Annotated in this window: 43 protein-coding genes (2 of these 43 cut by a window edge); 28 read left to right on the top strand and 15 right to left on the bottom strand. The window is 61.6% G+C overall.

All coding sequences use genetic code 11. The annotated features are described in order from the left end of the window. Nucleotides 1-2,453: the 3' portion of a TonB-dependent receptor gene (locus tag ISS99_RS04890; protein WP_204630465.1), read on the top strand. 439 nt of this gene lie to the left of the window's left edge; 2,453 of the gene's 2,892 nt are visible here — the last part of the coding sequence; the start codon falls outside the window, past its left edge; its stop codon occupies nt 2,451-2,453. Nucleotides 2,454-2,505: 52 nt separating this feature from the next. Here the strand turns inward: ISS99_RS04890 and cynR are convergent, their stop codons facing one another. Continuing rightward, the gene (cynR, locus tag ISS99_RS04885; protein WP_204630464.1) at nt 2,506-3,396 is read right to left on the bottom strand and encodes a transcriptional regulator CynR; all 891 of its coding nucleotides are present in this window, start codon (nt 3,394-3,396) and stop codon (nt 2,506-2,508) included. Between the two features lie 113 nt (nt 3,397-3,509). On the opposite strand from cynR, the gene ISS99_RS04880 reads away from it, so the two are divergent. Further along, complete coding sequence (locus ISS99_RS04880; RefSeq protein ID WP_204630463.1) at nt 3,510-3,983, top strand: nucleoside deaminase; 474 nt, start codon at nt 3,510-3,512, stop codon at nt 3,981-3,983. Nucleotides 3,984-4,374: 391 nt separating this feature from the next. On the opposite strand, the gene glgX is transcribed toward ISS99_RS04880, so the two are convergent. Genes glgX through glgA form a run of 7 tightly spaced genes read right to left on the bottom strand, consistent with a single transcriptional unit; the run spans nt 4,375 to nt 16,997 of the window. Beyond that, nucleotides 4,375-6,516 (bottom strand): glycogen debranching protein GlgX, encoded by a 2,142-nt coding sequence (gene glgX, locus ISS99_RS04875; RefSeq protein ID WP_204630462.1) that lies wholly within the window; start codon nt 6,514-6,516, stop codon nt 4,375-4,377. Between the two features lie 15 nt (nt 6,517-6,531). Beyond that, a complete protein-coding gene (locus ISS99_RS04870) occupies nt 6,532-6,738 on the bottom strand; it encodes a DUF2934 domain-containing protein (protein ID WP_204630461.1) in 207 nt (68 codons plus the stop codon). Then, entirely contained in the window at nt 6,713-9,442 is a 2,730-nt protein-coding gene (gene treY / locus ISS99_RS04865; RefSeq protein ID WP_204630460.1) for a malto-oligosyltrehalose synthase, read from the bottom strand. The genes ISS99_RS04870 and treY overlap by 26 nt, the downstream gene beginning before the upstream one ends. Continuing rightward, complete coding sequence (gene malQ / locus ISS99_RS04860) at nt 9,439-11,448, bottom strand: 4-alpha-glucanotransferase (protein ID WP_204630459.1); 2,010 nt, start codon at nt 11,446-11,448, stop codon at nt 9,439-9,441. Before malQ ends, treY begins: the two co-directional genes overlap by 4 nt. Beyond that, nucleotides 11,429-13,225, bottom strand: a complete 1,797-nt coding sequence (treZ, locus tag ISS99_RS04855) for a malto-oligosyltrehalose trehalohydrolase (protein ID WP_204630458.1) — start codon at nt 13,223-13,225, stop codon at nt 11,429-11,431. The genes malQ and treZ overlap by 20 nt, the downstream gene beginning before the upstream one ends. After that, nucleotides 13,225-15,453, bottom strand: a complete 2,229-nt coding sequence (gene glgB, locus ISS99_RS04850; protein ID WP_204630457.1) for a 1,4-alpha-glucan branching protein GlgB — start codon at nt 15,451-15,453, stop codon at nt 13,225-13,227. Before glgB ends, treZ begins: the two co-directional genes overlap by 1 nt. After that, on the bottom strand, nt 15,450-16,997 hold the full coding sequence (gene glgA, locus ISS99_RS04845) for a glycogen synthase GlgA (RefSeq protein ID WP_204630456.1): 1,548 nt from the start codon (nt 16,995-16,997) through the stop codon (nt 15,450-15,452). Before glgA ends, glgB begins: the two co-directional genes overlap by 4 nt. Before the next feature lie 350 nt (nt 16,998-17,347). Between glgA and ISS99_RS04840 the strand changes: the two genes are divergently transcribed. Both ISS99_RS04840 and ISS99_RS04835 read left to right on the top strand, forming a co-directional pair. Then, nucleotides 17,348-19,891, top strand: a complete 2,544-nt coding sequence (locus tag ISS99_RS04840; RefSeq protein ID WP_204630455.1) for a mechanosensitive ion channel family protein — start codon at nt 17,348-17,350, stop codon at nt 19,889-19,891. 37 nt (nt 19,892-19,928) lie between these two features. Then, a complete protein-coding gene (locus tag ISS99_RS04835; RefSeq protein ID WP_204630454.1) occupies nt 19,929-20,795 on the top strand; it encodes an alpha/beta fold hydrolase in 867 nt (288 codons plus the stop codon). Between the two features lie 270 nt (nt 20,796-21,065). Here ISS99_RS04835 and treF read toward each other — a convergent pair whose 3' ends face one another. Beyond that, nucleotides 21,066-22,664 carry an alpha,alpha-trehalase TreF gene (treF, locus tag ISS99_RS04830; protein WP_284343813.1) on the bottom strand — a complete coding sequence of 533 codons (1,599 nt, stop codon included), beginning with the start codon at nt 22,662-22,664 and terminating at the stop codon, nt 21,066-21,068. A 308-nt stretch (nt 22,665-22,972) separates the two neighbouring features. On the opposite strand from treF, the gene ISS99_RS04825 reads away from it, so the two are divergent. Both ISS99_RS04825 and galA read left to right on the top strand, forming a co-directional pair. Continuing rightward, nucleotides 22,973-23,311, top strand: coding sequence for a DUF3247 family protein (locus ISS99_RS04825; protein WP_204630452.1), 339 nt, complete (start codon nt 22,973-22,975; stop codon nt 23,309-23,311). A gap of 221 nt (nt 23,312-23,532) precedes the next feature. Then, complete coding sequence (gene galA / locus ISS99_RS04820) at nt 23,533-26,097, top strand: beta-galactosidase GalA (protein WP_204630451.1); 2,565 nt, start codon at nt 23,533-23,535, stop codon at nt 26,095-26,097. Between the two features lie 111 nt (nt 26,098-26,208). Here galA and ISS99_RS04815 read toward each other — a convergent pair whose 3' ends face one another. Then, nucleotides 26,209-35,865 carry an autotransporter-associated beta strand repeat-containing protein gene (locus tag ISS99_RS04815; RefSeq protein ID WP_204630450.1) on the bottom strand — a complete coding sequence of 3,219 codons (9,657 nt, stop codon included), beginning with the start codon at nt 35,863-35,865 and terminating at the stop codon, nt 26,209-26,211. 434 nt (nt 35,866-36,299) lie between these two features. Further along, complete coding sequence (locus ISS99_RS23625) at nt 36,300-37,610, bottom strand: DUF418 domain-containing protein (protein ID WP_204630449.1); 1,311 nt, start codon at nt 37,608-37,610, stop codon at nt 36,300-36,302. 985 nt (nt 37,611-38,595) lie between these two features. Here ISS99_RS23625 and ISS99_RS04805 point away from each other — a divergent pair. The 20 genes from ISS99_RS04805 (at nt 38,596) to ISS99_RS04710 (ending at nt 52,907) form a co-directional block, all read left to right on the top strand. Then, nucleotides 38,596-38,895, top strand: coding sequence for a hypothetical protein (locus ISS99_RS04805; protein ID WP_204630448.1), 300 nt, complete (start codon nt 38,596-38,598; stop codon nt 38,893-38,895). Between the two features lie 178 nt (nt 38,896-39,073). Beyond that, on the top strand, nt 39,074-39,499 hold the full coding sequence (locus ISS99_RS04800; RefSeq protein WP_204630447.1) for a hypothetical protein: 426 nt from the start codon (nt 39,074-39,076) through the stop codon (nt 39,497-39,499). Nucleotides 39,500-39,858: 359 nt separating this feature from the next. Beyond that, entirely contained in the window at nt 39,859-40,155 is a 297-nt protein-coding gene (locus ISS99_RS04795; RefSeq protein WP_204630446.1) for a hypothetical protein, read from the top strand. A 58-nt stretch (nt 40,156-40,213) separates the two neighbouring features. Continuing rightward, nucleotides 40,214-40,723 carry a hypothetical protein gene (locus ISS99_RS04790; RefSeq protein WP_204630445.1) on the top strand — a complete coding sequence of 170 codons (510 nt, stop codon included), beginning with the start codon at nt 40,214-40,216 and terminating at the stop codon, nt 40,721-40,723. 1 nt (nt 40,724) lies between these two features. Then, on the top strand, nt 40,725-40,931 hold the full coding sequence (locus tag ISS99_RS04785) for a hypothetical protein (RefSeq protein ID WP_204630444.1): 207 nt from the start codon (nt 40,725-40,727) through the stop codon (nt 40,929-40,931). Between the two features lie 90 nt (nt 40,932-41,021). After that, the gene (locus ISS99_RS04780; RefSeq protein ID WP_204630443.1) at nt 41,022-41,240 is read left to right on the top strand and encodes a hypothetical protein; all 219 of its coding nucleotides are present in this window, start codon (nt 41,022-41,024) and stop codon (nt 41,238-41,240) included. A 102-nt stretch (nt 41,241-41,342) separates the two neighbouring features. Further along, complete coding sequence (locus tag ISS99_RS04775) at nt 41,343-42,314, top strand: CE1 family esterase (protein WP_204630442.1); 972 nt, start codon at nt 41,343-41,345, stop codon at nt 42,312-42,314. A 32-nt stretch (nt 42,315-42,346) separates the two neighbouring features. Next, entirely contained in the window at nt 42,347-43,486 is a 1,140-nt protein-coding gene (locus ISS99_RS04770) for a S41 family peptidase (protein WP_204630441.1), read from the top strand. Nucleotides 43,487-43,506: 20 nt separating this feature from the next. Beyond that, a complete protein-coding gene (locus ISS99_RS04765; protein ID WP_204630440.1) occupies nt 43,507-44,151 on the top strand; it encodes a hypothetical protein in 645 nt (214 codons plus the stop codon). Between the two features lie 437 nt (nt 44,152-44,588). Continuing rightward, on the top strand, nt 44,589-44,759 hold the full coding sequence (locus tag ISS99_RS04760) for a hypothetical protein (protein WP_204630439.1): 171 nt from the start codon (nt 44,589-44,591) through the stop codon (nt 44,757-44,759). A gap of 23 nt (nt 44,760-44,782) precedes the next feature. Next, nucleotides 44,783-45,169: a hypothetical protein gene (locus ISS99_RS04755; RefSeq protein ID WP_204630438.1), complete on the top strand. Its 387-nt coding sequence runs from the start codon at nt 44,783-44,785 to the stop codon at nt 45,167-45,169. A 90-nt stretch (nt 45,170-45,259) separates the two neighbouring features. Next, nucleotides 45,260-45,508 carry a hypothetical protein gene (locus ISS99_RS04750; protein WP_204630437.1) on the top strand — a complete coding sequence of 83 codons (249 nt, stop codon included), beginning with the start codon at nt 45,260-45,262 and terminating at the stop codon, nt 45,506-45,508. A 138-nt stretch (nt 45,509-45,646) separates the two neighbouring features. Continuing rightward, nucleotides 45,647-46,579: a hypothetical protein gene (locus ISS99_RS04745; protein ID WP_204630436.1), complete on the top strand. Its 933-nt coding sequence runs from the start codon at nt 45,647-45,649 to the stop codon at nt 46,577-46,579. 108 nt (nt 46,580-46,687) lie between these two features. Further along, the gene (locus tag ISS99_RS04740; RefSeq protein WP_204630435.1) at nt 46,688-48,085 is read left to right on the top strand and encodes a hypothetical protein; all 1,398 of its coding nucleotides are present in this window, start codon (nt 46,688-46,690) and stop codon (nt 48,083-48,085) included. Nucleotides 48,086-48,459: 374 nt separating this feature from the next. Further along, complete coding sequence (locus ISS99_RS04735) at nt 48,460-49,938, top strand: serine hydrolase domain-containing protein (protein WP_204630434.1); 1,479 nt, start codon at nt 48,460-48,462, stop codon at nt 49,936-49,938. A 3-nt stretch (nt 49,939-49,941) separates the two neighbouring features. After that, nucleotides 49,942-50,289 (top strand): hypothetical protein, encoded by a 348-nt coding sequence (locus ISS99_RS04730; RefSeq protein ID WP_204630433.1) that lies wholly within the window; start codon nt 49,942-49,944, stop codon nt 50,287-50,289. Nucleotides 50,290-50,344: 55 nt separating this feature from the next. Continuing rightward, nucleotides 50,345-50,992: a GNAT family N-acetyltransferase gene (locus tag ISS99_RS04725; RefSeq protein ID WP_204630432.1), complete on the top strand. Its 648-nt coding sequence runs from the start codon at nt 50,345-50,347 to the stop codon at nt 50,990-50,992. 208 nt (nt 50,993-51,200) lie between these two features. After that, entirely contained in the window at nt 51,201-51,626 is a 426-nt protein-coding gene (locus ISS99_RS04720; protein ID WP_204630431.1) for a hypothetical protein, read from the top strand. A 90-nt stretch (nt 51,627-51,716) separates the two neighbouring features. Next, on the top strand, nt 51,717-52,217 hold the full coding sequence (locus ISS99_RS04715; RefSeq protein ID WP_204630430.1) for a hypothetical protein: 501 nt from the start codon (nt 51,717-51,719) through the stop codon (nt 52,215-52,217). A gap of 141 nt (nt 52,218-52,358) precedes the next feature. After that, nucleotides 52,359-52,907 (top strand): DUF6882 domain-containing protein, encoded by a 549-nt coding sequence (locus ISS99_RS04710; RefSeq protein WP_204630429.1) that lies wholly within the window; start codon nt 52,359-52,361, stop codon nt 52,905-52,907. A 10-nt stretch (nt 52,908-52,917) separates the two neighbouring features. Here ISS99_RS04710 and ISS99_RS04705 read toward each other — a convergent pair whose 3' ends face one another. The 3 genes from ISS99_RS04705 to ISS99_RS04695 all read right to left on the bottom strand — a co-directional run bounded on the left by ISS99_RS04705 (nt 52,918) and on the right by ISS99_RS04695 (nt 55,195). Next, entirely contained in the window at nt 52,918-53,355 is a 438-nt protein-coding gene (locus ISS99_RS04705; RefSeq protein WP_204630428.1) for a VOC family protein, read from the bottom strand. Nucleotides 53,356-53,437: 82 nt separating this feature from the next. Next, on the bottom strand, nt 53,438-53,803 hold the full coding sequence (locus ISS99_RS04700) for a cupin domain-containing protein (protein WP_204630427.1): 366 nt from the start codon (nt 53,801-53,803) through the stop codon (nt 53,438-53,440). Between the two features lie 117 nt (nt 53,804-53,920). Further along, on the bottom strand, nt 53,921-55,195 hold the full coding sequence (locus ISS99_RS04695; protein WP_204630426.1) for an MFS transporter: 1,275 nt from the start codon (nt 55,193-55,195) through the stop codon (nt 53,921-53,923). 95 nt (nt 55,196-55,290) lie between these two features. Here ISS99_RS04695 and ISS99_RS04690 point away from each other — a divergent pair, with 95 nt between their 5' ends. Beyond that, the gene (locus ISS99_RS04690) at nt 55,291-56,220 is read left to right on the top strand and encodes a LysR family transcriptional regulator (RefSeq protein ID WP_204630425.1); all 930 of its coding nucleotides are present in this window, start codon (nt 55,291-55,293) and stop codon (nt 56,218-56,220) included. A 225-nt stretch (nt 56,221-56,445) separates the two neighbouring features. Then, nucleotides 56,446-57,282 carry a hypothetical protein gene (locus ISS99_RS04685; RefSeq protein ID WP_204630424.1) on the top strand — a complete coding sequence of 279 codons (837 nt, stop codon included), beginning with the start codon at nt 56,446-56,448 and terminating at the stop codon, nt 57,280-57,282. Between the two features lie 3 nt (nt 57,283-57,285). On the opposite strand, the gene ISS99_RS04680 is transcribed toward ISS99_RS04685, so the two are convergent. Beyond that, on the bottom strand, nt 57,286-57,671 hold the 3' portion of the coding sequence (locus ISS99_RS04680) for an Lrp/AsnC family transcriptional regulator (protein ID WP_204630423.1). The gene runs 55 nt beyond the window's last position; the window shows 386 of its 441 coding nt (coding positions 56-441); its start codon lies beyond the right edge, outside the window; it ends in the stop codon at nt 57,286-57,288.

The raw sequence follows: 57,671 nt of genomic DNA, 5'->3' as shown, positions 1-57,671 counted from the left end.
TACTGGTCGACGGCAAGCGCGTGGCGGACTTCGCCGGTGCCGACGACGGCGAACGCTCTTTCGTCGACCTCAATACCTTGCCGCTGGCGGCGGTGGATCACATCGAAGTGCTGAAAGACGGCGCTTCGTCGCTGTACGGCGCCGACGCCATTGCGGGTGTCGTCAATATCATCCTGAAGTCTTCTTACCAGGGCGTCCAGCTGACTGCCGACGTGGGCGATTCCCAGCGTGGCGGCGGTTTTACCAAGAAAGGCACCTTGCTGGCCGGTACCGGCGATTTGAACAAGGACGGTTACAACCTCTATGTCAGCCTCCAGGTGGAAACGGATCAATCGATTCAGGCCATGAGTCGGCCGTTCCCGTTCAACACCAACGACCTGTCCTCGATCGGCGGCACCAATCCCAACGTGCCGTCCAGCAACGGCTCCATTTACGGCGCGGTGCGGCCAGCCACCATCAGCAACGGCGACATTCTCACCGGTCTGCCCACCGCCGACGGCGTGTGGCAACCGCTGCGGCCCTGCGGCTCGAATTCGACCCTGGTCACCAACGATCCCAATAATCCCGGCGCCTATTGTTCGCAGAACATCTCCGGCCAATACAGCGAGGTTCAACCGAAGTCGAATCAGTTCGGCTTGTATAGCCGCCTGACCTTCAAGATCAACGACAGCACCAAGGCCTATGTCTCGGCGAGCATGTCCCAGTATCAGTCCTGGGCGCAGGAAGGCAGCCTGGCGCAGATTCAAAGCACCACGCCGACCAATACCACCGGCATCGTGCTGCCGTGGCAACTGGCCAACGGCCAGCTCAATCCCAACGATCCGTTCGCCGCGCAGCAACAGGATGCGCTGATCAGCTATGCCTTCCAGGGCCTGCCGCAGATGCAGAACACCAGCAACCACAATGCGCGTCTGGTCGGCGATATCTCCGGCACGCTCGCCGGCTGGAACTACGATGCCTCCCTGTCGCTCAATCACACCTGGTTGAGCACCGAGGCGCTTGGCTATCTGAACTACAACGCGCTGTACAACGCGGTCGTCAACGGCACCTACAACTTCGTCAATCCTGGCGCCAACAGCCAGGCCGAATTGAATTCGCTGGCGCCGCCGCTCAACACCTTGGCCACCTCGGACCTGCATGCGCTGGACCTTTCTGCCAACCACGAGCTGTGGGATCTTCCCGGCGGCACGTCTGCCTTGGCCTTGGGCGGGCAGTTCCGCTACGAAGCGCAGAACTACCCTGAAATCAATCCCAACAACGAATACCAGAACCGCAACGTCGTACAGGCTGCAGGGCACCGCACCGTGGCGGGCGTGTATTTCGAGTTCGACGCGCCGATCCTGGAATCGTTGGAAGCCGATCTCTCCGGTCGATTCGATCACTACTCCGACGTGGGCAATAATTTCTCGCCCAAGCTCGGCCTGAAATGGAAGCCGCTGGACTGGCTGGCGCTGCGTGGCACGTATTCGAAAGGTTTTCGCGCACCGAGCTTCTTCCAATTGGGCGATTCGCTGTCCTACGGAGGAACGCCTTACACGCCGCCGGCTTCCTATATCGCGGCGCATGGCGACGATAGCTACGTGCAGCACACTGGAGTAGGCGAACTCAGTGTCGGCAGCCCCGTTCTGAAACCGGAAAAGTCCACCAGCATCACGTTCGGCGTGGTGTTGCAGCCCACGAGCTGGCTCAGCGCTTCGCTCGATTACTACCAGATCAAGAAAACCAGCGTGATTTCCGACCCCAATTGGGGCCTGGCCATCAACAACTATTTTTCCGGTCTGACGCTTCCCGCCGGCTTTACCGTGACGCCGAATCGGCCGGACCCGAATTATCCGGACATGATGCCCACGCCGGCGGTGCTTACTGCGCCCTACGTCAACGCGAACTGGCTGAAGACCAACGGCGTCGACCTGGATCTGCAGACCCACGTGAAGTTCGACAACGGCATTCAGTGGGAAAGCGATCTCAGCGGCACCGAAATCTTCAACTGGGAGCAGTCGTACGGCCCCGGGCAGGTGTACCAGTTCGTGGGGTATCAGGCGCCTTATGTGCTGTCCGCCGGCACGGGCACGCCGCGTCTGCGCGGAGCCTGGTCCAATACGCTGATCTACGGCCCCGCTACGGTGACGATGACGGCGCGCTACACCAGCGGCATGCTGATGGTGTCGCAGGATGTCGGCGTGCTGCCCGTTCCAGGCTCCTGCCTGTCGACCAATCCGGACGGCCTGCCGTTCCCCAACAGTTGCTGGACGGGTTCCTTCACCGATGTGGATCTGACCGGCAGCTACGACATCAACCGGCACGTTACGGTGACCGCGTCGATCTTCAATCTGTTCAACCGGCTGCCGCCGTTCGATCCGGCCAACTACGCGGGGCTCAACTACAACCCAGGCTTCGCGCAGTCGGGCATCGTCGGTCGCTTCTTCAATCTTGGCGTGAAGGTGAAGTTCTAGCTCATTAGGCGACGAGGGAATCGCAAGGTGCCTTGATCGCATCAAGGCACCTTCAGCGTTTTGCGACGCCGATGCGCTCTTTGAGCAGCAGATCGACGACGGCGCGCGATGCGGCACTTCGATATGCATCCTTGCGCTGCAGCAGGACCGCCGTGCGCTTGAGCAAGCCGGGATTGAGCGCCACGGCGCAAAGGTCCGGATGCTGCCGTGCGATGGCCGCCGGCAGCAGCGTGGACAGGGTCGTACGCCGAACGATTTCCACCACCATGCCGACGGAATTGGCTTCGATGGCGACACGCGGATGCACGAGGTGCTGCCGGCAGTAGCGATCGATCTGCTCGCGCGTGGCAAATTCCCCGGAAAGCAGCACCAGGGACTCGTCGTTGAGAGCGCGCAAGCCGATGGTCTTCTTGCCGCTGCTGGGGTGCGATTTGCCCACCACCAGCGCCAGCGTTTCCTCGAACAGCGGTTGCGCCTGGATGTCGGCGGAGCGTGCCTCGTCGAAACCGATGCCCACATCGAGCCGGTCGTCGCTCAGAATCTCCTCCAGGCGATCCTGCGGCATTTCCTTCATCGCCAGGGTGACGCCGCCATGACGTCGGTGAAAGGCTTCGGCCAGCGGACCGGCCAGGTAGTAAGTAAACGTGGGTGTCATGCCGATACGAAGCTCGCCCCGGCTCAGATCCTGCACGTCGTGCAGGGCCCGCTTGCCCGCGTCCAGGTCCAGCAATGCGCGCCGCGCGTGCAGCGTGTATTCCTTGCCCGCGTCCGTGAGGCGCACCTGCCTGCCGGTGCGGTCGAACAGGGTCGCGCCGAGCGACTCTTCGAGCTGCCGGATCTGTTGCGAAAGCGCGGGCTGGGAAACGTGCAGCGCCGCCGCCGCGCGAGTGAAGCCGCCGTGTTCGACGACGGCGAGGAAATACTTGATGTGGCGCAGAAGCATGGCTGCAGACCCATAAGCAATACCAATGGGAACCATAATAAACCAGTCTTTTACCTTACGGATGGCCAGGCGTACCTTGTGCTCCAACGGTTCCACATTGCAGAGGTAGCCCCATGGATTTCGTAAAACGCACCATCGACCTGGCCATGAAAAACGTAGAGGAGGGCGGCCGTCCCTTCGCCACGGTGATCGTTCGCGATGGCGAAGTGGTCGCCGAGAGCCCCAACAAGGTGGCCCAGACCGGCGACCCGACCGCGCATGCGGAGATCCTGGCGATTCGCGAGGCCTGCCGGAAACTGGGTACCGAGCACCTGACCGATTGCGATATCTACATCCTGGCCAGCCCGTGCCCGATGTGCCTGGGGTCGATGTATTACTGCAGTCCACGCCAGGTTATCTACGTGACGACGCGCGAAGACTACGCGCCTTACTATCGCGACGATCGCAAATATTTCGAGCTGGATACGTTTTACGCGGAATTCAGCAAGCCGATCGAAGAGCGTCGCTTGCCCATGTTGCGGCAAAGGGACGATGCGGCCATCGAGGTATATCGACGCTGGCAGCAACTCAACGCCAAGCAGGCCTAGGGGGCAGCGCGAGCGTTTTCCTGTTGAAGCTTGCGAAAGCTTGACGGTGTTCGTCGCGAGTTTTGCAGCGCAATCGGCCCCTGTTCCGTTACGCGAGTTAAGGCGGTCAATGAAAAATTTGACGCGAAATTACCGTCGATCGTGCAGATACTGATCCCTCAATGGTTGATGAGGGCTGTTGCCGCCGCCGTGCGGCGAAAGACGCGATGAAAACCGATGTGAAAGTGATCAGTGTCAAAATGATGTCGCGACGCGGCGACAACCGCGTCCGAGTGTGATAGCCGATGTTGAAGATTCTGCTTTTGATCGTTCTTGCGGCAGGGCTTTTGTACGAGGTGTTTGCGGAGCTGGCGTCTTTGTCGCTGTGGTCGGGCGCGTAGCGCTTCGTGTTTCAGGAAGGCGCGGGCGGGTGCGTCTTGTACAGCATCAGGCTGCGCCCTTCCAATGTCGTCTTCGCCCGATCGGCAGACCCCGATTTGCGCGTCCCGGAAACGCTGCTGAGCAATAGCCGCCATTCGGAACGCGGCGGCAGCTTCGGCAGCACGAACGTCGCCGCCTCGTGGTGTGCGTTGATCAGTAGCAGCAAGGTACTTTCCACGCCGGGCTTTTTCACGCCGCTGGGGTTGGCGCGTCCGTCCAGCAGCATGCCCAGGCAGCGCGATTGCGGATCGTTCCAGCGCTCTTCGGTGAATTCCTCGCCATCCGGCGTCAGCCAGGTCACATCCTTGATGCCGGAGTCTTCGTCGATGGTGCCGTGCAGGAATCGATTTCGCCGCAACAGTGCGTGATGGGAGCGAAGGCGGGTGAGTCGGCGCACAAAATCGGTCAGCGAGCGATAGTCCACGGCCGATTGCCAATCCAGCCAGGTGATCTCGTTGTCCTGGCAATAGGCGTTGTTGTTGCCACCCTGGCTTTGCGCGAATTCATCGCCGGCCAATAGCATCGGTGTTCCCTGGGCCAGCAGCACGCTGGCGAGCAGGTTGCGCATCTGCCGGTTGCGCAGCAGCAGGATGTCGGGGGCGTCGGTGGCGCCTTCCGCGCCGTGGTTCCAGCTGAGGTTGTTGCTGGAGCCGTCGCGGTTTTCTTCGCCGTTGGTTTCGTTGTGCTTGTCGTTGTAGCTCACCAGGTCGCGCAAGGTGAAGCCGTCGTGCGCGGTGACGAAGTTGATCGAGGCATAAGGCCGCCGCCCGCGCTGGTCGAAAATGTCGGCCGAGCCGGTCAGCCGCGTGGCGAAGTCGGCCAGCGAACCTTCGTCGCCGCGCCAGAACGCCCGCGTCGCATTGCGAAAACGATCGTTCCACTCGGCCCAACCCGGCGAAAATTTTCCGGATTGATAACCGCCCGGCCCGATATCCCACGGCTCGGCAATCAGCTTGACCCTGCCCAGCACCGGATCCTGCCGGCAGGCATCGAGGAATCCGCCGCTCTGGTCGAAGCCGTGGGATTCGCGGCCGAGGATGGTTGCCAGGTCGAAACGGAAGCCGTCCACGCGCATCTCCGTTGCCCAGTAGCGCAGGGAATCCATCACGGTTTGCAGTACCCGCGAGTGGCTTAGATCGAGCGTGTTGCCGGTGCCGGTATCGTTGACGTAAAGCCGCGGGTTTTCGGCGAGCCGGTAGTAGGTCGCGTTGTCGATGCCGCGCAGGGAGAGCGTCGGGCCCAGGTGGTTGCCTTCGGCAGTGTGGTTGTAAACCACGTCGAGGATCACCTCCAGCCCCGCTTCGTGAAAGTGCGCCACCATTTCCTTGAATTCGGCGACGGTGTTGGTGGCCATGTAACGCGCATGCGGCGCGAAGAAGCCGAGCGTGTTGTATCCCCAATAATCGCGCAAGCCCACGTCGAACAGATGCTTTTCGTCGATAAAGGCATGCACCGGAAGCAGCTCCACCGAGCTCACGCCCAGCGAGCGGATGTAGTCGACGACTTCCTGGTGGGCCATGCCGGCAAAGGTGCCGCGAAGTGCGTCCGGCACGTTTGGATGCAGCACCGTGTAGCCGCGCACGTGGGCTTCATAAAGAATGGTGCGATCCCAAGGCACGCCGGGCCAGTAATGATTGCCCCAGGTGAAGGCCGAATCGATCACGCGCGATTTGGGCATGAACGGTGCGCTGTCGCGCTCGTCATAGCTGAGGTCGTCGTCGGGATGGCCGATGGTGTATCCGAACAAGGCATCGTTCCATTCCAGCTGGCCCACGATCTGCTTCGCGTAAGGATCGAGCAGGAGCTTGTTCGGGTTGAAGCGGTGTCCAGCCTCGGGCTCGTAGGGGCCGTGCACGCGATAGCCGTAGAGCTGCCCGGGGCGCGCATCGGGCAGGTAGCCATGCCACACCTCGTCGGTATATTCGGGCAACGTGACGCGCTCGGTTTCTTTGCAGTCCTCATCGAACAGGCACAGTTCCACCCGGGTGGCATGTGCCGAAAACAGCGCAAAATTCACGCCCAGGCCATCCCAGGTGGCGCCCAGCGGAAAGGGCAGGCCTTCCTTGAGCGTGGATGCGTGTGTGGTGGGTCCGGTTTGGCGAGCTGCGCGCATGGGTTTGGTCATCGGTTACGGGTTGTGCTTGGGAGGAACGGACGGCTTCTCATCGGCGGGCTTTTTCAACGCGGCCTGGCGTTCTTCGGCCTGCACCAGCTTTTCCGCCATTTGCCAGTGGCGGCGCGCCTGGCCGGTCGGGCGTCCTTCCGACTCCCAGATGCGATGGGCGATTTCGCTGATCCGGCGTTGCCGCTCAGCCGGGGAGTGCAAGAGACTCATCGGCTTGACTCGAAGGAATCAGTACGGCCACCGGCCAATCGAAAAACAGGTCGCCGGCTCGCCAACCCCACGCCTTTACGGCGTGCTGCCGGCTGGTGAACACATCGACAAAGGTGCCGGCAGGATCGTTGCCGAAAGCCTCGATGCGCGTATCCAGCCAGAAGCCGGGATCGGCCATGGGGCGTTCCGACGGGTCCAGGTGGTTTGAGCACAGGCGAGGTACTGCCACGAACAACTGCCGATGGCCGAGTTTGCGCGCGAAGGCGACAACGTGCTGCTTGTGCGATCCGGCCGCCGGAATCGGCTGGTATGTACCTTCGGCAAACAGGCCCGGCCACGCCTTGCGCAATTGCAGCAAGCGATAGATGAGATGCTGCTTGATGGCGCCGTCGCGGTAATGCTTCAGCAGTGCGCTGAAATCCGGCGTCTGCTTCAGCGTTTGCGCGCGTGTGTGGTAATCGACGGCGCGTCGGTTGTCCGGATCGACCAGCGACTGGTCCCAATATTCGGTGCCCTGGTACAGGTCGGGAACGCCTGGCGCCGTGAAATGGAGCGTTGCGCAGACCAGCCCATTCAGTGCACCTGCCGCATCGAGCCGGTGCGCGGCACGGCACAGGTCGTTGCGCACGGATGCGTAGCCGGCACCGCGTAGCAGATCGTCGACCAGCAGGTCGCAGGCCCCCTCGTAATCCGCGTCCGGCGCGGTCCAGTGCGTATGCAGCTTGGCCTCGCGTTCCGACTTGCGCAGCCACGCCTTGATGCGCTGGGCGAACGACAACGTGCCGGCCGCATCGTCTGCGCGCAGGTCCAGCGGCCAGGCGGCCAGCAAGGTTTGCAGCAGCATCCACAAGGTGAAGGAAAAAGGTTGGGCGCGGCTGCCGAATGCTTTGGACAGGGTGTTGAAGTCCTCGAGAAAAGCCTGCGGCCGCTCGCCAAGCGCGGCCAGCCTGGCGCGTGTGTCCTCCCCTCGCTTGTGATCGTGCGTGGCCGTGGCCAGGAGCCAGCGCGGCCAGCGCAGCGCACGCTCGTGGGCGGCCGCATGAAAACTCTCCGGCTCCGGCGCTGCCGGCGCGGGCGCGCTGCCGACTTCATTGCGCGAAAGCAGCACGCCGTGCCGGTAGAACGCCGTATCCTCCACGGCCTTGGCGTTGAGCGCGCTGGACAGTTGTTCAAAGCTGTAACGCGATGCCTCAAGAAATCGCGTCTGGCCCGGTGTAGGCGTATTTTCAGCGGTAAACAGCAGATGGCGCTTGATCGTGGCACGCGTGGACTCGTCGTCCGGCGGCGCATCTTTTTCAGCCCGCGCAAAGGCACGGTCGAGCACTTGCCGGTCCGTTGCGGTGATCGTGTCGTCGCCGAGGTAGCTGCGGTACACCGGCATCTCCGCCAGCACATCGTGCAGTGCATCGCGCACCGTATCCGCAGCCCGGGGCACTCCCTCCGCATCCCGGTCGTCATCAAGCGCCGTGGCCAGTTCGCGAAAGCGCCGCGTACAGCGCGAAAGTTCGGCTGCGAGCGAAGTGCTGAGCACGTACTGCCGGGCGGTGAGTTCTTCCTGCGCAAAATCGGCAGGGCGGCCGATCAGCGTGGACCATGCATCGCAGAGTTCGGCATAACCAATCGGGTCGTGTAACAGCGAACCAAGCTGTTGCATGAAGTCGTAACCGGTGGTGCCATCCACCGGCCAGTCATCGGGCAATTTTTCGCCCGCAGCGAGGATTTTTTCCACGTGCAGGGTGACGTGTCGTTGCAGGTCCCGCTGCGAACACTGATCCACGCGTTCCCGCAGGCGGCGCAGGTAGTGTCCCGGCTGGGCCAGTCCGTCGATGTGGTCGATGCGCAAGCCGTCGATCGAACCGTTCTCGATCAGGCGCAAGGGCAGGGCGTGCACCGCATCGAAAACCTCGTCGCGTTCCATGCGCAAGCCGGCGAGGGAATGAATGTCGAAGAAGCGGCGATAGTTGAGCTGCTGGCCGCTGTCACGCCAGCGGCCCAGGTGGTAATGCTGCAGGTCAAGGAATTCCCGTATCAGGCCGGTGTCCGCATTGATAGCCGATATCGCCTGGTCGAGGGAGGCCTGATTCGGCTCGTCCTGCACGTGCAGCCTGACGGCGTCGAACAACCGGCCGCCGGCAGCAAGCGGAAGTTCGATGCCTGCGTGCTCGAACAGCCATTGCAGGCTGCGTTCGGAAACAGGCAACGCGTCTTCGTCCAACCAAAGGCCCAGGCCGACGCCGCCGGTGTGTCGCGCGAGTACGCAACGCCGGTTTTCCAGGGCCTGCTCCAGCGGCACATCCAGCCATGGCAGCCACAACTTCCCTTCGGCTTCCGGCGCGTTCCACTCGATGTCGAAGTAGCCGGCATAGGTGCCGGCCTCGCCGTGTGCCAGCACGTCGTTCCACCATAGATTGGCGAGATCGGCGGCCAGGTGATTGGGGACGATGTCCAGGATCGCGCCCATGTCGTGGGCATGTAGCTGATCGACCAAGGCGGCCAGCCCGGCCTCGCCACCGAGTTCGGGATTGACGATTGCCGGATCGATCACGTCGTAGCCGTGGGTCGAGCCCGGGCGCGCCATGGCGATCGGCGACAGATAAATGTGCGAAAGGCCGAGCGCCGCGAAGTACGGCACCTCGGCGGCTGCGGCGGCGAAGTCGAAGTCGCGGTTCAGTTGCAGGCGCACGGTGGCGCGCAGGACCGTCATGAGGTCCGCGCTCCAGGCTGCCGCTGGTCGATGCGATGCAGTACCGACTGCAGGGTTTGCTCGCTCGCCGCCGGCAGGCGATGGCGCCAGTTCGGGTAACCGTGCACGGTGCCGGGGAGATTGGGCTGTTCACTGCGGCCAAGCACGTCTTCAATGGGAATCAGTGCCAGTTGTGCCGGTGTGTCGAGCACGTAATCCATGCACACCTGGTTGCCGAGTCCAGGTATTCCCGTAGTGCGTTGCTGCTGCCATTGCAACAGTGCGAGATCGAGCTTTTCCACGCTGGACTGGCGCTCCTTCTGCCGGTCCAGTCGCAGGCTGTCCGGCCAGCCTTGTACGCGCGCGCGCTGTTCGATGTCGAGCGCGGCACGCCAGCCAAGCAGAGGGGGAAGGTCGTGGGTGGTTGTCGTGGCGACCGCCTGTTGCCGCCATTGCGAAGGTGGCAGGAAGTCGCCCTCGGCGTTACGCATGAACAACAATACGTCGGTGCCGAGCACGCCGCGTGCGGCCAGCGTATCGCGCAAGCCTGCGGGAATGGTGCCGAGGTCCTCGCCGATCACCACGCACTGGTTGCGCCACGATTCCAGCGCGAGCAGCCGCAACAGGTCTTCGAAGGGATAGCGCAAGTAACCCCCTCTTTGCGCGGCCAGGCCCTGCGGCATCACCCACAAGCGATAAAGGCTGCTTACGTGATCGATGCGCAAGCCGCCGCCGCGGTGCATGTTTGCGCGCAGCAATTCGATGAACGGACGAAAGCCCGATGCTTTCAAGCCCCAGGGCGAGAAGGTGGTGATGCCCCAGGATTGGCCGTCGGCGTTGAAGGCATCCGGCGGTGCGCCCAGCTCCATGCCTTCCAGCAGGCAATCGCGATAAGCCCACGCTTCGCTGCCGGCAGGATCGCAACCGACGGCAAGATCCCAGATCAGGCCGATGTGCTGCCCGGCTTCCAGGGCGATTTGTTGCGTCTTCTGCCAGCAGCGCGCAGCCAGCCATTGCGCGAAGATTTCAAAGGCCTGCTCGGCGCGGAAGGCTTCGGGAATGGCACTGGCGGACATCGATTGCGGATCATTGAGCTGCGCCGTGCGCAACACCTCGCGCGCGACCATTCTTGCGTGCGTGCGCAAGAGTTCGCCGCCGCGGGTGGCAAACATCTCGAGGTCGTCGTGCAATCCGTGCGGCTCCAGCTCGAAATGCCAATACAACTGTTGCCACAAGATGCGCCGCAATGCGTACGCGACCGGCCAATCCACCAGCGTGGTGTTTTGCGCGCGTTCCCATTCGGCGGCTATCCCGGCCTGCTCAAACGCATCGCGCACAGCCTGCTCGCCCAGTACCTGAGCGGGGTCGGCATAGACCCAGTCGAGAAACTGGCGATGCGAAGGTGTGTAGGGGCTATATGCCGCCGCGGTTCGCTTGACCGCGTGCATTGGACTCATGGCCAGTGCATCGCCGCCGGATCGGCCCACCGAGCGGGCCAGGTCGGCCACGGCGCTGCTGTCGCCGAGCCCGCCATCGCCATCGCGGCGCAACGAATAAACCTGGGTGGCAAGTCCCCAACTGCGCGGCGGATCGGCTGGCATTCGATCCACGACGCCATAGCAACGTGACGGCGCCACCGCCAGTTGCAAGCTGCCGGTTCCATAGTGAAGCTCGTAATAGCCGTAACGATGCGGTGCCTGGAAGCAGCCTTGCTCGTCCACCCGCAACGCGTGCTCGGTACCCGTTTCGTCGCGCAGGATTGCCGGCAACGAATGCCCCGGCGCGAGCGGCAACCGTGCGGTGCCACCCGCGTCGGCCGTCACCATGCTGGACGCGCCAGCCGGGCAGGCGTGGCGGTGGTATGAGCTGCGTGGCCAGGATGACGCGTCGGTCGAGGGCCAGCGCATGGCATCGAGCAGACTTTCGATAGTGCTGCCCGCAAGCTCCTGCGCCGCGCCGTAGGCATCCACCCAATGGGTTTCGATGCCGGCCGCGTGTGCGCGTGCTTCAAGCGTCAAAGTCGTCATCGCGCATCTCGCTTGCCAACACCATGGCAGAGTGGGCGGGCAGGATTTCCTGTCGCCCAGCGGCATCGGGCGGCTCGGACCAGATGATTCGCGCACCGTCGCTGCGATGCCAGGCTACGTCGCGCGGCGATACGTTGAGCGCGATCTCCCAGATGCATCCGTCTGCAAGACGCCATCGCGCAAGCAGGGCGCGTTCGGCCAGCACCGTGGTACCCAGGGAACGACTGAGCGCCAGGCGGCCGCAAAGATGCTCCTTGCGCAGGTACAGCAAATGCTCGAACCAGCGTATCCAGGTGCGTGCCAGCGTAGGGTTTTCAACCCGCGGCACGGAGGCTTCGAACGTGCCTTCGGCATTGGGGTCGGGGATGAGCAGGCGGCTGGCCGGATCGGTGAAGCCGGAAAAATGCGCGAACTCCCGCCGGCGTCCTTCGCGCACCCGTTCGGCCAATTCATCCTGATAATCGGTGAAATAGAAAAACGGCGTGCGGCAACCCCATTCTTCGCCCATGAAGAACAGCGGCACCATCGGGCTTAGCGCTGCCAGCACGGTCACCGCGCGCAGGTCGTCTTCCGCGATCAGGCTGGCAAGCCGCTCGCCCATCGGCCGATTGCCGATCTGATCGTGGTTTTGCAGGAACAGCACGAACGAAGCCGGCGCCAGGTCGCGGCTGGGTTCGCCGCGCCTGATGCCGCGGCGATCGGGTTGTCCCTGGAATACGAAGCCCTCGCTCAGCGCGCAGGCCACGCTGTCGGTGGGATCGGCTTGAAAATCCGCGTAATAGCCCTCGTGCTCGCCGGTGAGCATGACGTGCAGTGCATTGTGTGCGTCGTCGTTCCACTGCGCGTCGTAATCGGCGCGCAGCAAGCCCGCGCGATTGGCTTCGTTCTCGACGATCAGGAACACCTCGCGCCCCGCTGCGCAGGATTTGCGTATCGCGCTGCCCAGTTCGTCGAGAAAGGTCTTCGGCTTGATCGCGTGCACGGCATCGAGGCGCAGTCCGTCGAAGCGGTAGTCATGCAGCCACATCAGCGCGTTGTCGATGAAATAACGGGCGACTTGCGGTTTGCGAAAATCGATGGCCGCGCCCCATGGCGTCTGCAGTTCCGGCCGAAAGAAGAGGGAGGCGTACAACGGCAGGTAATTGCCGACCGGGCCGAAATGGTTGTAGACCACGTCCAGAATCACCGCCAGGCCGAGACGATGGGCTTCGTCGATCATCGCCTTCAAGGAGGCGGGCGTGCCGTAGCTTGCATCCGGCGCATAGGGCAACACGCCGTCGTAGCCCCAGTTGCGTTCGCCTTCGAACGAGCCGATCGGCATCAGTTCGATCGCCGTATAGCCGCAGGCTGCCAGGCGCGGGAGCAATTGGCGCACGCCGTCGAAACCACCCATGGCACCGACGTGCAGCTCGCAGATGATCGCGCGATGCCAGGGCAGGCCTTGCCAATCGCTTTGCTGCCAGAGGTAGTCCGAAGGATCGGCCACCACGCTGGCGCAGTGCACGCCTGCCGGTTGTGCACGCGAGGCCGGATCGGGAATGCGATGTTCGCCGTTGATCAGATAACAGTAGCTGGTGCCGGCCTTGGCCTGGACAATCAGCGTGTAGTTGCCATCGCTGTCGGGAAGCATGGGATGCAGCACGTGGCCGATCACCAGGTCGACCCGTTCGGCATCTGGCGCCCACAGGCAAAATCGCACGTGTACCGCATCGATCACGATGGCGCCATACGTGCTGCCGAGCCCGACGGCGATGTCTTCCGCGCGAGCGATATCCATCAGTGATTGCCCTCCGCCCTCAGGATCAGTGTCGCCAATGGGGGCAGGCACAGGTTGAGCGAGTGCCGATGCCCGCGGCAGGGGATCTGTTCGGTGCAGACTTCGCCGCCATTGCCCACGTTGGAGCCGCCGTAATAGCTGCTGTCGGTGTTGCACAGCTCGCGCCACGGGCCGGCTTCCGGTACCCCGATGCGGTAATCCTTGCGCACCTGCGGCGTGAAATTGCAGACCACCAGCAGCGGTGCCGCTCCTTCGCCTCCGTAGCGGAGAAAGGCGAACACCGAGCTGTGCGTGTCGTCGGCCACCGCCCAGGAAAATCCTTCAGGCTGGTGGTCGCAGCGATGCAGCGCGGGCTCGTGATAAAGCAATCGGTTGAGATCGCTGATCAACCGCTGCACGCCCACGTGCAAGGGGTCTTCAAGCAGATGCCAGTCGAGCGCGCGATCGTGGTGCCACTCGTTCCATTGGGCAAACTCGCTCCCCATGAACAACAGCTTCTTGCCTGGATGGCCCCAGGTGAAGCCGTAGAACGCGCGCAGGTTGGCGAATTTCTGCCAGCGGTCGCCCGGCATGCGTGAAATCAGCGAACCCTTGCCGTGCACCACTTCGTCGTGCGACAGCGGCAGTACGAACTTCTCCGACCACGCATAGACCAGGCTGAAGGTGAGTTCGTCGTGGTGGTAGCGCCGGAACAGCGGATCCCGGCCGATGTAGCCCAGCGCATCGTGCATCCAGCCCATGTTCCATTTGAAGGCGAAGCCAAGGCCGCCTCGTTCGGGTTTTTCCGTAACGCCGGGCCATGCGGTGGATTCTTCCGCCATGACCAGAACGCCCGGGTGCTCCTCGCTGATCAGCTTGTTCAGGTCGCGCAGAAACGTTACGGCTTCGAGGTTTTCGCGACCGCCATGCTCGTTGGGAATCCATTCGCCCTCGGCCCGGCTGTAGTCGCGATAAAGCATGCTGGCGACGGCGTCCACGCGAAGACCATCCACGTGAAAGCGATCGATCCACGCCAAAGCGCTACCGATCAGATACTGGCGCACTTCCGTCCGCCCGTAGTTGTAGATCAGGGTGTGCCAATCCTGGTGGTAGCCTTCGCGCGGATCGCCATGCTCATACAGGGGCGTACCGTCGAAAGCGCGCAACCCGTGTTCATCGGCTGGGAAGTGCGCGCTGACCCAATCGACGATGACGCCGATACCTGCCACGTGGCACGAATCGACGAAGCGCGCAAACGCATCCGGACTGCCGAGGCGTGCCGTGGGCGCGTACATGGCGGTGGGCTGATAGCCCCACGATCCGCCGAAGGGGTATTCGTTAACTGGCAGAAACTCGATGTGCGTGAAATTCTGATCCTGCACATAGGGAATCAACCGCTTCGCCAGCGCATCCCAATCCAGCCGGCCGCCTTCGTCATCGCGTTGCCACGAGGGTGCATGAACTTCGTAGATGGACAAAGGTGCTGTTTCGAAAGGCAGCGTGCGGCGACGAGCCAGCCACGACCCGTCGTGCCACGCGTGCCACAACGGGGACGCCACCACCGAGGCGGATGCCGGCGGGCACTCGGTCTGCTTGGCGCAGGGATCGGCTTTCAGCGGCAACAACTGGCCATGCTGGCCGAGCAATTCGAATTTGTAGGCCGCGCCGGCTTCCACGTAAGGAATGAAGATTTCCCAGATGCCCGCATCGGCATGCTGGCGCATCACGTGGCGCCTGCCGTCCCAGCGATTGAAGTCGCCGACCACCGACACGCGCCGCGCGTTGGGCGCCCACACCGAAAAATGCACGCCAGCGACATCGCCGACTTCGCACCGCTGCGCCCCCAGCACGCCGGCAAGTTTGTGCAATTGCCCTCGCTGAAAGGCTTGTAGCGTCTCCTCCGATAGCAGGGGTCCGAACCGGTAAGGATCGGCGGTAGTTTCGATGCCCTGCGGCCAACGCAGGCGCAGTCGATAGTCCGCCGGTTTCGCGGCGAGGCGAGCGGCGAACACGCCCTCCGCCAGTCGCCGCGCCGGCACCGGGGCCTCGCTGCCTTTGACGAGAATCTCTACCGACCCTGCACCGTGCGCGACCAGGGCAATCCACCAGTTTCCGTTGCGCTCGTGCAGGCCTAGCCATTCGAACGGCACCAAGCAACGGCCGCGGTCTAGCGCCTCGACAATGTCGGCGGGGAATACCTCTTCGTGCGGGGGCGGCGCACTGACGCGATGGTCGACTGCCACTCTCATGCGGCCGCCTTGTGCGCACACAGCTGGCGATAGAGGCTGGTGTATTGCTGGCCGGAGTGGCTCCAGCCGTGTTTCTCCAGCATCGCCGCGCCGCGCATCGCATCCAGCAGCAACGGCTCGGCGTAAATGCGGAACGCGCGTTGCAAGCAGCTGCGCAGGTCGCAGACCCGCGCGTGTTCGAACAGCAGCCCCGACACGCCGTCCTCGATCGTATCGATCAGCCCGCCGGTAGCGTGAGCAATCGGCAAGCAGCCGTAAGCCTGCGCGTACATCTGGCTGAGTCCGCACGGTTCGTAGCGCGATGGCATCAACAGAAAGTCGGCCCCGGCAAACATGCGGTGGGCAAGGGCTTCGTCGAAGCCGATGTGGGTGGAGACCCGCCCGGGAAAACGCCGCGCCAGCATGCTGGCCATGCGCTCGTACATCGGCTCGCCTCGACCGATCAGTGCGAGCTGTCCGCCGGCGGCGATGATCTGCGGTGCCGCCTCGCAGACCAGGTCCAAACCTTTCTGATGCACCATGCGCGACACGAACACGAACAGTGGGCCGGGAATGGCCTGCAGGCCGAGTTCCTCGCGCAGGTCGGCGGTGTTTTGCCTGCGCTTGTCCCATTGACCGATCGAGAAGGGCGCCGGCAGGGCGGAGTCGTGCAGCGGATTCCAGTCCGGATCGATGCCATTGAGAATGCCGACCAGGCGGCCCTCGTTGCGACGCCGAGCCAACAGCCGGTCCATGCCGCAGCCGTATACGGGGCCGACAATTTGTTGCGCGTAGCTGTCGCTGACCGTAGTGAGGCAGTCCGCGCGCACCATCCCGCCGCGAAGGAACGACACGCTGCCGTGAAAATCCAATTCGGAGGCCTTGTCCGGCAAGCCGATCCGCCGCGCGGCGGATTCCGGAAACACGCCTTGATAGGCAAGGTTGTGGATGGTCAACACGCTCGGCACCGTTTCGTGCCGCCAATCCAGGTAGCAGGCTGCCAATGCGCAGGTCCAGTCGTTGAGATGCAGCAGGTCAGGGCGCCAGGCGAGGTTTGCATGGCCGCTGGCGATATCTGCGGCAACCGATGAAAGCGTTGCAAACCGCACGTCGTTATCTTGCCAACCCTCGCCGTGGGCATCCACGTAGGGCGAGCCTTCGCGGTTGAACAAGGCATCGTTGCAAACCACCAGGATGTGCAAACCATCCTCGGTAACCAGTTCGGCTATGTCGCAGGCCGGCAACACGCCGCGCTTGCGGGTGTGGCCGACCTTCTTCAGGTGCGCTCCCGATGTCAGTACGGCGCGATAGCCGGGAAGCAGTACGCGAATGTCGTGATTCTTCGAGAGTGCGCGCGGCAATGCCGCGGAGACGTCGCCAAGGCCGCCAGCCTTGATGAAATCCTTCATTTCGGAAGTGACGAACAATATTTTTTCAGTCACGTCGTTGTCGGCGACGGCGGGTGCCGTGGTCAACGGTGATGGGTGTTGGCGTTCCGTTTTGCCGCTTTTTGGAGTGGGATTTTGTCGTGGGTCAGGGGTTCTCAACGTGTTGGGGTGATTCATCCAGATATTCCTGTAACGGTTCCGCGTGACGTCCCTACGTCTTCCGGATATGCCGCGATGGCTTATGTGGAAGATAGATTCACGAGCATCAAACTTGTGTACAACTATCGATGCGGTAAAGTGAAAAAAAGCTTGAATTAGCCTTTAATCGATCGTCGCGATCGCGCGATGAGGCGCGCGGGAAGTTTTTGAAGTTTTTTTCTGAATGCGTGCACGTGGCAAAAAAACTTTCCATCTACGTAACTTTTACGATGCAAGGTGCAGTTTTGTAAGCTGGCATTTCCAGAACCAAGCACGTATTGAGCAGATTTAAGTCGGCACCGCAAATGAGAGCAAGCATGGCGCCAAGCATGCGTCGTGCCGTCGTGATTCTGATGTGTCTGTCCGTCGCGTTCGTGCCGCTGAAAGCGGCGATGGCGCACGTGGACGTGCCGATCGACGTGGCGGCGAGCGCAAACACACCGTTCGCTGCGGCAGCAAGCGCGCCGTACGCGCCCGAGCAAGCCGCCGGCCCGGCGGTCAAAGGTCCATCGCCTGCTGCGGCAACGGCAGCAGCGGCGAAAAGCGCCCCGCCCACTGCCAATAAACCGGTGCAAGGACCGTTGCAGGCCAATGGCTTGATTGCGCGTACGCTGCATCAGGTCGATCGCTGGGCCAGCGGCCTCGGTGCGCAATTCAATGAACTTACCAAGGTCCTGCTCGGCCTGATCGTGTTGCTGGCACGATCTGGGGGGCGCATCAGCGACACCCACCGTCAGCTTCTGCTCCACGCGACCACTGCACTGGTGGGGAGTTTCGTTGCCGGACTGGCAGCGGAGTGGCTACTGCACCGAGCGCTTCGTCATCCTTTGCAGTGGCTCGCCCAGCGCGCGGACAAGCGCGAAGAGCAGGCTGCCGCGGAGGATGCCCGCCGCGACCGCGATGCGGCGCACAGGGCAGAGCAGGAAAGGCGACGCCAGGCGGCACAGGCGGTGCATGCCGATGCCGCGGCGGGTACGCGACCCAGGCGTGCGGACGTCGCGCTCGTTGCCGTGCAGCACAACGGCGTGCAACGGGTGGAGGAGGTACTGGTAGGAAAGCGCAATACCGATAGCGATACGGCGATCGACCATCAGGACCAAAGCGATCAGCCCGCCGCGGAGGAAATCCCGCTGCCGAGCCACCGGGGTCCCGCCAGATACATGCATGCGTTGCGCCGCATGATGCACGCGCTGTTTGCCTGGGTTTTGGATCTGCTCCCGCTGGCCTTGTTTCTGCTGGTGTCGGCGCTGGTGCTGCACGGGCTGTCGGCCGGCGATCAGCAGGTCTATGCCGTCACCGGTTGCTTCGTGAATGCCTATGTCACCACGCGCGTGGTCATGGCTACGCTCCGGTTGTTCCTGTCGCCGGCGAGCAGCAGCATGCGCGTGGTGCGGATAACGGCTGGCAGCGCGCGCATCCTGCAGCACTGGGGGCGCGGCATCGTGGCGTTGATTGCGTTTGGCATCGCGGTCGGCAACACGGCGCAGATGCTGGGGGTGTCGGCGGAAGGGCGCATGGCCTTCATCAAGCTGATCTCATTGTTTGTACACGTGGCCGCCGCGCTGCTGGTGTTTCGTTTGCGGCGGCCGGCGCGGCGCGCCATCGCGGCGGCACCTGGGGCAACCGGCACGCTGGCCACTTTGCGCAACGGCTTGGCGCGCGCGTGGCTTCCTGCGGCGGTGGTACTCATCATGGGTGCCTGGGTGGTCTGGGCGCTGGGCGTGGAAGACGGCTTTCCGAAGCTCATCCACTTCATGGTGGTGACGGCGGCCATCGTCGTCGCGTCGCGCGTCGCGACCATCCTGCTGCAGGGCTTGCTGGGGCGCTTTTTTCACCTCGATCCTGCCGCATCCAAGGACGGCGCGTCGAATGCGCGCGCGCGGCTCACGCGCACCTATTTTCCGCTGGTCAAGGGCCTGGTTTCCGTCACGGTTACCGTCTGTGCGCTGCTGGCGCTGTTTCAGGCTTGGGGCCTGGATGCGCTGGACTGGTTTTCGCGCGGCGCGATCGGCCGCGGCCTGATGTCGGCGGCGGTGACTATCCTGGTGGCGACCGTTGTTGCGGTGTCGATCTGGGAAGGCTCCAGCGTGGCGATCGAGCGCCGCATCGATCTGTGGACCGAACGTGGCGACAGGCTGCGTGCCGCGCGCCTGCGTACGTTGTTGCCCATGCTGCGCACCGGCCTGTTTATCGGCGTGGTACTGGTAGTGGGGTTGACCGCGCTCAACGAAATCGGCGTCAACACCACGCCCTTGCTGGCCAGCGCGAGCATCGTCGGCGTCGCGCTCGGTTTCGGCTCGCAGAAGCTGGTGCAGGATTTCATCACCGGGATGTTCCTGTTGATGGAAAACGCCATGCAGGTGGGTGACTGGGTTACCGTCGCGGGCGTATCGGGCACGGTCGAGAATCTTTCCGTGCGCACCGTGCGACTGCGCGGCGGCGACGGTTCGCTGTACACGGTGCCATTCAGTTCCGTCACCACCGTCAACAACACCCATCGCGGGCTTGGCAATGCATCGGTTTCCGTAAGCGTGACGCAGGAGATCGACATCGAACGGGCCATCGAAGAGCTCAAGAGCATCGGCGCGGAGCTGCGCGACGATTCGGCCTATCGCAAGCTGATCCTGAAAGACATGGAAGTGTGGGGCGTCGATGCCATGGACGGCTCCAAGATCACCCTGATCGGCCAGATGCAATGTACCGACGACGGCAGATGGGGTGTGCAGCGCGAGATCAATGCACGGATCATCAAGCGATTCCGCGAAAAGAGCATCGAACTGGCCAATCCGCGCACCAGCTTTTTACTGACGCCTGATGCCTTGCGGCCGCCGTCGCCATCGGGTGAGGAGTCCGGGCAGTCCGCCAATTCTTGAGCAAAAAGTCAGTAGCACACAGGCAGGAGAGCAAACCATGAGCAAGCTGGACGTTGAAGTCGACACACTCGATCGACACGTGGAACTTTTTTACGAAGATGCCGGATATGGTTTTCCGGTGGTGCTGAGTCATGGCTGGCCATTCGACCACGGAACGTGGGAAGAGCAGCGGGCGGCCTTGCTCGACAAGGGGTGCCGCGTCATCACCTATGACCGGCGCGGGTTTGGCGCATCGTCCCGGCCGCAGGGTTCCTACGACTACAACCGGTTTGCGGACGATCTTGCCGTCTTGCTTCAACATCTGGATCTGCGTGACGTGACCCTGGTGGGCTTTTCCATGGGAGTGGGTGAAATCGTCCGCTACATGGTGCGTCACCTCGGCCAGCGCGTGAGCCGGCTGGCCCTGGTGAGCAGCATCGTGCCGTCGTTGCGGCGTTCGGCGGACAACGCCGATGGCCTCGACGAACTGGTGTTTCTGCGCATGGCCGCCGATATCCGCAGCGACCGGTATGAGTTTGCGTCGCGCTTTACCGACCTGCTGTTCGAAGGGGATCGCGAGTCCACTGTCAGCGAGGCGCAGAAGCGCTGGATTCAGTCGCAGATCAACGACGCATCGACCGAAGCCCTGCTGGCCTGCATCCAGTTGTTCCAGGAGGCCGACTTCACCAGCGAATTGCAAAACATCCACGTGCCGACCCTGGTCGTGCACGGTACCGGCGATCGCATCGCCCCGATCGCCGCCACCGGCGCGCGCCTGGCCCAAATGCTGCCGGTCTGCGTCTACGAGGCATACCAGGACGCGCCTCACGGATTGTTCGCCACGCACGCGGAGCAACTCAGCGCGAACCTGCTGGAGCTGGTGCGAACACCGCCAACCGTTACCTTGCCGGCCGCGACGGCGTAATGTGATGCGCAGCATTCCCGTCAACGATCTGTGGGTGACGGTAACGGCAGTGGCGATTCGCGGATGCGGTGCTGCGCGCTGGCGCGGACAGTGGAGTGTCTACCTGCGTCGCGAGGCAGTGCAGGGAATAGTCGCGCCGCCACTCGCCAGGGGAGAAACCGACCTCTATGCACGGGAAGAGAATGCTTATCTTTTTGCCGGAGCGGAAGGGGTCGAGGCGGCGCGCAAGATGAGTTCTGGTTGCCCTTCCTCTGCAAGCGGAGGAGGGGGTCAAGATGCCGATGCAGCCCGCGCGTGATTGGCATGGTGCCTGGGGCGTTCGTGCAAAAGCCTGCGCGTCACGCCATTGGTCCAGCCAAAACCATCCTGCAGCGGATACTCGCCGCCGCCACCGCCAACGGCGCCGTCGGGCAGCAGATCCAGGACATATTTCTCCACCAGCTTGCTCTCGCGCTGGTAGAGGCTGCTGACCGTGCACAGCCAGCGGTGTGCGATGTCCTCGGACAGATCGATGTAACCATAACGTCGCAGTCCGCCGATGCATAGCCATTGCAAGGGGGCAAAGCCATTGGGCTTGTCCCATTGCTGTCCGCTTTGCACTTCAGTGGTATCGATGCCGCCGCCGCGCAGCAGCCGCTCGCGCAGGGCATGGCTGACGCGCAGCGCCTGTTGCTTGCTCGCGTGTTGCACATACAAGGGAGTCGCTGTGGCGGCATTCAGTGCGACGCGCGGGGCCCTGCGCTGCCAGTCATAGTCCAGGTAAGCGCCGGTCTGCTCATTCCACAACACGCGGTCGATGGCTTCGTGGCGGGCCTGATGGCGACGCTCGAACAGCGCAGCCTGTTCCGATAGTCCGGCACGCCGGCTGAGAAAGGCGATCTGCTGTTCCAGCTTCCACAATAGGCTATTGAGGTCGACAGGGATGATCGACGTGGTTCGAATGGTGGGCAGGCCGCCGTCGTCGCACCAGCGCGAACTGAAATCCCAGCCGGAAGCCGCGGCTGCACGCAGGTCGCGGTAAACCTCAGTGGGCGGACGATGGGGGGCTCCCTTGGCGGTGAGTACGTCTTCCAGATGCGATTCCTCGCGCGGCGTATCGCGATCGTCCCAATAGCGATTGAGCAGGCTGCCGTCATCCAGCCGCACGACGCTGCGGAAGGCATGGCCGGGTTCGAGCTCCTCGGCGCCATCCATCCACCACGCGTATTCCTTGCACAGCTGCGGCAAGTAGCGGATGGCTTCGCATACTTCGTGCTTCTCGAACAGTTCGATCATCAGCGCGAAAACCGGCGGCTGCGAACGGCTAAGGTAGTAGGACCGATTCCCGTTCGGAATGTGGCCGTAGGTGTCGATCAGGTAGGCGAAGTTGCCAGCCATCGATGTCAGCAGGTCGTGCCGGCCGCCTTCGAAGAGGCCGAGCATGGCGAAATAGGAATCCCAGTAATACAGCTCCGCAAAGCGGCCGCCCGGCACGACATAGTCGTTTGGAAGCGTCAGCAGCGAAGAGTACGGCGGATGCTTGTGCGGCTGCCGCGTCAAGGTGTCCCACAGCCCGTCGATGTGTTCGCGCAAGGGTTGTCCCGGCACGGATACATAATGGCTGGCGTGGATCGTTATCTCGTCGAAGTGAGCGCGCACGAACTTGGAAAGGCAGAATCCTGCCTTGCCGCATTGATGGCGGTATTCATCGAGGATCTGGCCGGGTTCGTGTTTTGGAGCGCAGTCGACAAACGTCTTGCTGTCCGGAAAGACACGGCTGAGTTGCACGGCTTCGAAGAGTTCCTGGTAGCAATCGGCCGGTGTTGGCACATGGGGGCTGCGCGCTTCCCGATCGGCATTCACCGTGGCTGCTGTGTCTTCAGAGCTCACCAATTCATCCTCCTGAACCATTGCACCTGCATCGACGATACGTCGCCCTTTAGATGTTAACGCACGCCAAAAGCGATTTTGTGTGGCGAGGGTGAATGACCGAACGATGAAGCGAACCGCGGATGCTCCTCGTGGCGCATTCGACAGTCATGATTCGACCACGCGTCGTTAACCTGCGTCGTGTCATGGATGATTGGAAATTTTCGTGACACCAGGGAGAGAGATGTGTTTCGTGCGTTTTTACCGCAGTTCCGTAATTCCGCGACTGGCAATCGCACTTTATTCGCCGTTATCGGCGCCGGCCGTCGATGACCATCGTCAGCAACAGGAAGGCCGCCATGGGACAAATCGCCAATCGTGTTTGTGTGCATGCCGAAGATATTCGTCGCCTGGAAAAATGGGTGGAGGAACTCGCAGTCAATGCGCGTGTCTCCGTCCGGCTTGAAAATCACGGCACCGTGGAAGGTATTGTCGCGGTGACGCCCAATGTCCAGGTATTCCGTGACCCGCAAGGACAGGAGGGCATCAATGGCGTGGTAAAACTGATCGATACGCGCGATCCGGGTCAGAGCGCGCTGGTGTGGCTGAGCGATATCGAAGCGGTGAGCCACCTCGATTCGGTGCGAATGGGTTCGAGCAAGGCGTAGTTCGCATCGTGCTGCGCTGGCCGGCCGCTGCGCCAGGATGGTAGGCGGAGCATCGCGTGGATCGGCGCCCCAGGCCTCGCTCGGCTTCGTCCCCATCGCTGGCGCAAGAACACGCGATTTTCACGTACGAACGGGATTTTGCTCCGTCTAAATGGCGAGGCGGTACGCTGCGGGTGACACTACGCTTTTACCCAAATGCCAAAAAAAGGCCGCCCGCCCTCATGGTTGATATCACTCGCCGTACCTTCGTCATTTCTGGAGCCGGTTTGCTTGGCGCCAGTCTTTTGCCGCGCGCCGCGTGGGCCGGCAGCATGCTGTCGGCCGGAGCGCAGCCAGCGCTTCCTTCGCTGCCCGAGGACGCAGCGCTCGCACCGCGCGAGCAGTTGCTGTTCGATTTCGGCTGGCGTTTTGCGTTCGGTAATGGCGCCGATCCCAGCAAGGATTTTGGCTACGGTTTCGGCCAGAGCGATTTCTCCAAGACCGGCACATTCAAAATCGCCACACCCGCGTTCGACGATGCCAGCTGGCACGAGCGCGACTTGCCGCACGACTGGGCGGTGGAGCTGCCGTTTGTGCACGATGACAGCGGCGACGACGACACTCGCTTGACCTCGCATGGCTACAAGCCGCTCGGGCGGCGCTTTCCGGCCACCAGCGTGGGCTGGTATCGACGCGTGTTCGACATACCGGCAAGCGATAGCGGGCGGCGCATCTGGATCGAGTTCGACGGCGCGATGCGCGACATCGTGTTGTTCGTCAACGGCTGCTTCATCGGCCGGCACGACGACGGCTACAGCCCGTTTCGTTTCGACCTTACCGATTTTCTCAACTACGGCGGCAAGAATGTGGTGGCGCTGCGCGTCGACGCCAGTTTCGGCGATGGTTGGTTTTACGAAGGCGCCGGCATCTATCGCCACGTCTGGTTGACCAAGATGGACCCGGTGCACCTGGGTAAATGGGAAAGCGTGGTGCGCTCGGTCGTCAAAGACCAGGCAGCCACGCTGAGCCTCGCCACGATCGTCGAGAACGAAGGCGAACAGCCGGTCCAGGCTTCGATCGAATGGACCATCGTCGATGCCAGTGGCCGTACCGTGGCCCAGGCGACATCGCCCGCACAATCGATAGCTGCGGGTTCGCCGAGCCACTATCAGGCCGCTGCGGATATCGGCAATCCCGCACTGTGGTCGCCCGATGAACCGCATCTCTACACCGTCGTGGTCAAGGTCGTGGTCGACAACGCGGTACGCGATGCCGAAAGCGTTCCGTTCGGTATCCGCACGGCGCTCTTCGATCCCGATCGCGGGTTCTTCCTCAACGGCAAACCGCTGAAGATCCAGGGCACCTGCAATCACCAGGATCACGCCGGCGTCGGCTCGGCCTTGCCCGACCGGCTGCAGTCATTCCGCGTCGCGGTGTTGCAAGGCATGGGCTGCAACGCCGTGCGTACCTCGCACAACATGCCTACCCCGGAATGGGTCGCCGCGTGCGATCGCATGGGCATGCTGATGATGTGCGAAACCCGCCAGATGAGTTCCAACCCCAGCGGCCTGCATCAGCTCGAACTGATGGTGAAGCGCTATCGCAACGCCCCCTCGATCATCATCTGGTCGATCGGCAACGAAGAATGGGCGCTGCAGGAAGGCGACATGGCGAAAGAGGGCGCCCGCATCGCCGCGACCATGGTCGAGCATTGCCACGCACTCGATCCCACCCGTGTCGTCTCGGCCGCGGTCAACGGCAACAACGAGCAGGGCGTATCCGACTCGCTCGACATCATCGGCTTCAACTATCACCTGGATTATCCCGACGCCTTCCACGCCAAACATCCCAAACGTGCTGTGTTCGGTTCGGAAACCTCCAGCGCGATCGCCACGCGCGGCGAATATAAAACCGATAAAAGCAAAAACACGGTCAGCAGCTACGACGGCGTCGTGCCCTGGGGCGAGTCGCCCGAGCAGTGGTGGACGTTCTACGGCACTCGCGACTGGCTGGCCGGCGGATTCGCCTGGACCGGCTTCGACTATCGCGGCGAGCCCACGCCCTACGGCTGGCCTTCCGTCAGCTCGCAATTCGGTATCGCCGATCTCTGCGGTTTTCCCAAGGACTATTACTACTATTACAAAGCCTGGTGGACGAAGGCGCCCAGTCTCCACGTGTTTCCGCACTGGAACTGGCAAGGCAGGGAAGGGCAGGACATTCCCGTGTGGGTCTACACCAACCTCGACGAGGTGGAACTGCTGCTCAACGGCAAGAGCCTGGGCATCAAGCAAGTGCCTCGCCTTGGCCACGTGCAGTGGAACGTGGCTTACGCGCCCGGCGTGATCGAGGCACGCGGCCGCCGCAACGGCCAGACGGTGCTGACCGAGCGGCGCGAGACCACTGGTGCGGGCCAAAAGCTGCGCCTCAGCGCGGACCGTTCGGAGATCGACGCCGATGGACAGGACGTGGCAATAATCACCGTGGAAATTCTGGACGAGCACCATCGGCCCGTGCCTACCGCGAACAACGCGATTGCGTTCCGCATCACCGGCGCAGGCAAGCTGATCGGCGTCGGCAACGGCGACCCCAATTGCCAGGAGAGCGACAAGGCGCCGAAGCGGTCGTTGTTCAATGGACTGGCGCAAGTCATCGTGCAATCGACTCGCGACGCCGGCGTTATTCACATCGAAGCCGTAGGGGACGAATCGACACCGTCTTCGATAGGTGCGAGTTCGTTATCGATCAAGACCAGGAAAGTTTCGCCCAGGCCGATCGTGGCGGAAGTCTCTTCAAAAGGCGCCGTGTGACGGCCGACGGGCCGACCCTTGCAGGGGCCGGCCCGCGTGGTGAGTGGTATCAACTGCCGCAGAAGGTGTAAGAACGCTTCTTTGGCGCAAGGTGTGCAACGTTTCGCGGACTTATCGCACCGGTTGCGTCGACGGCTGAATTGACGACGCCAGCGCAGGGGCGGGCAGATGTTGAGCTGCTTCGCCCAAGGTTTCGCTTGCCGACGGCTTGTCAAAGGACCAGCGGAACCCGAGGTTCGCGGCGTTGCTGGTCGCATGGGTCGCCGTGTCGACGCTGTAATAGGCAAACAGGCTGGCTTGCGGCGTAAGGTCGAAGCTCGCGCCCAGCGCCGCCTGCCAATGGTTGCGCGCAGGCTGCATGCCACCCACGCTGAAGCCTGCGTCGGGAGCGCCCTCGAACGCGGCGTTGAGCGTGGTGGCCTGATCGCTCGATCCATGCAGGTAACGCACCACCAGCACCGGATGGAACTGCGTGCCATTGGGGTTTTTGACGAAGTCGCCGATGAAGCGCGCACCTGGGCCATACTGGAAATTGTGCGCGCGGCTGCCACCGACGCTCAGATCGGCATCGCCGGCACCTTGCTCGTTGAAACCGTCGTAGCTGACCCGCGTGTAGTAGACGCCGAAGAACGGCTCGAGGCGCCACTGATCGAAACGGATGCGATAGCCGCCTTCCATGGCGCCATTGATCGCGGTGCCGTCGTAGCGTGCATCCGCAATGGGCCGGTAATTCCCCACCTCGATCTGCCGCGTGCTGCTTGCATGCAGCCAGCTATAGGAAAGGACCGTATCGGCCCACCACTGTTCGGTGTTGTCGAACGACGCATGCAGGCCGGCCGAATATTGATGCGTGTTGATCTGATCGTCCGGCTGGCTCAGCAAGGTTTGCGAGGTGGCGAAATTGCCATTGGCGCCGATGCGGAAGTAGGAGTCGACCGGCGCATCCACGCCGACGATCAGGCCATGCACGCGGTAATCGGTCTGGTCCGTGTTGAAGGTGCCGTTGAAGCGGGCCGAATCGATATAAGGCTCCGCCCAGGCGCCGGCACTTTGCTCGCCCGAGTCGCGCGCCAGCATCAGGCGGTACAACACCGTGTTCAGATACTGGGTTTGCCCGGCCAATGCCGCCTGTGGCGCGGACGCATAGATTTCACCGCTCAGGCTGTCGAACGCGGGAACGACCTGGGTTGCCGTCAGGCCGCGTGCGTAGCTGAGCAAGGTCGAGAGGTTCGGGGAGCTGGTGGCGATGGTTTGCAGCGCCGTCGCCATGCTGAATTGATTGGCGTTAAGCCCCGGGTATTGATTGAACGGTACGCCGGTACCACTGCCGCTGTTGCTGCTACCGCCACCGGTATTGCCCGTACTGCCACCGGATGTCGAACTCGGTTGCGACAAGGTCAGCAGAACCGTATCGCCCTGCGTTTTCACGCTGGTGTTGAGGAACGGCAGCACCGTTTGCGACAGCGCGGAATAGTTGCCGGTCACGCCGCCGTTTGCGTTGATGATGGTGTAGGTCGTGCTGGCCGCATAAGTGCCAGCCGAGGGTTGCACTACCAGCACGCCGCCGAGTGTGGCCGCGCCGTTCACCAGGATGTGATCGCTGATGCCGCTGCTATTGGCGCGAATCTGCGTGGTCGATCCCGCATCGCTGACCAGTCCGCCCACGGTCAGTGTCGTGCCGGGCGCGCCGCTGCCTGCCGCCGCGCCGCCGGCGCCGTTGATGCCGCTTGGCGCCAGCGTGCCTTGCATCGTCACCGTGCCGGAAATGCTGCCGCCGCCGATCAAGGCGCCGCTGCCGGCGATCGTTGCCGGGCCGACCAGGTTGCCGTTCACCACCAGATTGGCGGCGCCGATATTCGTGCCGCCGGTGAAGGTGGCGGTGGCGCCTTGCGCAATCGTCAGCGTGCCTGCCGCAACGTCGAGATCGTCGATGCTCACGAACGAAGACGCCGGCAAGGTGCCAGTGCCGTTGCCGGTGATCGTGATCGAGGTGCCGCCGCCCGGGTCGGCTACCGTGCCCGTTATGTCGGCGAGATTGGCGTAGCTGATATTCACGTTGCTGCCGGTCGTCACATTGAGGTTGCCGGCCATCGGGCCGTTCACCGTGACGTTGCTGTTGGCGCCATTGAAATTGACGGTCGCGCCCGCGCCGACGGTCACGTTGCCGGCATACGCCGATGTCGCATTCAAGATGCCGCCATCGACCGCGAGGCCGCCGCCGAAGCCGGCCAGCGAACCACCCAGCGTGGCGGTGCCGCTGCCTTGCTTGGTGACGATACCGCTGCCGGAGAGGCTGCCGTTCAAGCTGAGCGCTTGGGTGCCTTGCAGCGTTACGCCGTTCGCACCCACGCTGACGCTGTTGGCCAGCGTCGTCGTGGTGTCGGCCTGCAAGGCCGCGCCATTGATCGACAAGGCGCCCGTACCCAGCGCACTGTCGTTGCCGACCACCAGGCTGCCGCCGTTGATCGTCGTGCCACCGGTGAAGCTGTTGGAACCGTTCAACGTCAACGTATCGCCGCCGTTCTTCACGAGGCTGCCGCTGCCGGATATCGCGCCGTTCAACGTCAATGGCTGACTGCCTGCTTCGGTCAGTGTGGCGTTCAATGTGACGTTGTTCGCAATGCTTACCGGCGCCGTTGCACCGAGCGTCGCGGCCGTCGTCACCGCCAGCGCCCCCGTACCCAGGGCCTGGCCGCTGCCCAGTTGCAGGTTGCCGCCTTGTAGTGTCGTGCCGCCGCCGTAGGTGTTGGCGCCGCTGAGCGTCACTACCGACGCACCGTTTATCGCAAGGCTGCCCGCACCGGAAATAACGCCGCTCAAGCCGACGTTGCCGCCGTTTGCGGAAAGCGTCAGCGTAGCGTTCGTATTCAAGGCCACGTCATTGGCCAGGTTGGCTGCCGTGCTCGGAACTAGCGATACCGCCGCATTCACGGTCAAGGTGCCACTGCCCAGGCCGCTGCTGTTGTCCAATTGCAGTGCGCCGCCGTTGGCCGTGATGCCACCGCTGAAGCTGTTGTTGCCGTTCAAGCTCAACGTGATGCTGCCATCCTCGACCAGGCTGCCCGCGCCGGAGATTGTGCCGCCGAGCGTCACCGAGCCGCCTGCACCGGGCAGCGTGAGTGTGGCTCCCGCATTGAGGCTCACGTCGTTGGACAGATTCAACGTCGTGGTGCCGTCGAGCGACGCATTTGCCGTCACCGTCAGTGCGCCGGTGCCCAAGGCGTTGTCATTGCCGAGCACCAGTCCGCCGGCATTGAGCGTGGTGCCGGCGGTGAATGTGTCGTTGCCGCTCAGGGTCTGGATGCCGCTGCCATTCTTGACCAGCCCGCCCGAGCCGCTGATGGTGCCGCCGAAAGTCTGATTGCTTGCGTCGCCGAAACCGAGTGAGTTGGCGCCGAGGTTGATCGAGCCGCCGGTGCCCGACAGCGCGCCGATGGTTTGGTTGCTGCTCGCGGCGGAAATATCCAAGGTGGCGCCGCTGCCCAACACCACCGCGCCGGTGGCTGCAAGACTGCCGCCGGTGCCAAGCGCCAGCGTGCCCGCGTTGATGCTCGTGCCGCCGGTATAGGTGTTCGCGCCGCTCAGGGTCAGCGTTGCGCTGCCGTCCTTGCTCAGGCTGCCGGCGCCGGCGATCGTGCCGGCCAAGGTCAAGGTCTGGCTGCCCAGCACATCCAGCGAATCGCCCGCGCCGAGGTTCACATTGTTTGCAAGCGTTACTGCAGTGTTTGTATCGAGCGTGACCGCGCCGCCGACATTCAATGCACCCGTACCCAGCGCCGCAGCGTTGCCGACCACCAGTCCGCCGGCGTTGAGCGCGACGCCGCCACCGAACGTATTCGCACCGCCGAGCGTCTGCACGCCGCTGCCGTTCTTGATGATGCCGCCCGAACCGCTGATCGTGCCGCCGAAGCTGGTGTTGCCCACACCGTTCAAGGTCAGCGTGTTGCCGCCGAGCGTGACGTTGCCGGTGGTGCCCGCCAGCGAACCGATGCTCTGGTTGCTGCCAGCAGCGGAAATATCCAGCGTCCCCGGACCGCTCAAGGTGACCGCGCCCGTGGAGGCAAGACTGCCGCCATTGCCGATCGCCAACGTGCCATCGGTGATCGTGGTGCCGCCGGTGAAGCTGTCTGCACCGGTGAGGGTGAGCGTGGCCGCGCCGGCTTTGCTCAGGCTGCCGGTGCCGGTGATCACGCCAGCCAGCGTCATCGCATTGGAGCCCAGCACCGTCAGTCCGGCGTTGCCGTTGAGCACGATGCCGTTTGCAACGTTGATCGCGGTATCGGCATCCAATGTCGCCGCACCGTTCACGCTCATCGCGCCGGTGCCCAGCGCATTGTTGTTGCCAAGGATCAATCCACCCGCATTGAGCACCGTGCCGCCGCTGAATGTGCTGGCGCCATTCAGGGTCTGCACGCCGGCGCCGTTCTTGATCACGCTGCCGGTGTTGACGATCGCGCCGCTGAAGCTGCCGGTGCCGGTGACATTCAAGGTCAACGCTTTGCTGCCCAGGGTGACGGTGCTGCCAGCCACGCCATTCAATGCACCGATGGTCTGGCTATTGCCCAAGGAGATATCGAAGCCCGTGCCGGCTGCGGCGAGCGTCACCGCGCCGCTGGACGACAGGCTGCCGGTTCCGCCGATCGCCAGCGTGCCCGCGTCGATCGTGGTGCCGCCGGTGTAGGTGTTGTTGCCGGTCAAGTATTCAGTGCCGATGCCCTGCTTGATCAATCCGCCGGTACCAGCGATCGATCCGCTGAACACCCCGATGGTCGGGCCGCCGACCACAATGTTGTCCGCACCCAGATTCACCGCGCCGCCGCCGGTCAAGGTGCCGACGCTTTGCGTCCCGTTGCCCGCGGAAAGATCCAGCGTGGCGCCGATGGCGACGTTGACCGTGCCTGTGCTCACCAGGCTGGCGTTCGCACCCAGCGCCAGCGTGCCCGAGTTGATGAAGGTACCGCCGGTGTAGGTGTTCGCGCCGTTCAAGGTCAGTATCGCCGAGCCGTCCTTGACCAGGCTGCCGGTGCCCGACAGCACGCCGTTCAAGGTCAGCGCATTGCTGCCTTCGACCGTCAGCACGTCATTGAGGGTGACGTTGTTGTTGAGCGTGACGGCGGTATCCGAATCCAGCGTGGCATTGCCGCCGAGGGTCAATACACCGGTGCCGAGCGCGCTGTCGTTGCCGACGATCAGGCCGCCGGCATTGAGCGCCACGCCGCCGCCAAACGTGTTGGCGCCATCCAGCGTCTGCACGCCGGCGCCGTTCTTGATCAAGCCGCCAGCGCCGCTGATCACGCCGCCGAAATCGGTATTGCCTACGCCATTGAGCGTGAGCGTGTTGCCGCCGAGATTGACGTTGCCGGAGGCGCCGCCCAACGAGCCGATGGTCTGGTTGTTGCCGGCGGAAATATCCAGCGTGCCGCTGCCGCTCAGGTTCACTGCACCCGTCGAGGACAGGCTGCCGCCGACACCCAGCGCCAGGGTGCCGGAAAGGATCGACGTGCCGCCGGTGAAGGTGTTGGCGTTGGTCAGCGTGAGTGTGGAGGAGCTGTTCACGGTGAGGCTGCCGCTGCCGGACATCACGCCGCTCAGCGTGAGTGCATTGCTGCCCTGCACGGTAAGCCCTGCGCCGGCGCCAAGCGTCACGTTGTTGGAGAGCGCGATGCCGTTGGCGCTTGCATCGAGCGTCACCGCGCCGTTGACGTTCAGTGCGCCACTGCCCAACGCGCCATTGTTGCCGACCACCAGGCCGCCCGCGTTGAACGCGGTGCCGCCGCTGAACGAGCTCGCGCCGTTCAAGGTCTGCGTGCCGGATCCGTTCTTGATCAGCCCGCCGGTGCCGGTGATCGTGCCGTAGAAGGTGGCGTTACCGATGCCGCCCAAGGTAAGCGAGCTTCCGCCCAGAACGACCGTGGTGCTCGTAGCGCCGCTCAACGAACCGATGGATTGACTGCCTGCCGCGGAGATGTCGAACGCCGCGCCGGGGTTGGCAAGGTTCACGCTGATGTTTCCGGCGAGGTCGCCGCCCACACCCATGGCCACAATGCCCTGGTAGATCGTGAGGCCACCGGTAAAGATGTTGACACCCGTCAACGTTTCGGTACCCGCTCCCTGTTTGATCAACCCGCCCGTGCCACTGATCGTGCCACCGAACGCGAGACTGCTGACGCCGCCGAAGGTGAGCGTGTTGCTGCCCAGCAAGATGTCCGAGCCGTCGACACCCGTCAGGTCGCCGATGGTCTGATTGCTACCTGCACCCGAAATATCGAAGGTCGCGCCCAGGCCGGTCAGGCTGAGCGATCCGATCGGGGCAAGACTGCCATTGGCACCCAATGCCACCGTGCCGGCGTTGATCGTCAGCCCGCCGGTGAACGTGTCGGCGCCGTTCAGCGTCAGCGTCGCAGGGCCGTTCATGAGCAGGCTGCCGCCGCCGCTGATCGCACCACTCAGCGTGACGCTCTGCGTCGCGGGCAAGGACAGCACTTCACCGGCGCCCAGGATGATCTGATTGCTCAGCGTCAACGCATTCGAACCGCTCAGCGTCACGCTGCCGCCGACGCTCAAGGTGCCCGTACCCAGCGCAGCATCGTTGCCCAGCAGCAAGCTGCCGCCGGTGATCGTCAGGCCGCCGGAAAAGGTATTGGCATCATTCAAGGTGAGCGTGGACGCACCGTTCTTGATCAGGCCGCCCGCGCCGGCGATCGGACCATTGAACGTCACGTTCTGCGCGCCGGGCAGGGTCAGTGCAACGCTTAAAGCCAGATTGATCGGGTTGTTCAGCGTCAGTGCGACCGTGCCGTCCAGTGTCGCGTTGCCATTGACGTTCAACGCGCCGGTGCCCAGCCCGCCGCTATTGCCCAGCACCAAGCCACCCGCATCGAGGGTGACACCGCCGCTGAACGTGTTGGCGACATTCAAGGCGAGCGTGGCCGCGCCGCCCTTGATCAGGCTGCCTGCACCGGAAATCACACCGTCGAGGTAGAGTGTTTGCCCGCCCAGGAGATCCAGGCTGTCGCCGTTGCCGAGCGCGATGTTATTGGTGAGCGACGAGCCGCCGGTGACATCCAAGTTCACCGCGCCATTGACCGACAGCGTGCCCGTTCCCATGGCACTGTCATTGCCGAGCAGCAAACCGCCCGCATCCAGCTGGATGCCGCTGCCGAAAAGATTGAAGCCGCTCAACGTCTCGACACCGCTGCCAACTTTCACCAGCGAGCCACTGCCTTCGATCAGTCCGCCGAAGGCCTGGCTGGTGCCGTCGCCGAACGTCAGCGTGTGGTTGCCCAGGTTGACGACGCCTGTGCCCAGCAATTCGCCGATGGTCTGGTTGCCGCCCGCGCTGAGATCCAGCGTGCCCGGCGCCAAGTCCACGTTGATGCCGCTAGACAAGCTGCCCGCCGCACCCATCGCCACCGTGCCCGCGTCGATGGTCAAGTTGCCGATGAAGGTATTCGAACCGTTCAAGGTCACCGTCGTGGCGCCGGTCATCAGCAGGCTGCCGATGCCCGATACGCTCCCGTTGAACGTCATCGCGTTGCTGCCGGGGAGGGTGAGTACGGCGCCGCCAGAGAGGTTGATGTTGTTGCTGAGGCTGAGCACCGCCGATCCGGTCAGGCTTGCATTACCGGCCACGTTCAAGATGCCGGTGCCCAGTGCGCCGGGAGTGCCCATCGTCAGGGTGCCGCCGTTGAGCGTGATGCCGCCGCCAAAAGTATTGGCGCCGTTCAAGGTAAGCGACGATGCGCCGTCCTTGATCAGGCTGCCGGTGCCGGAAATCGTGCCGTTGAAGGTGAGCGCTTGCCCGCCGAGCAGATCCAGGGTATCGCCGGTGCCCAGCGACACATTGTTGGCGAGCGCCAATGCCGACGTTCCATCCAGCTTCACCGCGCCGCCGACGCTCAAGGTGCCGGAGCCCAGCGAAGCGTTGTTGCCAAGCAGAAGCTCGCCCGCATCCAGCGCCACGCCGCCGCTGAACGCACTGGCGCCACCCATGGTCTGGATGCCGGAGCCGAGCTTGACCAGGCCGCCGGTTCCGCTGAAGGTGCCGTTGAACAGGGTATCGCCGAGACCGTTGAGCGTGAGCGTGTGCGCCCCAAGGTTTACCGTACCGCCAGCGCCAGCCAGCGAGCCGATGCTCTGATTGCCGCCCAGCGATATATCCAGCGTGCTTCCGGTGGCGAGGGTGACTGCGCCCGTCGGCGAAAGCGAACCGCCCGTGTCGACCGCCAGCGTGCCGCTATTGACCAATAACGCTCCGCTGAGGCTGTCCGGGCCGTCGAACGTAAGCGTACCGCTGCCGTTCCAGCTCAAGCTGCCGACACCGGACAAAAAGCCGCTGAGCGTAAGCGGGTTGCTGCCGGACAGGGAAAGCGTGCCGGTGTTGATCGTGATGTTATTGGCCAGCGTCAAGCTGCTCGTCGTGTTCAGCGAGGCGCTTCCATTCACCGACAACGTGCCGGTACCCAGTGAAGTCGCCTGGCCGAGCACCAGGCCGCCTGTATCGACGTTGACGCCGCCGGTGAACGAATTGGCCGCGCCCAGCGTGATCGGCGCGATATCGTCGAGGGTCAACGAGCCACTGCCGCTGATCGCGCCATTCAAGCCGAAGGAATTGGTGCCTTCCAGGTCAAGACCGCCGTTGAGCGTAATGTTGTTCGCCAGCGACAAGCCGGCAGTCGATGCCTGGATGCCGCCGCCGTTGACCGTCAGCGCGCCACTGCCAAATACGCCGGCAGTGTTGAAGCCGGCGAGGCCGTCATTGATCGTCGCGCTGCCGCTGACCAGGTTGCCTTGCAGATTCCACGTGCCGCTGTTGACGGTGAGCAGTTGAAAATGCAGGTATTCGCTGGCGCTGAGAGTAGTCACCGGGCCGCCCGTGCCCGATCCTGTGCCGACGGTGGAATTTTGCAATATCAGCGTGTTGCCGCTGCCGGTACCCGCATCCACCACGCCAGCGGCGGCAAAATTGACCGTCGACGTGCCGACGGGCATGGTGCTTGCGGTGGCGATGCCGGCACTGTTCACACTCGATCCGGAGATAGCCTCGAACGTATTGCCGCTGATCGAGTTGCCCAGGTAAATACTGCCGTTGACGGTGCCGGAGTTGATGAAGTTGTTGCCGAAGCCTGCGACGGTCGAACCGAGAAACCCGATGCGGCCGGTAATCGTGCCGCTGTTGTTGATGTTCATCTGGCCGCCGCCGTAGGCGACGATGGCCGGCGCATCGGCGGCGGTGCTGGTGCCGACGCCAAAGATATCCATGCCGATGTTGCCGTTGTTGTACAACACCGATGAACCGGCATTGTTCACGATCAGTGCCTGTCCGCCAAAGTTCATCAAATTGGCGAGATTCATCACGCCGTCGATGAAGCCGTCGGACTCGTTGGTAATGGAGATATTGGAGGCGCTGCCGTTGCCGAGCGCGGCGCCCGTTTCGTAGTTGCTCAGGCCGCCGTCGATGGACGGATCGATCTTGCCGTGGTTGTCCAGGTTGATGCCGGTGCCACTGAGCGTAAGGGCAGGGGTCGTGGCGCTGGATAGCACGCTGAGTACCGCCCCGTTTTGCACGTTGACGGTGACCCCGTTGATGCTGCTGGTAAAGGAGTTCGTAATGGAGCCGGAGGCGCAGGTGATCGTCGAGCCCGAGGTAGTGCACTGGGCCAGGGCGTTGCCGGTGGTCAGGGCAAAAACGATCGATGGAGCGAGGGCGAGAAAAATGCCTTTCGCCAGACGATTTTTACGAACGCCGTGCAAGCCACCCTGATACATAACAGCCTCTTGTCTCAATGGGCAAAGCGGTCATTGCGGCCGGCCCTGTGTTTTTCTCAAAAGCAACGCGAAAAACGGGTGCACGAACATCGGCCAGCACGAAACCGCCTGGAAAACGCCGATGCGTCCAAGTGCATAGGAGCTGCTTGCTCCCCGTTATCCCCGTTGTCCCCTGTTGCTATGCAAAACCAGGCCCCTGGCGGAAAGCGTTACTCGTCGTGGAGGGGCTGCTGACTATCATTGCACAACGGCGCCTTTCATACGCCTGCTTGCGGCAATTTAAAGTGTCAATGGTGTGCTTGTGGAAGACGCCGCGGCGGGTGGCTGGTTGCACCCGCGCTGCGATTAACATTTGCGATGGAAGTTTGCCCGATCACGATCCGCGAGCGCAGCCAGGCACAGGTTTTTGCGGTGAAAGGCTGCTGCGTATTTATTTACGCCAGACGCATGACAGGCCACTTCAGGTAAGTTACCCCCCGCCACAGCCACTCCACCGGCCCGAAGCGGAAGTGCTTGAACCACCATTGGCTGAAGCGGACTTGCGCCACGTAAAAAAGTACGGCCGCCAGCATGTTCCAGGCCGGCCCCACGCGTCCGTACAGCCCGGTAATGAGGCCGCTGTAAAGGCTCACGAAGAAAACCGACTGCGTAAGGTAGTTGGTCAATGCCATGCGCCCCATCGGCGCCAGCCAGGTGACGCGCGAGCGCCAACGCGGGTGGTAAAACAGCAATGCCAGGCCGGTGGCGTAGCCGCAACTCGCCAGCGGAGCGCTCGCTATGTTTGCCAGCGTGCTGATCAAGACCCATGGGGAGTCGGCATGTTGTGGCATGAGCCAATGATTCGCCACCACACAGGCTATTTGTGCAGCAAGCCCCAGCGGCAACGTCCACGCACAGACGCGCCGAAGTGTTGCCGTTCGCTCGGGCAGCGCCTGTACCCAACCCTTGCGCCACACGTACAGGCCCGCCAGAAACAGGGGCAGGCTCGATATCGCCATGATCGGTATGAGGGGAGCCAACCACGCAAGCCATATGTGTCCGTTTTCCTGCACCAGGCTGGACAGATTGGCGTGTGCATAGGTGTCGATGACTTGCCGAGTCTTCGCCAGGTCGGGTGTCGAGGTGTCAAATCCGGCCAGCCAATGAAGTGCGGCGACGTGGAAATGTTTGGCGATCCAGGTGCCGATCACCAGCAATGGTGATATCGCCCACAAGATGATCGCCAGGATCAATATGGCCTTGGGTGTCGCCTTGCGGAACCAGAACAGAAAGAAACCGCCGAGCGCGTACGGCAGCAGGATGTCGCCGCTCCAGATAACGGCGCCGTGCACGAGACCGAACAGTGCCAGAGCACCAAGTCGGCGCAGATAGAACCACGGAAAGCTAACGCTGCGTGCCTGGGCGCGCGTCATTTGAATCGCAAAACCCAATCCGAAAAGAAAGGCGAACGTCGTATAAGCCTTGCCTGAGACAAAGGCATCCAATAGCGCCTGCATCCAAACGTCGTGCCGTGCCGGGAAGATTTTTTCCGACGTGTCGTAGAGCGACAGCGGCAAATTGAAACCGCGCATATTCGCTGCCAGCACGCCGAACAGCGCGCAACCGCGCAATGCATCGATAAAGACGATCCGCTCGTCCTCCTGCACCGGTCCCGTGCCGGAAGCGTTCGTGATTGCGTCTATATCCTCTTTGCGCCCTTTGGCAACTTCGCCCAGAACGTCGGCACTGCCATCCGATGTAGTCACTCGCCCCCCGAAGGTGAACACCCTAGTTCACCGCCGGGAACCATACCTCAGCTCAACGAGAAATGGATGGGCCATCCGTCCCGAGCGTTGCTCCATCTCCCCTCCGGGGAGCGGGCTGGGGTGAGGGGCCAATCTTGCGCGACGCTGCGCTAGTGCGAGAGCAAAAATCACTCGCGCCACGCAAGCAAATACCTCTTCGCAAGCCCCGACCCCTCACCCCAACCCTCTCCCCGGAGGGGAGAGGGAGCACGTCGCGCGACACGTGGGTCAATCTCGCACAACACCACATCAAGGCGAGCGTTGCTCCCTCTCCCCTTCGGGGAGCGGGCTGGGGTGAGGGGCCACTCTTGCGCGACGCTGCGTTACTGCGAGAGCAAAAATCACTCGCGCCACGCAAGCAAATACCTCTTCGCAAGCCCGACCCTTCACCCCAACCCTCTCCCCGGAGGGGAGAGGGAGCACGTCGCGCGAGATAAACCGTAGCGCTTTATCAGCTTCTACTGACAGCGCACCAAAGGCAGGCAGCGCGACAATGGAAACGTCGGGCGAGCCTCCGCAGATGAGAACCGCGTCGCCCGACAAGCAGTGAAGAGCGCGGATCGCATGGACTGGCATCCACACGACCCGCTAACCACCATTAACTTAGAGAGATAGTTAATCATGGCTACGCCCGATGATACGTCACGCGCCCACGCGCGTCCTCGCTCCCGAGCACCCCTCCCGTATTTCTTCACCACCGTAAGGCTGATGCGATGTCGGGCCATCAGGGCGTCCGACTGATCCGGTCAGTCCATTCCGATTAGTCGTGCAGGATTTTTCCTGCAAGCCCTTCACGCCGTACGCAATGTACGGCGTGATCTAACCGCGTGGAGAAAATCATGAACCCTTCGACGCACTCCAGTGCGCGCGGCCTTCTATTGCCCGAAGCCAATCGTTCGTTCCTCAAACCAGCAACGCATACATCGATCACCGCAAGGAATCACCCATGAAGAAGCGCGCCCAAGGTGCCTGGGTCACCCTCAATGCCAGCTACTACTGCGCCCCGGTCTGCCACCCCGGAAAATTTCTCGACGACGCCAGCCTGCTGCTGGAAGGCGCACGCGGCATCACCCAAAGTCTCGCCGATCTGTTGAGCCAGGACGTGGACATCAACCCCGACGATCTCGCCAAGGCCCTGTGGGCCGTTTCCCTGTTGATGGAGATGGGGCAGAGCAGTGCGGAGGTGGCGCACGGGCGGATTCGACGCATGCGGAAAGAGATTCGTGAGGTTGAGGATGGGAAATGAGTCGATGGCTTGGCTCTGCCGGTATGACGAATGACACGCCTTTGCCCAAAATACGTTCGATGTAGCATTGAATTCTGGGCTGCTGAGCCGCGCATAATGTCGCATGTAGGGTCAGTGGGCGATTTCAGTTCTCAGCCTAAATAGCCGGCGTTTTACAATCCAAGGCGGGAGAGGCGTCATGCGATGGACAAAAATCATAGGCTTGCTGGTCGCGGGGGCAGTCATTGGCGGCGTGGTGGCTGGCTACGCAGTCTTCGAGTACATGGAGCGGTGGGGTATCGATTGGAATAAATGGGCTTCTTCGCAATACGACGAGCAAAAGGCCGGCGATGCGCTGGGCACAGTGGCTGCATTGAGTGATATTCGCGCGGGCAAGATCGAAGATGCCCGTCGCGTGCTCGAATGGAGATTGACCAGCGAAATCCCGGAATTGGTCGGTGCAGAGAAAGCGGGCCTCGATCCCCGAGGCGATACGTCCAGGGCCCTTTCTGCGATCAGGGAATATAGACGGGCGAATCCTTGGACCAGCGGGAATCAGAAACTGGACAAACTTACGTCTGATGCTCTGAATGGCGTAGCTGGCCCCGCGGACAAGGTGCGCTAGCCAGACAGAATGACGGCCTTTGGCGGCTTTTTAAGTCGATCAACGCAACACCTTGCGAAGCCGATATTCAGTTGTTTTCAAAAGGATCTTCCCGCTAACATCTGTCCGTGGCATCAGCGATTCGTTTGATGCCCTAGGGGGAGCAATGGGTGATCAGCAGGTCGCATCCGGGTGCGGCGCCATGGACGCGTCCGTCACGCGCCAACACGATGTGGCGCACGAGTCCGGTGCACGCTGCAACGCTGCATTGCCTCAAGAAGATGTATGCAAATAGCACCTTGGCAGACGGATATTTGGTCTGACTCACAGCTGCTTTGAGCTTGGAAGTGGCAATCTTATTTGCGATGGATCGGCGGTCTATGGCGTACTTCCAGGTTTTGCTCTGTGGTAGCGGCGTTTTGCTTGCGTCTAGCAGTGGCGGGGATCCTGTGATCGGCTTCTATGCGACTCGGTTTGTTAGAGCCGCAAATAGTGAGTTGGCAGAGCAGCTGGCAAAAGAGTCGGTGTTGTCGGAGTGGCGTCCGGGCGGCCTCTATTCGGATGCCAACAAGGGCGGCATTCCTTTATTGATCACGGACAGCGTGGCTTCGGTAAGCCTGCTTACCGGCATACGAAAGCGTCGTGCCAAGGGATATACGTTCTATCTGAGTGACTAGCAGTCTCAGTCGTCTCTCGCGAAGGTTTTCAATTCGCTTTCAATTCGGGGAGGTGCACGTGATTCACGCCATGATCTTCGGAGCGCTAGGTCCGCTCTTGATGGGAGTTGTGTTCTATTTCGTGATGTGGGGCCGGCCCAGGGAAAAAGACCAGTCCGGGTATCCCGCCATGCGCTTTGTCGGCTCACCGTACGTAATACTGGTATGCGGCCTGGTGTTTACCGGATTTGGCGCCTTTCAGTGGTTCGTGCCACTCAATCACCACTACTCTGGAAATTTGGCCATGTTGTGTTATGCGCCGATTGCCCTTGGAGTGGTCTGTTTTCTCTTCTCCATCTACCTCGCCAGCTATCTTGCGGTGCTGACACCAGACGCCATCACGGTGAATCGGTGGCCCTTTGGGCGTACGGATTTCAGCCTCGGTCAGCTGGCATCGATCGAAGAAAAGGGGAAGCAGGCTTTTCTTCATTTCAAAGATGGCCGCAAGCTTTCGGTTACCTATATGCTTTCGGGAAGCCAAGATTTCATCAAATGCGTCGAGGATCGGCGCATACACAGGGATGCCTAGAATGAGAGCTTTCGACACACCAAAGCCACGCCGCTATCGCGCACTTTCAGGCGCCTACGCAGTCGGCGCCATGGCTTTTGCATGGCACGCATTTGAAGTATTCGGGATAGATAAGGTCGGCGTCGTCATTGCCTATGGTGTCGGGGCAGTTTGTTTCGCCACGATTTCTGCGGTTTTCCTGGTTTCGGCCAGAGCGAGGCATGGTTGATATCTGTTGCGCGCGGTCGCTCGCGCAGGCGAGCCACGTGTTGCTGCCTTTTAATTCGGACATCTGTGCAAAACAGCTGGGATACGTGACGTGACTAAACGTGATATCACTTTTCGTAAAGCCGTTGCTACTGCTGGCTGCGGCCTGGGAGGTGCGGTCTTGGGGGACGTGCTTGCGAAATTTGTAGTCCCCAAGTTCTTCGGGTCTGCGCCCTGGCTGCTTCCTGCAATGGTTGTCGGCATGCTTGCCATTTTCGTGGTGGCCGCTTTAACCGTCCCCTCCATCATTGGGGAGCGTCGCCGCACGTGATGTTTGGCAGCGTTGCGTGATCGCGGCACTGCGCGCGAACCGAAGCAGGCGTTGCTTGGCGCTCGCGAATCAGGTGAAGAAATCCGGATAGGGAGGTCCTTTGTGAGAAAGGTTTTGCGCATTGGCGGAATCGCGGTACTGACGTTCATCGCCATGATCGTGGCCATGGGATTTTATTTTCTCTATAGCCCGTTTCCGGTCGCACCGAAGCTCAGTCATTCAGCTCATCGCGAAATGATCGATGTGGGCGGTCGCCAGCGAAGCTTTCTGGCGTATGTGCCAGCGGACTTGCCGCCCGCGTCGCCTTTGGTCATCGTTCTGCACGGCTCGCTCATGGATGGGGCCTTGATGAGGCATTGGACCGGCTTTGAATTCGATCGCCTCGCCGATGAGCGCAAATTTGCCGTGCTCTATCCCGATGGCTACAAGCACAACTGGAACGACTGTCGAAAGAAGGCCACTTATCCGGCCAAGCTCGAAAATATCGATGATGTCGGCTTTCTCCAGGCCATGATTGCCCGTTTGAAGAGCGAGGCGGGGATCGACCCGAAACGGGTCTACCTGTTCGGCTATTCGAATGGCGGAAGCATGGCGATCCGCATGGCGCTGGAGCATCCCGATGAGGTGGCCGCCATCACCGCAGTCTCGGTAAGCCTGCCTGTGCCGGACGATTCGTCGTGTCCCACCGGCAAGCCTGCTCCGCCGGTGATGGTGATCGATGGGACGGACGATCCGATCAACCCATTCCATGGCGGCACGGTATCGCTGTTTGGTTTCGCCAGTCGTGGCCAGTCGCAACCGGCCATGCAGTCGGTGCAAACCTTCGCAGCCGGCGATGGCGTCACCTCGTCGCCCGTTACGGTTCGGCTGGAGCCGACCAGGCAAGGCGACCCCACCTGGGTCGAGCGCACGACCTGGTTGCAGCAAGGCATAGTTGTCGCCGAACTCGATGCCGTGCACGGTGGCGGGCACGTCGTTCCCCAACCTGCGTTTCGCTTTCCACGCTTGCTTGGGCGGACCACCAGTGCCATAGATGCCCCCCGGGCAGCGGTCGACTTCTATGGTGTGAAGTAGCCTTACGCACCGGCACGAAACGTGAATGGGTCGTGCTCGCCAAGCATTTACAACCAAACGTCAAGGAGATCGCAGTGTCTGCTTATCGATGTGTTCTCGTTTGCCTGATTTCGATGGTCTGCGCTGCCTCGGTCTATGCCCAGGACGACGCGGCGCATGCATCTCCGGTTACGGCATCGGAGCAGAAGGAAGTGGTCCAGGCGCTCGGCAAGCAGCTCAAGGCGAATTATGTCTTTGCCGACGTCGCAGCCAAAGTTGCAGCGGCCATGCATGACAGACTCGACAGCGGGGCCTATGCCAACGACAAAACGACGGACAGTTTTGCCAAGGCGCTGACTGGCGATCTGCACAAGTTCGGCAACGACCGGCATTTCATGGTGACGTACGACCCTACGTTCCAGCCGACACCGCCAGGGGATCGCCTTTCCAAGACGCAGATGGACGACGAGCGCAAGGAGGCGGACTACTATGCCGGCGGTTTCTTCAAGGTGGAACGATTGCCCGGCAATGTCGGCTATCTGGATTTGCGCGGATTCCTGTCTTCCGATTTCATTCCCGGCGCCTACGACTCCGCCATGACCTTGCTGGCCGGGACTGACGCATTGATCCTCGATCTGCGCCAGAACGGCGGCGGCGACCCGCAGTCTGTCGCAACGTTTCTCAGCTACTTTTTTGCTGCGGGCGACGATCGCCACCTCAATGACCTCTATTGGCGGTCCAACGATCGAACCCAGGAGTTCTGGACGGTTCCCGTGCAGGGGCCTCGTTATACCAAGCCGGTTTATGTGCTGATCTCGGCGGCGACGTTCTCCGGCGGCGAAGAATGTGCTTACGACTTCCAGACCCAGAAGCGCGCGACGCTGGTGGGCCAGACCACGGGCGGCGGCGCCAACCCCGGCGACATGTTCCCCCTTGGTCACGGCCTCCTTGCATTTATTCCCAACGGACGCGCGATCAACCCCATAACCAAGACAAACTGGGAACACGTAGGCGTAAAACCGGACGTTGCGGTGCCGGCAGCCGACGCCCAGAAAACAGCTTATGTGATGATCCTCAAGGCGCTGATGCCCAGTACAAAAGATCCCGGACAGCTGGACGAGCGCAAGCACGCACTGGAGTTGGCCGAAAAGGGCGAAGAGGAAAAGCCTGTTTATACAGCGCCGGAAGATTGATCGGATCCGGTCGAGAACGGATGTTGAATCGACGAGCTTGGCTCGACGAAGCGAATCCGAAATCAGGTGCCGGGAATGGCTGTCTGCTCGGGAATACGAGCTCAGCCGGGCGGCGAGTGGCGAAATTGAATGCAAAAGGTTCGACTTTCATGCTGAAAAACTGTTTCAAGGCCATGGCGGGATTTTCATTGCTCGCCGCTTTTTCCAGCAGCGTTTTTGCCGCGCCCATTACATCGAAACCGCTTTCGATGGCACTGACACAAGTGAAGCCACTGACAAAAATCTCCGTGCTCCTGCCAAGCAAGCTGCCATCGGCGATAGATGCCAACATTCACGCATCCGCGGGCACTGGTGATGAAACGAGCTATGAAATCCGTCTGTACTACCAAAAAGGCGTTGGGGATGCAGGATTTGCGGGCTACTTTTCTGGGAAGTTGAACTCGAACTTTCCAAATTTGAAGCATCGGGTCAGCCTGGTGCACGGTGTTATGGGTTATTTCCTGCCAGGTAGTCGTGGTGGGTCACGTTCCCCAAGTACCATCGAATGGAGCATGGGCAATGTTACGTATACCGCGCAGCTGAAGTTGCCCATCCAAAGTGCACCCGAACAACAGGCGACGATGGTTGCCGTAGCCGATTCGGCCATTGAAGGAGGCGCAAGGTAGGGGTGGCCTGACGCGCTTGAGCTCGAAGCCCTCGCGAGCGACCTAAAGCGAGTTCATCATTTATCGATGGAAGACATTTGGCACGACCGCCTATCGATAGGCGAGATCTTTGCAAAATTGGACCAGCAGACGCGAAAGAATTGAAACCGACTTCGATGACGAACCAAACACTGCAAAACTGGCGTCAACGAGGTCTCGTATCTCTGTGGCGATACGTTGGAGCGAATCGCTCTTTCAAGGGGTGGCACCTCAGCGCCGATGCTGATGGCTGCAGGTCCCTTCTCGCGCTGATCGACGCGTTTTCGGGTGACATTTCGGTGGCGTACCGAACGGTTTCCTTAATGGTGCCGTCCAGGACACTTCTGACCGTGCCGGGGAAGTTGTCTTGGGACGTCGAAAGCGTTTCAAAGCTCCGCGTGTCTTGCGCCGACTCACCCATGGACTGGCTTCTCAATGAATCCGGCGACGTCGCGGATCTGGTGCTTGGGGAGACCTGGCGAAGCAAATTTCGCGAGGCGGTGAATGCGCTATCTAACAGCGAGGGGGATTTCAACATCGGGCCGAAGGACGTGAATCAGGGAATCCGGTTCTGGCGGTGGGGGTCGTAGTGCCTTCCAGGGGTAACGGCAGGATGTATATCCGTTTCGTTGTTCATTCCATCGACCCCGATTCGGGGCGAAGGCAGGGGCTCTTTCAGGCTTTGGGTTACATTGCAGATAACGGGTACCTGAGGTCGGAAGAGCAGGCATCCTATGAGGCGCTTCGAAAATGGTTCCGTGAAAACCTTCCCGTGCCGGAATCCTTCGCGAAGTCCAGCAAGGTGCACGCCAAGAAAGTTGCCTTGAGCTGGTTCAAGCCCTCTGCTGTAGAGCACATTGCAAAAATGCGCAGTTTTTCCTCAATCCTGGTGGCATATGGCGTCCAAGTTGAGGTTCTGAAGCAGGATCGCCCGGGGTATGTCGTTTACGAAGATGACTATCAGATCGTTGCCGAGCCTTTCAAGGATACTTTGACGTAGCGGTGATTTTTAATCGTTGCGCGCGATGCCGGCGGTACGCGGCGTGCGCTGAGTGAGGTTTCCAGAGGAAATTGATAGTGTCCGCTTCATATGGCATTTGAAATTCTTTTCATCACAGAAGATCCCGATATCACTCCCGCTGCCGAGATCCAGTTCGCGGGACAGCGGGTTTGTATCATTCGTCTTTCACGGCATGGCTCTCCTGAGATCGAGTTTGTGAAGGATCGGTATTTGGGAAAGGATGTGGAGATGGTCTTTCCGCTCAAGGATTTTGTTGAAACCGTTGAATTGGCCGTCAGTGATCTCGCGTCGTGGCTGGACAAGCTCGCTGAAAATTAGGATTGATCAAGCTTTGCCCGAGGGAACGTATGGCGTCGTGATCTGAGGCCATCCTAATTGCCTGGCAGGTGCAAACGGATACAGGAAAATCTGCCATGCTCGGCGCAGCCGGGCGACATGGCTTAATCAGGGGGCGTCATGAATGGATGGGAAGTGCCTAAGCACTCGTGGCACAAAGGATTTTCGCGGAGCCGCGCGTGGTTCGTTGCGGCAGCTTTTTGCTTTGCCCCTCTTTACGCATACGGCCAGGCCGTTGAGCCTACGGCAGAGCGCGTAGTCATCGATTCGGAATGGGGTGGACTCGATCCTGATGCACCATTTCGTACACACATCGTCATTGAAAAAGAGGGAGCTCACTATCGGCTTACGGGCGGACACAGCAAAAGTCGCCACTGGAATCCGCTTCCGGAGCAGGCGTTTTCTTCTCAGGACATAGCGCCCGAGCGAGTAGCTGAATTGGTCGGTGCGATGAAAGCGCCGGTTCAACCGCTCATTGATCTGCGCACATTGGAGCCGACGGTCAACGAAGCTCAGCAAGAAATCGATGACATTCTCAAAGACACAAAACAGCCTTCCGCATCGACGGGTTCGTGGGCGAAGGTGCTCGCTTGGCGCGACAGTTTGCGGAGCCCCGGCGCGCTTGCTCAATTGTTGACCACGGGGTTCGATCAAACCCATACCGACGACTTTCCGTCTATCGATATCCAGGTGACGCTAAGCGATGGCACGAAGTTGTCCGCGCAGTCCAGGTCGCAGCATTACCTGATGCTTCCCTGGGAAAATGCGCGCGGAGATCGCACTTATTCGCCGAATATCCCGCGAGCTCTGGACGCATTGCTGCCAAAGGATGCCACCAACAAAGAAAGGTTGGAGGGCGTGCTGGATGACTTCGATCTGAAACAACTGCTCGAACGTGGCCTGGACAACCAGGTCGGACAATTCGATACCGAGTCGGCGGCTCCAGATTCGGGTCGCCTGCTGGATGCAAACGCCAAGGCTGTCGGCATTGCTCTCGTTTCCTGGAAAAGCCGGCGGTGGGACGCACGACTTCAACTTCCTGACAGTCCTTAATGGCGTCGTCATTTGAGGTCATCCCAATTGCCTGACAGGTGCAAACGGATATAGGAAAATCCGCCATGCCCGGCGCAGCCGGGCGGCGTGGCTTAATCAGGGGGCGTCATGAACGGATGGGAAGTGCCTGAGCAATCGTGGCACAAAGGATTTTCGCGGAACCGCGGATGGTTCATTGCAGCGGCACTGTGTTTTATCCCTCTTTACGCATATGGCCAGGTCGCCGAACCTATGCCAGAGCGCGTAGTCATCGATTCCGCGTGGGGCGGGTTCAATCCTGAAATGCCATTTAACACGCATATCGTCATTGAGAAAAATGGCGCTTCCTATCGGCTTACGGGCTGGCACAGCAAAAGCCGCTACGGGAAGCCGCTTCCTAAGCAGGTGTTTCCTGCGCAGACCATATCGCCCGAGCGAGTGACTGAATTGGTCGGCGCGATGGAAGCGCCGGTTCAGTCGCGCGTCGATCTGCGCACGTTGGAGCCGGCGGTGAATGATGCTCAGCATGAGATCGACGGCATTCTTGAACAGGCAAAGCTGCCTACTTCTTCGACGGGCTTGGGGGCGAACGTGCGCGCGTGGCGTGGCAGCTTGCGGAGCCCTGGCGCACTTGCCGACGCGTTGACCAGGGGCTTCGATGCCATCCATACCGATGACTCTCCCGTTATCGATATCCAGGTAACGCTAAGCGATGGCACGAAGTTGTCCGCAAAGTCTAGTTCGCAGCACTATCTGATGCTTCCCTGGAAAGACGCGCTCGGAAATCGCACCTATTCGACGAATATCCCGCGCGCCCTGGACGCATTGCTGCCAAAGGGCACCACCAACAAAGAGCGACTGGAGGGCGGGCTGGAAGGCTCCGATCTGGAAGATATGCTCGAATTTGGCCTGAACGACCAGATCGGGCGATTCGATGCCGAGTCGGAGGTTCCGGATGCGGTTCGCCTGTTGGATGCGAACTTCAAGGTCGTCGGCATTTGGCCGGGTCGGCAGCTTGATGCGGATCTTCAACTCCCTGACGGTCCTTCGAACCTGCAGTTGTCGACACGCCTTTCGTTGAGTGGGAAAACCCTGGCGAACGCGGCTGACGTTGTTCGAATCCGCCAGATGCTGCAACTCGTTCAGTCGTCGCCGGTATTGGGTGCGCACATCAAGTCGTCGCCAAATGTCGAGTTCTATATCCACGACAATGTTGGATGGACGTGGTTGAACAAGAAGACCGTTTCGCAATTTGTAAGCCAGATGCAGCAAATGAAAAAGCTTCCGGAGCTGCAAACCCGGCCGGCGCTGATGCAGGGGGCGGTGCTGGTCGAAGAGGGGGAGTGGCCGATCTACTGGGTTGTACTGTCCGATCGACGGGCAGTCCTTTGGAAGCAGGCAAGTCAGGCATCGGACAAGCCATTTGCCGGAAGCTGCCCTGCCATTCCCATGGGGGATGGCGATGTAACCGGCATCTACGACACGTGTATAGGAAAGGTTTACGGAGTCGATGGTCGCGAGCAGTAGCGCTCAGATTCCGCATTGTGGAAGTGTCTGTTTCCAGCTGTGGCCTCGGCCGGTCACTACGACACTGCGATAGCAGGGAAACGAATGGCTTTGGGATGCCGCCACACCAACGTCTTGGTGAAAGCGGCATTCTTTGCGAGCCCCTTCGCAAGGTGACCTCTGGCACTCGCCACCGCCCGACTGGGTGCTAGCTTTGCCCCGTAGGGGGCAAATCCACGTATTGATCCAGATAACCCTCTGATATCCCGTCAATCGTCTGCGCACTGAGCAGGCGTTTCAACGCATCGTGCGCTCGATCTACGTCGGCGTCTGGCGGCAAGCGTGGTGGGCGTGCCGTATCTGTTACGCAATGAACCCTGGTCAATCGAGGAGCAGTGGCAGTGACGCGATCATCGAAGGCAATCCATCTGGCGCTGGTTGCAGGGCTCCTGGCTTTTACGACCGCTTCCGCAGCTGACGCGGACAATTCGGCTGCGAAGATTTCGCAAGTCGAAAACGGGCTTCGCCCGGCGGCGGCGATAAGCGGCAAGCCCGTTCCCGTACGTGGATTGCTCGAAGAAATGGCCGCCATGCACGTGCAGGGGGTCAGCATTGCGGTTATCGATCGTGGCCGCGTTGCCTGGTCGAAAGGGTATGGTGTAACCAAGCAGGGCGGCACCGCCATCAATTCGGACACGCTTTTCCAGGCGGGCTCGATCAGCAAGTCGCTAACGGCGGTTGCCGCGATGCAGTTGGTGCAGGCTGGAAAAGTTCAGCTCGACGAAAACGTCAACGACAAACTGACCAGCTGGCATTTTCCCGCCAACACTTTTACCAGCGCTCACTTCGTCACGTTGCGGCAGCTTCTTTCGCACACCGGCGGCGTCAACGTTCACGGCTTTGAAGGATATGCCGCGGGTAAGTCGGTGCCCACGCTGTTGCAGGTGCTGGACGGCAGCCCTCCGGCCAATTCGCCCGCGATCCGGGTTGTTGCGGTGCCCGGCGCCGCATGGAGCTATTCCGGCGGCGGATACACCGTCGTCCAGCAGCTGATCATCGATCTCACCCATACGCCGTTTGAAAAGTGGCTCCAGCAACAGGTGTTCACCCCTGCTGGCATGCAGCGCAGCACCTTTGCGCAAGTGCTTCCTGCGGAGTGGGCGAATAACGTTGCCATGCCGCACAAGGGGAACGGTGATGCGGTACCCGGGGGGCCGTACCGGTACCCTGAAATGGCCGCGGCCGGATTGTGGACGACGCCCTCGGACCTGGCGAAATTTCTGATCAATATTCAGGCAGCCTGGAACGGTCGGGACGGCGAGCTGATTCAGCCGGCTACGGCCCGGGAGATGCTGAAGCTGGTCAAGTCGGGCAGCAGCATGGGCTTTGACGTTGGAGGGTCGGGCGACGGCCAGTATTTTGCAAAAGGCGGCGACACGACCGGATTCGCCGGCGAAATGGTCGCGCTCAATTCGCGTGGCGAAGGCGTGGTGATACTCACCAACAACTCCATCGGCGCCGCGCTTGCTGACGAGATCGTTCGCAGTGTCGCGGCCGCTTACCATTGGCCGGCTTTTCAAACGCACGTGCGCAGCGTGAGCAAGGTCGATGAGAAAAAGATCAAGCTGCTCGCTGGCGATTATGCGTATGGCGAGAGCGGGCGTTTCTCCGTGCAGGTTGATGGCGACCACTTGACCATCAAGCAAACCTGGCGACCCTCGGAAAGCATGTACCCCCAAAGTGCGACGGCGTGGTTTACGCTTTCCGACGACGCGACGTATGTCTTCAACGATGACAAGGGCGCATCCGGATACATCGATGAGGATGGCGACCGGGTTGCCTTTCACCGTGTGCAAGAAAATAGCGCGAAATGAGCCATGTATAGGTTCGACGTCTACAGCGGCGAGTTGCTAATAGGCTGGTCCGAGCTTGAGTCGGGAGACCCGCCGATGGGCGTCGCGTTCGGGAAATTCATTCCAGCGCCAGACTACGAGGCGGTTAGATCCGCTGCCGTGGAGCTGGAGAATGAAGAGCGCGGCGTGCCGCATCTCTCCATTCGTCTTTCGGATGGCACGGTGCTGAGGTCAGCCGGCGGCGTGCACATCACGGATCATTCCGTCGAACTGGGTGAGAACGGCAGGGAAATCGCTGTTCTTGGGATCGAATACCCCCTGTACAAAGAGCTGTTTCCCCACCACGTCGACGCTTACGAACGCAAGTTTTAGCGTTCCTTCCGATCGTTCAAAGCATCCCCAGTCCAGATACTACCCACACGTAACGATGATCAGCTCGCACATAGACCCAAAGCTCGTTTTTGCATGGCAGGCCGCGCATTCACTGGCCCGAAAATCCCCGGAACCGGTCCACGACCGCGGCGGCTACAGGGTGGATACCCATTCGGAAAAGGAAGTGAAGCGCTGGGTGTTCCCGGTGCTCTGCGATGGCCTGTACGAGCTGGCCCGCGATATTTCGACGCCGCGGTATTTTTTGAAGCTGTGCGGCACCCATGAAGAACTGCACGGCGCCATTCCGGCACGGTGGGAGATTCAGCCGGGCAACTACTTCATGGAGGCGACCGCCATCGTCCACCAAACCGGCCCCATACCGGACGGCTACCGAATGGAGCTTCATCAGGATGGGCCGGTTGCCCGGGTGCAGGTTGTCGCGCCGAATGGGGATATCGCCGCCAGTGGCACAGCCGCGGAAACCATGGATGCCTACGTTTACGACCGTATCGAAACAGCGTTGGAGTATCGGCGAAAGGGATTGGGTATCGCCGTGATGCATGCGCTTGGGTCCGCGAGGAAGTCGTCCATCGGTCGCCAACTGCTGGTGGCGACCGAAGATGGCCGCAGCTTGTACGAACGCCTTGGCTGGACGGTGATGGCGCCCTTTGCGACGGCGGTCATCCCGGATCGGGAATTTTGAAACCGGCAGGGAGGCCACCTGTTTGCCGGGGCAAAGCTGACTTGGCAGTTATTTGCGATGGTCATGGCTGCGTTCGTTTCCACGTATCCCGACAAGTGCCAAGGGGACGGTTGGCGCATTAAGATCGCCGGGCCGGATGTCGGCGCCTGAGCTTGCTTCGCCGGCCGAAGGCGAGGGGCTGGTTCCGAGGAACTGAAAGGGGGATTGAATGGCCAATGACGTGCGGGTCTTTCGCGCATCGCGGTTCCTGTCGGTGCTTCTGGGCGGCCTGGCAGTCATTTTTGCTGTGGCGATGTTTTTGTCGAATGACGGGCACGTGCTGCCATTGGGCTATGTGCTCGGCGGGATGGTGCCGGTTGCGATCGCCGCGGCCAGCGTTTTCGCTTGGCGCTATGGTGTTTGCGTCGGTGATACGACCATCGAGGCGGGTGTCTTCCGTCGCACGTCCTATGCCTTGAAAGACGCCACATCTATCGACGTGCAAAGGACGAAGGTGGGGAGAGTGGCTGCGGTTCGATTCTCCGACGGCCGCATCCTCAGGTTCGATCAGAATCTGGTCGGCTTTGACGATCTCCTGTCGTTGATCAGCCAGCGATCGTCGCTACCCGTGAGAAAGCCTGTGTGGGACCCGTGATTGCTTACGAAGCGGGCGAGTAATTTTTCACGACAGGGAAGTACGCGTGATTCAGGCGATACGCCCACTCAACCGAGGACCTGGTTGCCCATGAAAGCCTTCGTTTTTTCAATTCTCGTCACGTTGTTCTTCATTGCGATGCCGGCGCTGGCGGCTCCGCCTGATAAAGACCTCCGAGCGGCGGTGGATCGACTCGCAGCGTTGACGTCGGATGGCTATGCGACGCTCTATGCCGAACAAACGGCGGCGATTCCCGAAAGATCTTCGAGGATCGTCGCGGTGTTTTTCGTGCTCGAGGGGCCGGGCATGGGCAATGGCTACTGGCAGTTCCTCGCTTTCTTTGAACGCAACGAGACGGCCGGCCCAAAATATCCGCCAGCGCACGCGTATCGGCTGTTGGCATTCCGGCAAGTCGGTGCCAGGGAAACGCGCTCCTTCGATGCGCCTACCGCGTCATTCCAGAACGGGATACTTACGGTATCGGGGCATGCCCTGGGGCCGAACGACCCGATGTGCTGTCCTTCCGTCCCGGTGCGGGCCGTGTTCAAGCTTGAAGATGGTGCAGTGGTTGAACAACAGGCTGGTCGCTAAGCACCCCTCGCCGCCTCGATTCGAGCGTGGTGTGGGTGCGGAGCGAGTGCCAAGGTATCGACAGCGCGATGTGAACGCATGGTTCGGTTCGCCTCGGCGCCTACCCATTAATGCAGATCATTTCCAACACGGAGGATGCAAATGGCCGGTTTACGCAAGCCGTTGCTCGGCAACGAAGATCAGGACGCCAGGGCGGGCACGGGCAGCGCCCACGATGCGGACGCTGCGCTTTCCGAACCCGATCTCACCATCGCGCGGGCGAACAATGAAATGCAGATGCGCACGCAGGCCGCGATGGAGGCCTGGGGCCTGGATGGCGCCGCGTGGAATGCCGACCTTGAGGCCGGAACGATCACGTTTACCAATACAGAAAGAGGCCTGATCGTGACCGGGCCGGTGCAGGTGGTCGGCACCTACAACACCAAAGACGGTACCTGGCTTTGGGGATGGGATCACCCCTCGGTGCCCGCGCCGCTTGGCGAGCATGCGCGGCGCGTTCGCGACTTTGGCCAGCAATATGGGCTGAGTGTGTTGACCACGCGCAAGGTCCTGGTGTCCATGGAAGATGCCTGGGTATTCACCGCGCTGGCCTGCCATCTCGGCGGCGGGCAGGGTGGCTATAGCGGCCCGTCGGGCACGACCAGGGTGTTCATGACCTACGGTACGGTGATGATCCGCAAAGCCGGCTGAAGCAGGGCGCTCAGCCGAGTTCCTGCGCGAGCCCGATAAGCAGCCCTTCGGGCCCGCGGATGTAGCAAAGCCGATACGAGTCCTGATAACGCACCACTTCGCCGACGAGCTGCGCGCCGCGCTTGCGCAGCTTGTCGAGCGTCTCGTCGATGTCGTCTACGGCGAACATCACGCGCAGGTAGCCCAGGGCATTCACTGGGGCGTTGCGGTGATCCGCTACTGTGGACGGCCTGATAAAGCGGGACAGCTCGAGCCGGCCATGGCCGTCGGGCGTGCGCATCATGGCAATCTCGACGCATTGATCGCCCAAGCCGGTAATGCGTCCGGCCCATTCGCCTTCGATGGTGGCCCGACCTTCAAGCTCGAGGCCGAGGTCGCGAAAGAAATCGATCGCCGCGGTGAGGTCCTCGACGACGATGCCTACGTTGTCCATGCGCTTCAGGCCCATCTTTCGAATCTACAAGATGGTATTTGTCCTGACAACGCAGCGTGCGGTATTGGCGGAAAAGCCGTATGCCAGGTTAGTGCGCTCAGGAAAACTGCTCTTCGATGCTTCGCGTCAGCGGCGTCACTTCATCTCCGGTGTGCTTGGTGGATGCGGGCTCGATCAGTAGAACCCAGCATTCCTCGTCGGCGACCGGGTTGTGGCGCACACCCTTGGGAATGGTGAGAAAGTCGCCTTCGCGCAGTTCGACCACGCCGTCTTCCAGCTCGATGCGCATGCTGCCTTTGACGATGTGGAATAGCTCGTCTTCGTGGTCGTGCGCGTGCCAGACCAGTTCCCCTTTGATTTTCGCTGCTTTCAGCAGCTGGTCGTTGACCTTGCCGATCACCTTCGGCGACCAGTGTTCGGTGACGCGCTCGAACGCGTCAAGCAGGTTTTGTACAGCGAGCATGGATATCTCCGACGGCGACGTTGCTGCACTAGTAACACGGCACGCGCGCGCGGTCCCGTGCAGGAAGTTGATCTCTATCGCGGCGGCGAGACCCTCCTGGTCGTGGAAACCGGCGCGTCAGCGTGCACGCCGAAAGATCGCGCCGAGCAGCAGTATCGCGACGGTGAATCCAAGACAGACGAAGCACACGCCCGTCCATCCGGCCCACGCCCACGCTGCCCCGGAAAGCACCGCGCCGATCGCGCCGCCCACGAAGAAGATGCCGACAAACAGCGCATTCAAGCGCCCGCGCATGGGCGGGTTGATGAGATTGATGACGCGCCTCCCGAGTGTCTGGTCGGTGATGACGCCGGCGTCGAGCGCCGCCGCGCCGGCCACCAGCAGCGCAAGCGCCAGTTCCGGATGCGCCTTGGGCGAGAATCCGCCCCAGCCGGCGCCGGCAACGCCCAACACCAGCACGGCGGCGATCATCAACAGATGTGCGGCCAACTGTGTCGCGTGGTCGGCACCGCGGTCGCCGAGGTAGCCCGCGAGCGGGGTGACGATGGCCCCGCTGGCGCCGGCCAGTGCAAACACGGCGACGCCTTGCATGCTCAGTGAAAACGGCGGCTGGCTCAGCAACAAGGCGATGCTGGTCCAGAACGCGCTGAATGCGCCGAGCGCGAGCGCTGCCAGCGTCGAGCGCCGTCGCAACAACGGCTCCGTGCGCAGCAGCGTCCACAGGGAGCGCAGCAGTTCGGCATAGCGCGCGCTCGTAGCCGGTTTGCGCGTGGGCAGCCGGGTGTAGAGGACTATCGCAAGCAGCGCGTCGGCGCCGGCTTCCAGGCCGAAGAACGCGCGCCATCCAAGTGTTCCATCGATCACGCTGGCCAGTGGGCGCGACAGCAGGATGCCGATCATCAAGCCGCTCATGACATTGCCGACCGCCCGGCCGCGCCGATGCTCCGGCGCCATCGACGCCGCCATCGGCACCAGCATCTGGATCACGCTCGAGGTCGCCCCTGCCAGCGACACCGAGGCGAGAAACAGCCACCCCGATCGCGCGATGGCCGACAAGCCCAGGAAGGCGGCACAGCAGATCAGCACGCGAAAAATCAGCCGGCGGTTTTCGAGCAGGTCGCACAACGGCACCAATAGAAGCAGGCCGGCGGCGTAGCCGAGCTGCGGCAGCATCGCGACCAGGCCGGCGAGCTCGGGCGGCAGTCCCAGGCTGCGGCTGACTGGGCCGGTCAAAGGCTGCGCCGCCGTCAGGTTCATCACGATCACCCCCACGGCTGAAGCAAAAAACAGGGTCAGCGGGGTGGTCAAAACCCATTCGGGCGTTGCCGAAAGCGGGGTTTGAATGGGCGAGGGCACCAGCTGCTGCGCGGAAGGATCAGTGGGGCGGGTCATGGGGCCACTTCGGTAAGCGTCGATCGGGCCTATCGTAGGGAGCCTCTCGTTATGCAACAATTGAATTATGTAAATCAAAAATATGCGAGTTTGTTATGAACACGAAAGACCTTCAGGCGTTCGTAGCAGTCGTCGAAAGCGGATCGATGGTGCGCGCGGCGGAAAAGCTGTTTTTGACCCAGCCCGGGCTCACGCGCCGCGTCCAGAACCTGGAATCCACGCTCGGCGCGGAGCTGCTGGACCGGCAAAGCAAGCCGCTCAGGCCGACGCCGACGGGCAACGAGGTGTACGCGCTCGCGCGACAGCTGTTGCGCGCGGTCGACGATCTGCTGGCGGTGGCCTCGCCCCAAAACGAATCGACCGGCGAGATGCGCATCGGTGTTCCGCCATTCCTGTCCGAGATGGCGCTGGAGCGGCCCATTGATCGCCTGCGCCAAGCCTTTCCGAAGCTGACCTTGCGCGTGACGGCCGGCTGGTCGCCCGGCCTGTTGCAGAGCGTGGATGGCGGAGCGATCGATGCGGCCGTTGTGCTGATACCCGTGGGCACTCCGTTGCCCGAGTCGGTGACGGCAACGCAGCTCGGATATATGCCGACCGTCATCGTGGCGCCGCGTTCGTTCGGCTTGCCCGACAGGCCGACGACGCTTGCCGAGCTTTCGCGCCACCCGTGGGTGTTGAACCAGGATGGCTGCGGCATGCGTTCGTCCTTGAGCCGGGCGATGTCGGCGGCCGGTTTGTCCTTCAATGTCGCGGTCGAGGCGTTCGGTTCGGAATTGCAGCTGTCGCTGGTCGCGCGAGGCATGGGCATCGGCATTGCCGTGCCGGAAGCGCTGGAAGAAAGCACGCATCGCGAAACCCTGCAGCGCATCGAGGCAGCGGATTTTCACGGCGGACTGAATATCTGGCTCGTGCATGGGGTGTTGCCGGGTCGACTGATACGCCCCGTAGCACTCATGCGCGATGCATTGGCCGAACAACTGGGCAGCGGTTCGACCTCTTCTTCCGTGGAGCTGTTGCCGGCGTAGCGATCGTCAAATCGCCACCGCTCGTTGGCCGTGGCCGATGAGCACGGCAGTCATGCGTATCGCGCATGCGGCGATGACAACCACGCATGTTGGCGCTGCACGCCTTCGTCGTGACTTGCGGCCTATTTTTCCACGTCGAAACTTGATGCACGTTAGCCCCGTTGTGTCTTTTGCCCGCTCGTGAATTTGTCGACCTCTGTAACGTTCCAGTCGGAGAGTGCATCCATGAGAACTTCGGTACGGCTTTCCTGCATCGCGGTCACCGCGGCGATGACAGTTGCGGTGGCGCATGCCAAGGCTGCCGCTGCGGATCCATCGATGTATGACTCCGGCCCGTTCTTTACGCCGCATCCCACCGTCGGGCTGCAACTTGGCAACGTCTTTTCGATTGCCGATTCGATCAAGGGCGATGGGCTCGATGAACAAGTGTTGCGCATGAGCGGCACGTCGCTCTACAAAGTCTCCGCCGTTGCTCCCGGAAAGATCGAACTCCTGTACGCAGAGCGTTATGACGGACATTCGCCAAGAACCGGGCGCTCCGAGATTCGCGACGATGGCAAGACGCTCTGCGCCAACGGCAAGTGCCGCACCTATACCGATGCCAGTGGTGTCGCCTTCAACGCTTTGCTGTGGGGAACGCCGCCGGCAACGATCAGGGTCGGCACGACCTGGAACGTGGATATTCCGCAGCCATGGGAGATGGGGCCTGCCGCGCAGCAGAAAATTACCGTGATCAGCATCGATCCGGTCGCGCACGAGGTAACCGTCTTGCGCGAGGGATCTGGCACCGGATTCGCGGCCAATGAAACGCCGGCCAATCAAATCCAGCGCGGCGGCAAGACTTATTCGGTCGACCTGACACCGGGCCCGGCGCGCTGGAAGGGGTACACGACGTTCAAGAATGGCTTCGTAGAAAGCGACGAACTGGTCATGGTGCGGCCGGTAATCATGGTGTCGAAGGAGCTGGGAACGCTGCACGCATCCGAGCGCACCTACATGCTGCTGAATGCGATGCCGGCCGATTCGCTGTCCGATGCGGACGTAAAACTTCCGCCGTCGTGAGCCTTAATAGGTAATCGGCGGCAAACGTCGCTTGATCAGCTGCCCTTTGACGATGGCCGTATTGGTCGTGGCTTCTTCGGCAATGCGATCCACCACTTCGTCGAGATGTTCCATCGAACGCACAAACAGGCGTGCAACGAAGCAATCCTCGCCGGTGACCTTGTCGCACTCGACAATTTCTGCAGTGGCTTCGATGAGCTTTTGCACGCTGGGAAGCCGGCCCGGCAGCGGTCGGATTCTCACGATGGCTTGCAACTGGTGACCAAGCAAACGGGGGTCGGCGTCGATGGTGTAGCCACGGATGATGCCGCGCTCTTCCAGGCGCTTGAGTCGCTCCGAGGTGCTTGGCGAGGAGAGCTGGATCCGTGCCGCGAGATCCTTCAGCGACA

Source organism: Dyella mobilis (assembly GCF_016904945.1).
In the GTDB taxonomy this organism is placed as follows: Bacteria; Pseudomonadota; Gammaproteobacteria; order Xanthomonadales; family Rhodanobacteraceae; genus Dyella_B; species Dyella_B mobilis.
Note: the sequence above shows the minus strand (reverse complement) of the source record. Positions and strands in the feature narration are given on the sequence as shown.

Bases quoted from the DNA above. Each gene is read 5' to 3' on its own strand.
- malQ (WP_204630459.1), bottom strand. From the start codon at position 11,448: ATGACGACTTTGACGCTTGAAGCACGCGCACACGCGGCCGGCATCGAA.
- treY (WP_204630460.1), bottom strand. From the start codon at position 9,442: ATGACGGTCCTGCGCGCCACCGTGCGCCTGCAACTGAACCGCGACTTC.
- treZ (WP_204630458.1), bottom strand. From the start codon at position 13,225: ATGGATATCGCTCGCGCGGAAGACATCGCCGTCGGGCTCGGCAGCACG.
- ISS99_RS04740 (WP_204630435.1), top strand. From the start codon at position 46,688: ATGAACGGATGGGAAGTGCCTGAGCAATCGTGGCACAAAGGATTTTCG.
- ISS99_RS04765 (WP_204630440.1), top strand. From the start codon at position 43,507: ATGTTGAATCGACGAGCTTGGCTCGACGAAGCGAATCCGAAATCAGGT.
- ISS99_RS04710 (WP_204630429.1), top strand. From the start codon at position 52,359: ATGGCCGGTTTACGCAAGCCGTTGCTCGGCAACGAAGATCAGGACGCC.
- ISS99_RS04785 (WP_204630444.1), top strand. From the start codon at position 40,725: ATGAGAGCTTTCGACACACCAAAGCCACGCCGCTATCGCGCACTTTCA.
- ISS99_RS04805 (WP_204630448.1), top strand. From the start codon at position 38,596: ATGAAGAAGCGCGCCCAAGGTGCCTGGGTCACCCTCAATGCCAGCTAC.
- glgX (WP_204630462.1), bottom strand. From the start codon at position 6,516: ATGCGCGCAGCTCGCCAAACCGGACCCACCACACACGCATCCACGCTC.
- ISS99_RS04705 (WP_204630428.1), bottom strand. From the start codon at position 53,355: ATGGGCCTGAAGCGCATGGACAACGTAGGCATCGTCGTCGAGGACCTC.
- ISS99_RS04880 (WP_204630463.1), top strand. From the start codon at position 3,510: ATGGATTTCGTAAAACGCACCATCGACCTGGCCATGAAAAACGTAGAG.
- ISS99_RS04835 (WP_204630454.1), top strand. From the start codon at position 19,929: ATGAGCAAGCTGGACGTTGAAGTCGACACACTCGATCGACACGTGGAA.
- cynR (WP_204630464.1), bottom strand. From the start codon at position 3,396: ATGCTTCTGCGCCACATCAAGTATTTCCTCGCCGTCGTCGAACACGGC.
- ISS99_RS04870 (WP_204630461.1), bottom strand. From the start codon at position 6,738: ATGAGTCTCTTGCACTCCCCGGCTGAGCGGCAACGCCGGATCAGCGAA.
- ISS99_RS04795 (WP_204630446.1), top strand. From the start codon at position 39,859: ATGGCGTACTTCCAGGTTTTGCTCTGTGGTAGCGGCGTTTTGCTTGCG.
- ISS99_RS04755 (WP_204630438.1), top strand. From the start codon at position 44,783: ATGTATATCCGTTTCGTTGTTCATTCCATCGACCCCGATTCGGGGCGA.
- ISS99_RS04730 (WP_204630433.1), top strand. From the start codon at position 49,942: ATGTATAGGTTCGACGTCTACAGCGGCGAGTTGCTAATAGGCTGGTCC.
- ISS99_RS04690 (WP_204630425.1), top strand. From the start codon at position 55,291: ATGAACACGAAAGACCTTCAGGCGTTCGTAGCAGTCGTCGAAAGCGGA.
- ISS99_RS04815 (WP_204630450.1), bottom strand. From the start codon at position 35,865: ATGTATCAGGGTGGCTTGCACGGCGTTCGTAAAAATCGTCTGGCGAAA.
- ISS99_RS04720 (WP_204630431.1), top strand. From the start codon at position 51,201: ATGGCCAATGACGTGCGGGTCTTTCGCGCATCGCGGTTCCTGTCGGTG.
- ISS99_RS04695 (WP_204630426.1), bottom strand. From the start codon at position 55,195: ATGACCCGCCCCACTGATCCTTCCGCGCAGCAGCTGGTGCCCTCGCCC.
- ISS99_RS04840 (WP_204630455.1), top strand. From the start codon at position 17,348: ATGCGTCGTGCCGTCGTGATTCTGATGTGTCTGTCCGTCGCGTTCGTG.
- ISS99_RS04825 (WP_204630452.1), top strand. From the start codon at position 22,973: ATGACCATCGTCAGCAACAGGAAGGCCGCCATGGGACAAATCGCCAAT.
- galA (WP_204630451.1), top strand. From the start codon at position 23,533: ATGGTTGATATCACTCGCCGTACCTTCGTCATTTCTGGAGCCGGTTTG.
- ISS99_RS04715 (WP_204630430.1), top strand. From the start codon at position 51,717: ATGAAAGCCTTCGTTTTTTCAATTCTCGTCACGTTGTTCTTCATTGCG.
- ISS99_RS04725 (WP_204630432.1), top strand. From the start codon at position 50,345: ATGATCAGCTCGCACATAGACCCAAAGCTCGTTTTTGCATGGCAGGCC.
- ISS99_RS04745 (WP_204630436.1), top strand. From the start codon at position 45,647: ATGAATGGATGGGAAGTGCCTAAGCACTCGTGGCACAAAGGATTTTCG.
- ISS99_RS04800 (WP_204630447.1), top strand. From the start codon at position 39,074: ATGCGATGGACAAAAATCATAGGCTTGCTGGTCGCGGGGGCAGTCATT.
- ISS99_RS04750 (WP_204630437.1), top strand. From the start codon at position 45,260: ATGGCATTTGAAATTCTTTTCATCACAGAAGATCCCGATATCACTCCC.
- glgB (WP_204630457.1), bottom strand. From the start codon at position 15,453: ATGAGAGTGGCAGTCGACCATCGCGTCAGTGCGCCGCCCCCGCACGAA.
- ISS99_RS04700 (WP_204630427.1), bottom strand. From the start codon at position 53,803: ATGCTCGCTGTACAAAACCTGCTTGACGCGTTCGAGCGCGTCACCGAA.
- ISS99_RS04685 (WP_204630424.1), top strand. From the start codon at position 56,446: ATGAGAACTTCGGTACGGCTTTCCTGCATCGCGGTCACCGCGGCGATG.
- glgA (WP_204630456.1), bottom strand. From the start codon at position 16,997: ATGAATCACCCCAACACGTTGAGAACCCCTGACCCACGACAAAATCCC.
- ISS99_RS04760 (WP_204630439.1), top strand. From the start codon at position 44,589: ATGGACTGGCTTCTCAATGAATCCGGCGACGTCGCGGATCTGGTGCTT.